Annotated in this window: 42 protein-coding genes, 1 pseudogene and 1 riboswitch; of the genes and pseudogenes, 25 read left to right on the forward strand and 18 right to left on the reverse strand. The window is 70.5% G+C overall.

Going from position 1 to position 52,924, the window contains the following annotated elements; genetic code table 11:
* Both ACWC21_RS29450 and ACWC21_RS29455 read left to right on the forward strand, forming a co-directional pair.
* Nucleotides 1-601 (forward strand): annotated as a pseudogene (locus ACWC21_RS29450) (DUF3417 domain-containing protein); the annotation flags it as partial.
* Nucleotides 602-957: 356 nt separating this feature from the next.
* The gene (locus ACWC21_RS29455; protein WP_450886099.1) at nucleotides 958-2,268 is read left to right on the forward strand and encodes a hypothetical protein; all 1,311 of its coding nucleotides are present in this window, start codon (nucleotides 958-960) and stop codon (nucleotides 2,266-2,268) included.
* A 645-nt stretch (nucleotides 2,269-2,913) separates the two neighbouring features.
* On the opposite strand, the gene ACWC21_RS29460 is transcribed toward ACWC21_RS29455, so the two are convergent.
* The 9 genes from ACWC21_RS29460 to glgX form a co-directional block, all read right to left on the reverse strand.
* Nucleotides 2,914-3,426 carry a DUF1990 family protein gene (locus ACWC21_RS29460; protein ID WP_450886101.1) on the reverse strand — a complete coding sequence of 171 codons (513 nt, stop codon included), beginning with the start codon at nucleotides 3,424-3,426 and terminating at the stop codon, nucleotides 2,914-2,916.
* Between the two features lie 70 nt (nucleotides 3,427-3,496).
* On the reverse strand, nucleotides 3,497-5,140 hold the full coding sequence (locus ACWC21_RS29465; protein ID WP_450886103.1) for a M4 family metallopeptidase: 1,644 nt from the start codon (nucleotides 5,138-5,140) through the stop codon (nucleotides 3,497-3,499).
* Nucleotides 5,141-5,388: 248 nt separating this feature from the next.
* Entirely contained in the window at nucleotides 5,389-7,446 is a 2,058-nt protein-coding gene (locus ACWC21_RS29470; protein ID WP_450886104.1) for a M4 family metallopeptidase, read from the reverse strand.
* Between the two features lie 205 nt (nucleotides 7,447-7,651).
* A complete protein-coding gene (locus tag ACWC21_RS29475) occupies nucleotides 7,652-9,409 on the reverse strand; it encodes an ABC transporter ATP-binding protein (RefSeq protein ID WP_450886106.1) in 1,758 nt (585 codons plus the stop codon).
* Nucleotides 9,406-11,118, reverse strand: a complete 1,713-nt coding sequence (locus tag ACWC21_RS29480) for an ABC transporter ATP-binding protein (RefSeq protein ID WP_450886108.1) — start codon at nucleotides 11,116-11,118, stop codon at nucleotides 9,406-9,408. The genes ACWC21_RS29475 and ACWC21_RS29480 overlap by 4 nt, the downstream gene beginning before the upstream one ends.
* A 35-nt stretch (nucleotides 11,119-11,153) precedes the next feature.
* On the reverse strand, nucleotides 11,154-13,019 hold the full coding sequence (locus ACWC21_RS29485) for an ABC transporter ATP-binding protein (protein ID WP_450886109.1): 1,866 nt from the start codon (nucleotides 13,017-13,019) through the stop codon (nucleotides 11,154-11,156).
* Complete coding sequence (locus ACWC21_RS29490) at nucleotides 13,016-14,926, reverse strand: ABC transporter ATP-binding protein (RefSeq protein ID WP_450886111.1); 1,911 nt, start codon at nucleotides 14,924-14,926, stop codon at nucleotides 13,016-13,018. Before ACWC21_RS29490 ends, ACWC21_RS29485 begins: the two co-directional genes overlap by 4 nt.
* Before the next feature lie 149 nt (nucleotides 14,927-15,075).
* Nucleotides 15,076-18,126, reverse strand: coding sequence for an NACHT domain-containing protein (locus ACWC21_RS29495; protein WP_450886112.1), 3,051 nt, complete (start codon nucleotides 18,124-18,126; stop codon nucleotides 15,076-15,078).
* 88 nt (nucleotides 18,127-18,214) lie between these two features.
* Nucleotides 18,215-20,440, reverse strand: coding sequence for a glycogen debranching protein GlgX (glgX, locus tag ACWC21_RS29500; protein WP_450886114.1), 2,226 nt, complete (start codon nucleotides 20,438-20,440; stop codon nucleotides 18,215-18,217).
* Nucleotides 20,441-20,590: 150 nt separating this feature from the next.
* Here glgX and ACWC21_RS29505 point away from each other — a divergent pair, with 150 nt between their 5' ends.
* The 9 genes from ACWC21_RS29505 to ACWC21_RS29545 all read left to right on the forward strand — a co-directional run bounded on the left by ACWC21_RS29505 (nucleotide 20,591) and on the right by ACWC21_RS29545 (nucleotide 29,410).
* Nucleotides 20,591-21,823 carry a L,D-transpeptidase gene (locus ACWC21_RS29505; RefSeq protein ID WP_450886115.1) on the forward strand — a complete coding sequence of 411 codons (1,233 nt, stop codon included), beginning with the start codon at nucleotides 20,591-20,593 and terminating at the stop codon, nucleotides 21,821-21,823.
* Nucleotides 21,824-21,984: 161 nt separating this feature from the next.
* Nucleotides 21,985-23,220, forward strand: coding sequence for a L,D-transpeptidase (locus ACWC21_RS29510; protein ID WP_450886117.1), 1,236 nt, complete (start codon nucleotides 21,985-21,987; stop codon nucleotides 23,218-23,220).
* 315 nt (nucleotides 23,221-23,535) lie between these two features.
* Complete coding sequence (locus tag ACWC21_RS29515; RefSeq protein WP_450886118.1) at nucleotides 23,536-24,303, forward strand: enoyl-CoA hydratase/isomerase family protein; 768 nt, start codon at nucleotides 23,536-23,538, stop codon at nucleotides 24,301-24,303.
* 275 nt (nucleotides 24,304-24,578) lie between these two features.
* Nucleotides 24,579-25,082: an ATP-binding protein gene (locus ACWC21_RS29520; protein WP_450886120.1), complete on the forward strand. Its 504-nt coding sequence runs from the start codon at nucleotides 24,579-24,581 to the stop codon at nucleotides 25,080-25,082.
* Between the two features lie 92 nt (nucleotides 25,083-25,174).
* A complete protein-coding gene (locus ACWC21_RS29525; RefSeq protein WP_450886122.1) occupies nucleotides 25,175-25,981 on the forward strand; it encodes a polysaccharide deacetylase family protein in 807 nt (268 codons plus the stop codon).
* Nucleotides 25,981-27,168, forward strand: a complete 1,188-nt coding sequence (locus ACWC21_RS29530; RefSeq protein WP_450886123.1) for a YncE family protein — start codon at nucleotides 25,981-25,983, stop codon at nucleotides 27,166-27,168. Before ACWC21_RS29525 ends, ACWC21_RS29530 begins: the two co-directional genes overlap by 1 nt.
* 225 nt (nucleotides 27,169-27,393) lie before the next feature.
* Nucleotides 27,394-28,305, forward strand: coding sequence for a helix-turn-helix domain-containing protein (locus ACWC21_RS29535; protein ID WP_450886125.1), 912 nt, complete (start codon nucleotides 27,394-27,396; stop codon nucleotides 28,303-28,305).
* A gap of 60 nt (nucleotides 28,306-28,365) precedes the next feature.
* Nucleotides 28,366-28,578 (forward strand): EF-hand domain-containing protein, encoded by a 213-nt coding sequence (locus ACWC21_RS29540; protein ID WP_355938530.1) that lies wholly within the window; start codon nucleotides 28,366-28,368, stop codon nucleotides 28,576-28,578.
* A 169-nt stretch (nucleotides 28,579-28,747) separates the two neighbouring features.
* The gene (locus tag ACWC21_RS29545) at nucleotides 28,748-29,410 is read left to right on the forward strand and encodes an NADPH-dependent F420 reductase (RefSeq protein WP_450886127.1); all 663 of its coding nucleotides are present in this window, start codon (nucleotides 28,748-28,750) and stop codon (nucleotides 29,408-29,410) included.
* Nucleotides 29,411-29,429: 19 nt separating this feature from the next.
* Here ACWC21_RS29545 and ACWC21_RS29550 read toward each other — a convergent pair whose 3' ends face one another.
* Nucleotides 29,430-29,987, reverse strand: coding sequence for a GH25 family lysozyme (locus tag ACWC21_RS29550; RefSeq protein ID WP_450886129.1), 558 nt, complete (start codon nucleotides 29,985-29,987; stop codon nucleotides 29,430-29,432).
* A gap of 111 nt (nucleotides 29,988-30,098) precedes the next feature.
* Nucleotides 30,099-31,130, reverse strand: a complete 1,032-nt coding sequence (locus ACWC21_RS29555; protein WP_450886130.1) for a phosphatidylinositol-specific phospholipase C domain-containing protein — start codon at nucleotides 31,128-31,130, stop codon at nucleotides 30,099-30,101.
* Between the two features lie 191 nt (nucleotides 31,131-31,321).
* Here ACWC21_RS29555 and ACWC21_RS29560 point away from each other — a divergent pair, with 191 nt between their 5' ends.
* From ACWC21_RS29560 to ACWC21_RS29570, 3 genes are all read left to right on the forward strand, one after another.
* Nucleotides 31,322-31,687, forward strand: coding sequence for an STAS domain-containing protein (locus ACWC21_RS29560; protein ID WP_450886132.1), 366 nt, complete (start codon nucleotides 31,322-31,324; stop codon nucleotides 31,685-31,687).
* A 120-nt stretch (nucleotides 31,688-31,807) separates the two neighbouring features.
* Nucleotides 31,808-32,851: a YihY/virulence factor BrkB family protein gene (locus ACWC21_RS29565; protein ID WP_450886134.1), complete on the forward strand. Its 1,044-nt coding sequence runs from the start codon at nucleotides 31,808-31,810 to the stop codon at nucleotides 32,849-32,851.
* 54 nt (nucleotides 32,852-32,905) lie between these two features.
* Nucleotides 32,906-33,457: a phosphatase PAP2 family protein gene (locus ACWC21_RS29570; protein WP_450886136.1), complete on the forward strand. Its 552-nt coding sequence runs from the start codon at nucleotides 32,906-32,908 to the stop codon at nucleotides 33,455-33,457.
* 204 nt (nucleotides 33,458-33,661) lie between these two features.
* Here the strand turns inward: ACWC21_RS29570 and ACWC21_RS29575 are convergent, their stop codons facing one another.
* The 6 genes from ACWC21_RS29575 to gcvT form a co-directional block, all read right to left on the reverse strand.
* Complete coding sequence (locus ACWC21_RS29575) at nucleotides 33,662-34,081, reverse strand: PIN domain-containing protein (RefSeq protein ID WP_450886138.1); 420 nt, start codon at nucleotides 34,079-34,081, stop codon at nucleotides 33,662-33,664.
* Nucleotides 34,081-34,323, reverse strand: coding sequence for a type II toxin-antitoxin system VapB family antitoxin (locus ACWC21_RS29580; RefSeq protein ID WP_093498964.1), 243 nt, complete (start codon nucleotides 34,321-34,323; stop codon nucleotides 34,081-34,083). The genes ACWC21_RS29575 and ACWC21_RS29580 overlap by 1 nt, the downstream gene beginning before the upstream one ends.
* 375 nt (nucleotides 34,324-34,698) lie before the next feature.
* Nucleotides 34,699-36,066, reverse strand: a complete 1,368-nt coding sequence (locus ACWC21_RS29585) for an L-serine ammonia-lyase (RefSeq protein WP_450886139.1) — start codon at nucleotides 36,064-36,066, stop codon at nucleotides 34,699-34,701.
* A gap of 75 nt (nucleotides 36,067-36,141) precedes the next feature.
* A complete protein-coding gene (glyA, locus tag ACWC21_RS29590; RefSeq protein WP_450886140.1) occupies nucleotides 36,142-37,410 on the reverse strand; it encodes a serine hydroxymethyltransferase in 1,269 nt (422 codons plus the stop codon).
* 14 nt (nucleotides 37,411-37,424) lie between these two features.
* A complete protein-coding gene (gcvH, locus tag ACWC21_RS29595) occupies nucleotides 37,425-37,802 on the reverse strand; it encodes a glycine cleavage system protein GcvH (RefSeq protein WP_388796954.1) in 378 nt (125 codons plus the stop codon).
* A gap of 118 nt (nucleotides 37,803-37,920) precedes the next feature.
* A complete protein-coding gene (gene gcvT, locus ACWC21_RS29600; protein ID WP_450886142.1) occupies nucleotides 37,921-39,054 on the reverse strand; it encodes a glycine cleavage system aminomethyltransferase GcvT in 1,134 nt (377 codons plus the stop codon).
* A gap of 182 nt (nucleotides 39,055-39,236) precedes the next feature.
* A riboswitch (glycine riboswitch) is annotated at nucleotides 39,237-39,337 on the reverse strand.
* Between the two features lie 146 nt (nucleotides 39,338-39,483).
* Between gcvT and ACWC21_RS29605 the strand changes: the two genes are divergently transcribed.
* The 10 genes from ACWC21_RS29605 to ACWC21_RS29650 all read left to right on the forward strand — a co-directional run bounded on the left by ACWC21_RS29605 (nucleotide 39,484) and on the right by ACWC21_RS29650 (nucleotide 51,017).
* A complete protein-coding gene (locus ACWC21_RS29605; protein ID WP_450886230.1) occupies nucleotides 39,484-40,161 on the forward strand; it encodes an AAA family ATPase in 678 nt (225 codons plus the stop codon).
* Nucleotides 40,162-40,233: 72 nt separating this feature from the next.
* Nucleotides 40,234-41,025, forward strand: coding sequence for an enhanced serine sensitivity protein SseB (locus ACWC21_RS29610; RefSeq protein ID WP_450886144.1), 792 nt, complete (start codon nucleotides 40,234-40,236; stop codon nucleotides 41,023-41,025).
* Nucleotides 41,026-41,104: 79 nt separating this feature from the next.
* Nucleotides 41,105-41,938: an enhanced serine sensitivity protein SseB C-terminal domain-containing protein gene (locus ACWC21_RS29615; protein WP_450886145.1), complete on the forward strand. Its 834-nt coding sequence runs from the start codon at nucleotides 41,105-41,107 to the stop codon at nucleotides 41,936-41,938.
* A gap of 354 nt (nucleotides 41,939-42,292) precedes the next feature.
* Nucleotides 42,293-43,291, forward strand: a complete 999-nt coding sequence (locus tag ACWC21_RS29620; RefSeq protein ID WP_450886147.1) for an ABC transporter permease — start codon at nucleotides 42,293-42,295, stop codon at nucleotides 43,289-43,291.
* Between the two features lie 55 nt (nucleotides 43,292-43,346).
* Nucleotides 43,347-45,098, forward strand: a complete 1,752-nt coding sequence (locus tag ACWC21_RS29625; protein ID WP_450886148.1) for an ABC transporter substrate-binding protein — start codon at nucleotides 43,347-43,349, stop codon at nucleotides 45,096-45,098.
* A 72-nt stretch (nucleotides 45,099-45,170) separates the two neighbouring features.
* The gene (locus ACWC21_RS29630; protein WP_450886150.1) at nucleotides 45,171-46,178 is read left to right on the forward strand and encodes an ABC transporter permease; all 1,008 of its coding nucleotides are present in this window, start codon (nucleotides 45,171-45,173) and stop codon (nucleotides 46,176-46,178) included.
* Nucleotides 46,175-47,266 carry an ABC transporter ATP-binding protein gene (locus tag ACWC21_RS29635; RefSeq protein WP_450886152.1) on the forward strand — a complete coding sequence of 364 codons (1,092 nt, stop codon included), beginning with the start codon at nucleotides 46,175-46,177 and terminating at the stop codon, nucleotides 47,264-47,266. Before ACWC21_RS29630 ends, ACWC21_RS29635 begins: the two co-directional genes overlap by 4 nt.
* Nucleotides 47,263-48,822: an ABC transporter ATP-binding protein gene (locus ACWC21_RS29640; RefSeq protein ID WP_450886154.1), complete on the forward strand. Its 1,560-nt coding sequence runs from the start codon at nucleotides 47,263-47,265 to the stop codon at nucleotides 48,820-48,822. Before ACWC21_RS29635 ends, ACWC21_RS29640 begins: the two co-directional genes overlap by 4 nt.
* A 99-nt stretch (nucleotides 48,823-48,921) precedes the next feature.
* Nucleotides 48,922-50,313 (forward strand): M1 family metallopeptidase, encoded by a 1,392-nt coding sequence (locus ACWC21_RS29645; RefSeq protein WP_450886155.1) that lies wholly within the window; start codon nucleotides 48,922-48,924, stop codon nucleotides 50,311-50,313.
* A gap of 47 nt (nucleotides 50,314-50,360) precedes the next feature.
* On the forward strand, nucleotides 50,361-51,017 hold the full coding sequence (locus tag ACWC21_RS29650) for a trimeric intracellular cation channel family protein (protein ID WP_450886156.1): 657 nt from the start codon (nucleotides 50,361-50,363) through the stop codon (nucleotides 51,015-51,017).
* Here ACWC21_RS29650 and ACWC21_RS29655 read toward each other — a convergent pair.
* A complete protein-coding gene (locus ACWC21_RS29655) occupies nucleotides 50,926-52,167 on the reverse strand; it encodes an alpha/beta hydrolase (protein WP_450886157.1) in 1,242 nt (413 codons plus the stop codon). The genes ACWC21_RS29650 and ACWC21_RS29655 overlap by 92 nt on opposite strands.
* A gap of 160 nt (nucleotides 52,168-52,327) precedes the next feature.
* Between ACWC21_RS29655 and ACWC21_RS29660 the strand changes: the two genes are divergently transcribed.
* Nucleotides 52,328-52,924 (forward strand): thioesterase family protein (locus ACWC21_RS29660; RefSeq protein ID WP_450886159.1); only part of this gene is annotated, 597 nt, incomplete at its 3' end.

Consider the following 52,924-nt stretch of genomic DNA (forward strand, 5'->3'; position numbering starts at 1 on the left):
TCCCCGCTTCTACGAACGCGGCCGGTCCGACCTTCCCGACCGGTGGATCGAGATGGTCCGCCAGACCCTGACCCTGCTCGGCCCCAAGGTGCTGGCGGGGCGGATGGTCCGTGAGTACGTGGAACGCCTCTACACCCCGGCGGCACAGGCGGGCCTCGTGCTGACCCCGGACGCGGCGGAGGAACTGGCCGCCTGGAAGACGCGGGTGCGCACCGCCTGGCACGGGGTGAGCATCGACCACGTCGAGACGACGGCCACCAGGGCCACCGCCGAACTCGGCACCACCCTCGGCCTGCGTGTCCGTGTCGGCCTCGGCGACCTCTCCCCGGACGACGTGGAGGTCCAGGCGGTCTCCGGCCGGGTCGACTCCGAGGACCGCATCACCGACGCCTCGACGATCGCCCTGAAGGCGGTGGGCGGCCCCGACCAGGACGGCCGCCGGGTCTACGAGGGTCCTCTCTCCCTCGACCGCACCGGCCCCTACGGCTACACGGTCCGCGTTCTGCCGGCCCACCGGCTCCTGGCTTCCGGCGCCGAGTTGGGGTTGGTGGCGGTGCCTTCGGAGGACGGGGTGGAGGGGGCGGGGGTGCTGCTGCGCTGACCCGCCGGAAAGCCCTTCCCAGTTCCCCCTGCCGAGGGGTGCATGCCTGTCTGGGATGTCACACCGGCAGGGGCGGGCGTGGATTGCGAGACCGGTGAGGCGGTTGCCTTTGCCTGTTGCGTGCCCCATGCACCTTCCGCCGTGGCATCAAAGACAACCGCGGGGTAAATCCGTGCTCTTACTCTGCGCACACACCATCGCGCTCCGTGTTCCCGCCGTGGAATATGCCGCTCCGCACCGTGCTGTGGTGAGCATGTGCAGGCGCATCAGGCGATGCGCTTTCGTTCCGCGTGAGCCGCCCGGTCGCTCGTGTCGGGCCGTCGACGGCTGCGCGCTGTTCGCGGAGGGGGACGTACGTGAGACGTGCGCGCAGGACGATCGTCGCGGCGGTGGCCGGGGCCGCGTTATCGCTGCTGGGAACGGGGGTTGCCGCGGCGGGCACCGGGCCGGCCCCCGCGCCGGGCACCCCGGCACCCTCGGCCGGTACGGCGGGCACGGAGGCGGGCAACCCCGCGAGCACCGCGGCGCAGGCGGCCGGGGTGTGCTCCACCTCCGGCGGCACCGCCGCCAAGTGGACCTACACCTACAACCCCAAGACGGGGACGATGGACTGCGGCGGCCTGCCCGGCCAGCGCTGCACCGCCACCGACCCGCGCGAGAAGAAGACCAGCTACACCTACGACTCCAAGGGCAACCTGACCAAGGTCACCCCGCCCAGCCCGCTCAAGCCCCTCACCTACACCTACGACGAGCTTGGCCGGCAGAAGACCGTCACCGACGGCCGCGGCATCACCACCACCTACACCTACGACAACCGCGACCGGATCAAGACCGAGACGGCCGACAAGGCCACCGCGACCTTCACCTACGACGCCGACGGCAACCTCAAGACCCGCACCACCCAGGCGGGCACGTCGACGTTCACCTACGACGAGCAGAACCGCGAACGCATCCGCACCCTGCCGGGCACCGGCACGACGTCGGTCACCTACGACCCGTCCGGCAACGTGGCCACCGCCACCGACTCCTCCGGCATCGTCACCTACGGCTACGACGACGCCAACGAGCTGACCTCGGTGACCGAACCGGGCGGCGGGAAGACGACGTTCGACTACAACAAGAACGGCAAGCGCACCAAGACGACGTTCCCCGGTGGCACCACCGAGACCGTCACCCCGGACGACTCCAGCCGCCCGACGAAGGTCGAGGTGAAGTCCGGCTCGACAACGCTGTCGTCGATCTCCTACGACTACCAGTTGTCCGGCAGGGACACCGACAAGATCCACAAGCGCACCGCCGACGGCGCCGCCACCACGTACACCTACGACACGGCCGGCCGTCTGACGAAGGCGGTGGAGACCAAGGACAGCTCCACCACGGCCGGTTGGTCGTACTGCTACGACAAGGCGGGCAACCGCACGGGAAGTTCGACCGGCACGTCACTTCCGGCCTGCGACAACGCCCAGCACACCTACACCTACAACGAGGCCGGTGAACTGACCGCCTACGACTCCGACTCCGGGTTCGGCTACGACGGCGCAGGCAACGAAACCTCCGCCGCCGGCGTGCTACCGGCGCCGTCGCAGGCGGGTTCGGCGGGCTGGTGTCGGGCGGCGTCGGGTACGCATGGTCGCAGATTTCCTGACCAAGAAGCCTTCCAGCGCTGAGTGAGGACGACACGCAATGCTGACGATATTGATAGTGGCCGGCGTCGTGGGGGCCGTATTGGGAGTGGTCAGCGTAGTACTCATGCAGCGGAAACGCTGAGCTACAGCGCGCTCCACTTGATCGCCCGGTCCAGCACCACGGACACACTGGCCCCAGCGGCCTGAGGACACGGCGGCCCGTCCGAGTCGATCCCGGCGGGCCGCCGCCAGTAGGAGTCGTGAGCCCGCACGCCGGGGAGGTGTCTGTGTGCGTGTTTTCGTCGGGTGATGGGAATTCTTTACGCCGTGGGATTCGTCGGTGGCTAGGGAGTAGCTACTGGATGGGCGCCCGCTGCTACGTCCCCACCCTCGACCGCTTCAACACCATCGGGCAGGCCGCAACCAGGTCTCTCAGGGAGAGCGGAAAGAGGTAGCTGGTACGGCACTTTCATTCGCGTTGGACAAAGCCTTCGAGGCGGGCAAATGAACGACGTGACAATGTCCTGCAAGGGATGGCCGTCTGGAACGCCAATCTCAGTTCTGGGCGTCATCATCATAGCCGTGCGCGGCGATTGGAGGGAATGCCTCACGGCCGAGACGCGCGACCTGCGGATTTCTCGACCGGCGGTGGTGCATATCCTCCAAACGTGCACCCTCGGGCGGCCGTCAGTTCTCCGACGCCTCCGCGCACAGCCTCCGCAGGGCCGCCCCGCAGCGGCGGGCGTACGCGTGCTGCAACCCCCGCGTCGCCGCTCCGCCCGCTCGGGCGTACCAGGCCTGGGCGCGGGAGAAGGCGGCCACCGTCAGCCAGACCGTGCCGTCGCCCGTGCGGTCGACCACGAAGGCCTCCTCGCCGGACTCCGGGTGGCCGGGGAGGGTGCCGTAGGCCCAGCCGGCGCGGCGGTGTTCCTCCACCGTCCAGACGATCCGGCAGGGGGCCCGTATCACCCCGGCCAGGGTGACCGTGACGTCCACCTCGGGGGCGGCGCGGTCCGCGCCCGCGTCGATGCCGACGCCGATCGCGCGGTGCATCTCCCAGGTGAGGACCGCCTCGGCGGCTCGGCGGAACACCTGCTCCCCCTCGCCTATGCGCGTGCGTACGTGCAGGGGGTGGAAGCCGGGCGGGCAGGCGGCCAGGTTGTCGCGGGTCGCGCCGACCGCCTCGTAGGTGAAGGACATGGGGCCCAAGAGTAAAGCGGCCCCCGGGAGCGACTTCCTCCCGGGGGCCACCGTCGTCACACCGCGGGGGTCAGCTGACGTTGACCGCGGACCAGGCGGCCGCCACCGCCTTGTACTCGGTGCTGGTGGAGCCGTACAGGGCGGACGCCGCGTTCAGGGTCGCCGTGCGGGCGGCCTTGTAGTTCGTCGTCGACGTCATGTACGTGGTCAGCGCCTTGTACCAGATCTGCAGCGCCTTGGCGCGGCCGATGCCGGTGACCGTGGAGCCGTTGTACGTCGGGGAGTTGTAGGACACCCCGTTGATCGTCTTCGAACCGCTGCCCTCGGAGAGGAGGTAGAAGAAGTGGTTCGCGACACCGGACGAGTAGTGCACGTCCTTGTTGCCGACGGAGGAGGACCAGTAGTCCGACGAGCCGCCGTCCTTGCTGGGCTTGTCCATGTAGCGCAGCGGGGTACCGTCGCCGTTGATGTCGATCGCCTCGCCGATGAGGTAGTCACCGGGGTCGGAGGCGTTGTTGGCGAAGAACTCCACGCCGGTGCCCATGATGTCGCTGGTCGCCTCGTTCAGGCCACCGGACTCGCCCGAGTAGTTCAGGCCCGCGGTGTTGGAGGTGACGCCGTGGCTCATCTCGTGGCCGGCCACGTCCAGCGAGGTCAGCGGGTCGGCGTTGCCGTCGCCGTCGCCGTAGGTCATGCAGAAGCAGCTGTCGTCCCAGAACGCGTTCACGTACGCGTTCCCGTAGTGCACGCGGGAGTAGGCGCCGACACCGTTGTTCTTGATGCCGCTGCGGCCGAACGTGCTCTTGTAGAAGTCCCAGGTCTCGGCCGCGCCGTAGGCCGCGTCGGCGGCCGCGGTCTGGTCCGAGGAGGAGGTGGAGGCGGTGCCGGTGCCGAAGACGTTGGTCGAGCTGGCCACCAGGGTGCCCGTGCCGGACGTCTTGCGGGCCAGGTTGTACGTCTTGTGGTTGCCCCGCGCGCTGTCGGTGAGCTGGTACGTCGAGCCCGACTGCACGGAGTTCAGGGTGACCGTGCCGGAGTACAGCGTCTTGCCGGTCGCGTTCTCGATGCCCTGGTACTCGAAGAGCTTCTTGCCGGTGGCCGCGTCGGTGATGACGTGCAGCTGGTTCGGGGTGCCGTCGTCCTGGAGGCCGCCGACGACCGTCTCGTAGGCGAGGACGGGCTTGCCGGAGCCGGCCCAGATCACCTTGCGGGCGCCGTCGGCCGAGGTCTTGGCCGAGCCCAGGGTCTTGGCGGCGGTCAGGGCCTGCTTCTCGGCCTTGGCGGCGGCGATCTGCGGCTTGAGCGAGGCCACCTTGATGGTGGCCTTCGTCGCTCTGGTGACGCCCTCGGTCTTGCCCGCCTTGGAGGTGTGGACGACCAGGTCGCCGCCGAGCACCGGGAGACCCGCGTAGGTGCGCTCGTAGCGGGTGTGCACGGTGCCGTCGACGTCCTTCACGACGTCCTTGACGACAAGCTTTTCCTTCGAGCCGAGGCCTATGTTCTGGGCGGTCTCGGCGGCGCCGGCCTGCGCCTTCTGGATCAGGGTGGTGCGGGCCGCCGCGGACAGCGCGGTCGGGGCGGCCGCCAGCGGCTTGGCGGAGGCGCCGACGGGCTGGGCGGAGGCACTGGTGGTCAGGCCAGTGGTGAGCAGAGCGCCGGCTGCGACAGCGGTGGCGATGGCCAGAGTGCTGCGACGCGCGTAGAGGGGGCTCACGCAAGCTCCTTCTCGTGGGGGAGTCCGGGTCAGCGTGGGGTTACTGACCGGAGTGTGGCGTTGTGAAGTTGCTGTGTTGTGCGGCGGGTGAAGGAAGAGTGACACCACAGCGCGTACATGTCATGACCCTGTTGTGATGTTGGCTGAAATGCTGCTGCTCGCGCTGTGTTTCGCCCATGTGAACGGGCGCCGCCCGGGGGAGTCGAACCTCCCGGACGGCGCCCTGGACGTGGTGCGTCAAGCTGCGTCTACGGGAACGTCAGCTTCCAGCTGTTGATCGTTCCGACGTCCTGTGCCGCCTGGTCCTGGACCTTCAACTGCCAAGTACCATTGGCTGGTTCGGAAGACGCGTTCACCGTGTAGGTGTCGTTCACGTCGTCCGCCGAGTCGGAGGAGCTGAAGTTCTTCAGGCGGTACGAGGTGCCCGACGGGCCGACCAGATCGATCACCAGGTCACCCCGCCAGGTGTGGCTGATGTCGACCGTCACCTGAAGATTGCTTGGCGCGTTTCCGCTCCTGCCCGAGACGGTGATGTTCGAGGTGACAGCAGGTCCGTTGTCCGGAATCGACACCGGTGTGGTGTTCTCGTACGAGGTGCCGCCGCCTGTGCCGCCACCCGAGCGTGCGCCGACCGCGACGGCCGCCCAGGCGTCCTGCACCGCCTTGTACTCGGCGCTGGTGGTGCCGTACAGCTCACCGGCCGCCGCGAGCGTGCCGGTGCGGGCGCTCGCGTAGTTGGTGGTGGAGGTGAACTTGGTGCTCAGTGCCCGGTACCAGATCTGCAGCGCCTTGTCCCGGCCGATGCCGGTGACCGGAAGTCCGTCCGCGGTGGGCGAGTTGTAGCTGACGCCGTTGATGACCTTGGCGCCGCTGCCCTCGCTCAGCAGGTAGAAGAAGTGGTTGGCGGGGCCCGACGAGTAGTGCACGTCGAGGCCGCCGAGGCCCGAGTACCAGCTGTCCTTCGACGTGCCGTCCTTGCTGGGCTTGTCCATGTACCGCAGCGGGGTGCCGTCGCCGTTGATGTCGATCTTCTCGCCGACGAGGTAGTCGCCGACGTCGGAGGAGTTGTTGGCGTAGAACTCCACGCCGGCGCCGAAGATGTCGGAGGTCGCCTCGTTCAGGCCGCCGGACTCGCCGCTGTAGTTGAGGCCCGCGGTGTTGGAGGTGACGCCGTGGCTCATCTCGTGGCCGGCCACGTCGATGGCGGTCAGCGGGTGGGTGTTGCCCGACCCGTCGCCGTAGGTCATGCAGAAGCAGCCGTCGTCCCAGAAGGCGTTGACGTACGAGTTGCCGTAGTGGACCCGGGAGTACGCCCCGACGCCGTTGTTCTTGATGCCGTTGCGGCCGAACGTGTCCTTGTAGAAGTCCCAGGTCTCCTGCGCGCCGTAGTGCGCGTCCGCGCCCGCGGTGGCGGCGTTCGACGTGGTGCCGTTGCCCCAGGTGTCGCTGGTCTGGGAGAACAGCGTGCCGGTGCCGGAGCTGCCGTGGTTGAGGTTGTACGTCTTGTGGCCGCCGCGCGCCCCGTCGGTCAGGGTGTAGTTCGATCCCGACTGGGTCGTGGTCAGGGTGACCTGGCCGCTGTACTGGGTGTTGCCGACGCCGGTCTCGATGCCCTGGTACTCGTAGAGCTTCTTGCCGGTGGCCGCGTCGGTGATGACGTGCAGCCGGTTCGGGGTGCCGTCGTCCTGGAGGCCGCCGACGACCGTCTCGTAGGCGAGGACGGGCTTGCCGCTCGCCGCCCAGATCACCTTGCGGACGCTGTCGGCCGCGGACTTGGTCCCGCCGAGCGCCTGGGCCCGCTTGACGGCCTGCCGTTCGGCGGCCGCCCTGGTGACGGCCGGGCTGAGGCCGGGGACCTTGAGGGTGGCGTTGGTGGCCTTGACGACGCTCTTCGTCGCGCCGGACCTGGTGGTCTCGACGACCAGGTCGCCGCCGAGGACGGGCAGGCCGGCGTAGGTGCGCTCGTAGCGGGTGTGGAGCGTGCCGTCGGCGTCCTTGACGACGTCCTTGACGACCAGTCCCTCCTTGGCGCCGAGGCCTATGGACCGGGCCGTGCCGGCCTTGGCGGCACTGGCGTCACGGAGCAGTTCGGCGCGCTGTGAGGGGGTGAGCCGGACCGCGGAGTGGGCGGAACCGGCCTTGGCCGAGGGGGCCGGGGCGGCACTGGCGGCGCCCGACTGGACGGCCGCGGCGATCAGCGCCGTCACGCCGGCCAGGGCGACGGCGGCGGTGCGGCGCGCGGCGGCGCGGGAGGGGGTGTGCGAGGAGGTGTGGGAGGTGCGTCTGCGCGAGGGATTGCTTCTCAACACGGACTCCTTCTGCATGGCCGCGGGTGTGCGGCCAGGGGAGATTCACAGCGGTGAAACTGTGGGGTTGCTGTGAAGCGACTGTGGGAAGAGTCGCAGCGGCAGACGTATCTGTCAGGAGCGCGTCAGGAATTTGGCCGGAATCAGTTCGTTGACCGGATATTCATGTTCGATATACGGACGCTTTACCGTCGGGCCCTCTGCTTCACCGCGGCCCCCCGTGCCACGTGCGCCACAGCGCCGCGTACGCCCCCTCGGCAGCCACCAGCTCCTCGTGGGTGCCGAGTTCGGTGAGACGGCCGTCCTCCATCACCGCCACCCGGTCCGCGTCGTGCGCGGTGTGCAGACGGTGCGCGACGGCGATGACCGTACGGCCCTCGAGCACGGCGGCCAGGGCGCGCTCGGTGTGCCGGGCGGTGGCCGGATCCAGCAGGGCGGTGGCCTCGTCCAGGATCAGTGTGTGCGGGTCGGCCAGCACGACCCGGGCGAGCGCGAGCTGCTGCGCCTGCGAGCCGTCCGTGGCGTGACCGCCCGCGCCCAGCCGGGTGTCGAGGCCGTCGGGCAGCTCCCGCACCCAGCCGTCGGCACCGACCGCGGTGAGCGCGGACCACAACGCCTCGTCCCCGGCGGACGGTTCGGCGATCAGCAGGTTCTCCCGCACCGTCCCGAGGAAGACATGGTGCTCCTGGGTGACCAGCACCACCTGGCGGCGCAGCCGCTCCGGCTCCAGCCCGGCGACCGGGACCCCGCCCACGGTCACCGTGCCCGAGCCCGGCGCGTCGACACCCGCGAGCAGCCTGCTCAGCGTCGTCTTGCCCGCGCCGGACGGGCCGACCACCGCCAGCCGCTCCCCGGGCCGTACGGTCAGGTCGACCCCGCGCAGCACCTCGCCGCCGCGCTCGTAGGCGTACCGCACCCCGCGCACGTCGATCCGGTCGTCCACCGGTTCCGGGCTGCCGCCGCCCGCCTCCGCCCGGGGCGCCCGGGCCAGCCCCTCCACCCGCGCGAACGAGGCGCCGCTGCTCTGCAGTTGCTCGACCCGCATGAGGATCTGGTCCAGCGGCTCCGTGAACTGCCGCAGGTACAGCGCGGCGGCCACCACCGCGCCCAGCCCCACCGCGCCGCGCTCGTGCAGCCATCCGCCGAGCAGCAGCACGCCCGCCACCGGCACGGTGTACGTCGCCTCCACCGCCGGGAAGAACACGGTGCGCAGCCGCAGCGTGTAGAAGCGGGTGCGGCGGGACTCCTCCACGGCGTCCCGGCTCGCCGCGATCCGCCGTTCGCGCAGCCGGAACGCCTCGACCGTCCTGGCACCGGCCGCGGTCGACGCCACGATCTCGGCGACCTCGGAGGTGGCCGCCCCCTCGGCGAGATAACCGTCCCGGGCCCGGCGCAGATACCAGCGCAGCGCCACCCAGATCGGGGTCAGGCCGAGCACCCCGAACAGGCCCAGCAGCGGATCGAGCGCGAACACCGCGCCCAGCACGAACAGCGCCTGGACGGTGCACACCAGCAGCTCCGGGCCGACGTCCCGCAGCGTCGTGCCGACGGTCGCCACGTCGGCCGTGCCGCGCGCGGTCAGGTCACCGGCCCCGGCCCGCTCCACGGTCGACGCGGGCAGCGCCAGCACCCGGTCGACGTACTCCTCACGCACCCGGGCCAGCGTCCGCTCCCCGAAGCGGTGCCCCACGTACCGCGCCCAGCGGGCCAGCAGCAGCTGGGCCAGCGCGCACAGCAGGATCCACAGCGCCAGCCGGTCCACCGCCGCGACCCCGTGCCCCGCCCGCACCTCGTCGACGATCCGCCCGACCAGCCAAGGGCCGGCGAGCCCGGCGACGGCCGCCAGCGCGTTCAGCACCAGCGTGGCGGCGAACGCCCGCCCGTCCGCCCGCACCAGCCGCCCGGTCGCCCGCCGCACCCCGGCCCGGTCCGCGACCGGCAGCAGTCCCTCGCCCGACGTCACCGTACGGCCTCCTCGACATCCGCGTCCCGGGACACCAACTCCCGGTAGCCGGGCTCCTCCGCCAGCAGCCGCCGGTGCGTGCCGGTCGCCGCGACCTTTCCGTCGACCAGGTAGTGCACGGTGTCCACCCGGTCCAGCACCAGCGGCGAGGTGCTCGTCACGACCGTCGTACGCCCCTCCCTCGCCTCCCGCAGCCGCTCGGCCACGGTGGCCTCCGTGTGCGCGTCCAGCGCCGAGGTCGGCTCGACGGCGAGCAACACCTCCGGGTCGGCCAGCAGCGCCCGCACCAGCCGGATCCGCTGCCGCTGCCCGCCGGAGAGGCTGCGGCCCTGCCCGGCGACGGCCGAGTCCAGTCCGTCCGGCAGCCCGCGTACGACATCCTCCGCGGCGGCCGCGTACACCGCCCGGCGCAGCGCGGCCTCGTCGGCCGTGGGCCCGGCGGCGACGACCTCCCTGAGCGGTCCGGCGAAAAGGTCGGCCTCGTTGTCGGCGACCAGGATCCGGGCCCGTACGTCGGCCAGCGGCACCGCGTCGAGCCGGGTCCCGCCCCAGGTTGCGCCGGTGGGGCCGTACCGGCCCAGACGGTCGACGACGGCGACCGCCTCGGCGGGCCGGTCGGCGACCAGCGCGACGAGCCGGCCCGGTACCACCCGCACCCCGGACGCCGGGTCGTGCAGTTCGGCCGGCCCGTCCGGCGCGGGCAGCGCGCCCTCGTCGGGCTCGGGCTCCAGCCGCAGCAGCCGTACGACCCGGCGGGCGGCCACCACGGCCCGGTTCATGTCGTAGGCCATCTGCACGAAGAACGCCACCGGCCCGATCAGCACCGCCACATAGCCGTACACGGCCACCAACTCGCCGATGGTGAGGTCTCCTCGGGCCGCCAGCCGGGCCCCGAGCCAGGTCACCACGGCCAGGAACAGCGTGGGCAGTCCCACCCCGAGCGCCTGGACCCAGCTGGCCGACGCACCCACCCGGTAGCCCTGCGCGCGCAGCCGCTGCGAGTCCTTGCGGAACGCTTCCGCGAACAGGCCCTTGCCGCCGAGCCCGTTGAGGACGCGCAGCCCGCCCGCGAGGTCCCCGATCCGCGCCGCGAGCACGCCCTGCCGCTCCCGGTACTCGCTCTCCGCGCCCTGCAGCCGCAGCGTCAGCGGCCCGGTGAGCAGCGCGATCACCGGCACCCCGAGCAGCACCACCGCGGCCAGCGGCGCGGAGACCGAGAGCAGCAGCCCGGCCACCACCAGGTAGACCACGATCGAGCCCGCTCCGGGCCCGACCACGGTCAGCGCCTGCGAGATCGTCTGCACGTCGCCCACGCCGATCGTGACGACCTCGCCGGCCCCCGCCCGGCGCGGCAGCGCGGCCCCCAGCCGGACCGCGTGGTCCACGACCACCTTGACCGTGCGGAAGTTGGCGTCCATCCGCACCCGCGTCATCGTGCGGTGCCGCATGATGCTCAGCCAGGAGTTGAACGCGCCCACCACGAACAGCACCAGCGTCCACCAGGCCAGCGTGCCCAGGTGCCCCGGCACCAGCCCGTCGTCGACCGCCCGGGACATCAGATACGGCGCCGCGGCCAGCAGCACCATCCAGACGCTGCCCAGCAGCGCCCCGGCCAGCGAGCGGCCCGACTGGCACCGCACCAGCCACCACAGGTACCACCAGCCGCCGCGACAGTCGGGCGTCCCGGGATCCTCGTACGCGTCGATCATGTGCCCCCGTCTCCTCCGCTCCGTACCGGGTTCCGTTACGCCAGGCTGTCCCGCCACGCCCGGTGCAGGTCCGCGAACCTGCCCGTGCCCGCGATCAGTTCGGCCGGTTCGCCGTCCTCGACGATCCGGCCGTGCTCCATGACCAGCACCCGGTCGGCGATCTCCACCGTCGACAACCGGTGCGCGATCACCACCGCCGTACGGCCGCGCAGCACCGTCGCCATGGCGCGCTGCACCGCCCGTTCCCCCGGGACGTCCAGCGAGCTCGTCGCCTCGTCCAGGATCAGCACCGCCGGGTCGGCGAGCAGCGCGCGGGCGAACGCGACCAGTTGGCGCTGACCGGCGGAGATCCGCCCGCCGCGCTTGCGGACGTCCGTGTCGTACCCGTCGGGCAGCGCGCCGATGAACTCGTGCGCGCCGATCGCCTTCGCCGCCCGCTCGATCTCCTCCCGGGTGGCGTCCGGGCGCCCGATGGCGATGTTCTCGGCCACCGTCCCGGAGAACAGGAACGCCTCCTGCGTCACCATGACCACCCCGCGCCGCAGTTCGGGCACGGCCAGCTCGCGCAGGTCCACACCGTCCAGCAGCACCCGCCCGTCGGTGGGGTCGTAGAACCGGGCCAGCAGCTTGGCCAGCGTCGACTTGCCGGCGCCGGTGGAGCCGACGACCGCGACCGTCTGCCCGGCGGGGATCGTGAGGTCGAAGCGGGGCAGCACCTCACCGCCGGTGCGGTAGGCGAACCGGACACCGTCGAAGACGACCTCGCGGCCGGGGTGCTCGCCCTGGCGGACCGGAAGCTCCTTCGGCTGCGACGGCTCCGGCACCGAGGGCGTCTGCGCCAGCAGACCCGCGATCTTCTCCAGGGAGGCCGCCGCCGACTGGTAGGAGTTCAGGAACATGCCCAGCCGGTCGATGGGGTCGTACAGCCGGCGCAGATACAGCACAGCCGCCGCCAGCACGCCCAGCGCCAGCGAGCCGGACGCCACCCGGTAGGCACCCCACAGCACGATCCCCGCGACGGCCGTGTTGGCCACCACCCGGGAACCGACCACATAGCGGGCCATCTCCAGGAGGGCGTCGCCGTTGGTCCGCTCGTGCCGCCGGTTCAGCACCCGGAAGTCCGCGTCGTTGACCGCCTCGCGGCGGAAGGCGCGCACCGGCCGGATGCCGTTCATCGTCTCGACGAACTTCACGATGACCGCCGCGATCGCCGTGGACCGCGCCCGGAACACCCGCCCCGCACGCCGCCGGTACAACCGGACCAGCAGGTACAGCGGCACGAAGGAGGCCACGGCGACCGCGCCGAGCCCGAGATCCAGCCAGAGCAGCATCGCCGCGATGTACACGAAGGAGAGGACGACCGTGACGAGTTCCTGCAGCCCCTCGCTGAGCAGTTCCCGCAGTGACTCCACATCCGTCGTGGACCGGGAGATGAGCCGTCCCGAGGTGTACCGCTCGTGGAAGTCGACGCTCAGGGCCTGCGCGTGCCGGAAGATACGGCCGCGCAGGTCGAGCAGCACGTCCTGGTTGACGCGGGCGGAGGCGTCGATGAACGCGTACTGCAGCACGCCGGAGACCAGCGCGCTCAGCAGATAGCCGACGCCCACCGCGACCAGCGGCCCGTGGTCGCCGTGCTCGCGCAGCGCCGGTACGGCCCGGTCGATGGCGTACGCCACCAGCAGCGGGCCCGCCTGCACGGCCGCCTGCTGCAGCAGCAGCAACAGCGTGGTGCCGGCCACCCGCATCCGCATCGGGGCGAGCAGCGACCGCAGCAGGGCGGCCGTGGCTCCCGGCGGGGTGGGCAGGACGTCGCGGTCGAAGGGGTCGTCGGCGGCGGGTGGGCGCGGGAGTTCCTCCTCCTCGCCGGCGGTGGGGACCGGCGTGGTGGGGGCGGCGGTCATCGTTCGTCCTCCTCTTCCCCGGAAGCTTCCCCGGACTTCGCACCGGCCATGGCGCCGGACTTCGCACCGGCCATGGCGCCGGACTTCGCGCCGGACATGGCGCCGGACTCGGCACCGGTCGTCGCACCGGCCTCGGCGCCTGACATCAGATGGGCGTACTCGGCATGGGAACGCAGGAGTTCCTGGTGGGTGCCGACGGCGGTGATGCGGCCGCCCGAGAGCAGGGCGACGCGGTCGGCGAGCAGCACGGTGGAGGGACGGTGGGCGACGATCAGCGCGGTGGTGTCCGCCAGGACCCGGCGCAGCGCGGCCTCCACGGCGGCCTCGGTGTGCACGTCCAGGGCGGACAGCGGGTCGTCCAGGACCAGGAACCGGGGGTTGCCGACCACGGCCCGGGCCAGCGCGAGCCGCTGCCGCTGCCCGCCGGACAGGCTCAGGCCCTGTTCACCGACCTGGGTGTCGGTGCCCTGGGGCAGCGCGTGCGCGAACTCCGCCTGGGCGACGGCGAGCGCCCGCTCCAGCTCCGGGGCGCCGGCCTCGTCGCCCGCTCCCATGAGAACGTTGTCGCCGACGCTCGCCGAGAAGAGGGTGGGCTCCTCGAAGGCGACGGCGACCTCGGAGCGCAGCCGGGCGCGGGACATCGCGGTGATGTCCACACCGTCCAGCGTGATCCGGCCGTTCGTGACCTCGTGCAGCCGGGGGATCAGCGCGGTGAGCGTGGTCTTCCCGCTGCCGGTGGCCCCGACCAGGGCCATGGACTCGCCGGGGCGGATGTGCAGGTCGATACGGTCCAGGACGGCGGGGGAGCCGGGCGGGGCGTCGGGGTAGCGGAAGCGGACGCCGTGGAACCGGATGCCCTGGTCCCCGTCGGCCGGCGCGGTTCCGTCGGCGCCCCCGGGCCCGGAATCCGACTCCGGCTCCTCGTCCATCACCTCGAAGTACCGCTCCGTGGCGGTCGCCGCCTCCTGGCTCATCGCCAGCAGGAAGCCGATGGAGTCGATCGGCCAGCGCAGGGCGAGCGCCGTGGACAGGAACGCCACCAGCGTCCCGGCGGACAGTTCGCCGTCCGCCACCCGCACGGTCCCCCACATCAGCGCCACCCCGATCGCCAGCTCCGGCAGCGTGACGATGACGCCCCAGATGGCCGCCAGCAGCCGGGCCTTGCGCAGCTCCGTCCCCCGCAGCGTCCCCGACAGTTCGCGGAACGCCCGCGCCTGGCTGCGGTGCCGCCCGAACCCCTTGATGATGCGGATCCCGAGGACGCTCTCCTCGACGACCGTCGTCAGGTCGCCGACCTGGTCCTGGGCGAGCCGCGCCACCTGGGCGTACCGCCGTTCGAAGACGAAGCAGGTCACCATCACGGGCACGGCGGGCGCCAGGATCACCAGCCCCAGCACCCAGTCCTGCATCAGCATGATGACCACGCCGACCAGGATCGTCACCGTGTTGACCAGCAGGAACGTCAGCGGGAAGGCCAGGAACTGGCGCAGCAGCATCAGGTCGGTGGTGGCACGCGACAGCAACTGGCCGGAGGCCCAGCGGTCGTGGAAGGCCACCGGAAGCCGTTGCAGATGCCGGTAGAGTCCGGCCCGCATCTCCGCCTCGATGTGCGACAGCGGCCGGGCCACCAGCCACCGCCGCAGCCCGAACAGCAACGCCTCCGCGAGGCCGAGCAGCAGCAGGTACAGCGCGCCCAGCCACACTCCCCGCGGGTCCCGGTCGGCCACCGGCCCGTCCACCAGCCACTTCAGCACCAGCGGGATCACCAGACCCGTACAGGAGGCCACGACCGCGACGAACGCGGCGGCGGACCACCGTATCCGCGCGGGTCGCACGTACGGCCACAGACGCAGGAGGGTTCGGACGGCGCTACGGCCTTCGGCGGTGGTTGCACGTGTCGTGGGCATCACCGTGAGCCTACGGACCGGCACTGACATCGCCCACCGAGTTTGGCCGGACCGGGCTCGGTCGCTGGTCCTACGGCCAGGAGACCTCACGCGATCTTCGCGGTCGTCTCCCAGGCGGCCCCGACGTCGCCAGTGTGCCGGTTCAGGCGTCAAGGAGTCGCCCACGGGGCGGGGTGGTGCCTTCCGGTGGCGAGTACGGCGGTGCGCAGGGGATTGTCCCGCTTCTCATTGATGCGTTCGGTCAGGATGGCGGCCGTCGCGCAAACCCCGGCGAGCAGGGTCAGGATGACCAGGGTGGTGGTCCAGCCCACCAGATCCCTGCCGGAGGCGAGGGCGAGCCAGAAAAGGTACAAGGCGCACCCCACTTCGAACAGCAGAGAGAAGAGCGCGGAGTACGCGATCAGGTCGGACTCCGCATCAATGCCGAAGGCGAACAGCAGCGCGCCGACGACGCTCATGGCGATGAGCGCCAGGGCCAGCCATCGGGGGCCCCAGGCCGCCATGCCCCAGGGGTGCCATCCAAACCCGGTGGACAGCAGACGGGTGCCGCCGAGTCCGAGGGCGGTGCCCAGGATCAGCGAGCCCGTGGTCAGGGCGACGGCCGTGAGAATGCGGGGCGGCTCGGGTCGCTGTTCGTGGACCTGGCGCCACTTTTCCAGCAGTGCCGCTTCTCTGCGCTCGTAGGTGGCCCCGAAACGGACCGCCAGCAGGTGCGTCTGGACGGACCAGGGGAGGGCGTGCAGGACGGCCCGGTGGGCCAGGGTGGCGCGGCCGAGGTTCAGAAGTGCGTCGCGAAGCGGTTTCAGCGCCTCCCTGCCGGCCGGCGTACGCGCCTGGTCATTGTCAAACAGTTGCTCGATGGACCTGAGGCGGCTCCGCTCCCGGGACAGTGCCCCGGGATGCAGACCGAGCGTCAGCTGTGCTGTTCGGATCCTTGCGTCCACCGTGGCCCACAACTGTGAGTCGTGAGGCTCCGGCAGCGGCCGGGGGAACCGGGCGCAGGCGAAGAGCGGGATCCCGATGTGGGGATGGATGGTGTTGACGCCGACGGGCGGCGCCGGGTCGTCGGCCGACTTGTCGATCAGCCAGGCGATCCTGGCCGCGATCGTCTTCAGTGCGCCCGGGTGCCGGAACTTCTCCCAGACCCACGGGTACGTCTGCTCGCGTGTCGTGGTCTGGGCCGCGGGGGCAGTCCACTCGCTCAGTGCGCTCAGCACCTCCGGGCTGTTCATCAGTGATGCCAGGTTCCACGCCGCCGCCGGAGCCGTGGGAGGGCCGGCGACACGACCCGTCCACAGAAGACCCGCCAATTGCACCGCCGCCGTGGGGGTGCCGACCGCCCCCAACGACCGCACCGCCCACATGCTCCCCCGCTCGGCTTCCTGGGCCAGTGACGGCACCGCCACATCACCCATGGCTTGCAGCGCCGTCTGCGCCTCCGGGTCCTGGAGCCGGGCCAGGGCCCGTGCCGACTCCTGGCGCCCGGACACGGTGAGCGCGCGGAGGGCTGCCGAGCGCCGTGCGGGTGCCGGCTCTTGAGCCGCCGCGATCAACGCCTCCCGTACCCGCCGCCCCCGCGGACTGCTGCTGGCCGCCAGGGTGCCCAAGCCCTTTGCGATGTCGCCCTGGGTGTCGCCCGGGGTGCCCAGCCGGTCCAGGAAGTAGGCCAGGATCTCCTCCGCCAGTTCCTCATCGATGTGCACCGCGTCGGCCAGACACTGCAGGGCGAGCACCTTGCGCCACATGTCGTTGTGCTCGAACACCTCGCGCACCACCCGGGTGCAGGAGCCGCGGGTCACCGCGCACCACATCCGCACCGTCTCCCGCCACGGCTTCGGATCCCGGCGGTAGTGGTGCATCAACCGCTGTTCGTCCGTGCGCAGCTCGCACGCGGCCAGGTACTCCAGCAGGGTGAGGTGGGTGAACCGGTAGTGCCGGCCCCGGTCGATGTCTTTGATCAGCTCGCTGCGGCTGACGATCTCGGCGAGCATCCTCTGGAGGTGGGGATCGCGCTCCAGGTCGAAGCCCGGCAGGAGTTCCGCGATGACGGATTCGAACTGCTCGCGGGTGATCTCCTGCCGGTCCCCCCGCGCCGACGACGCGCACAACTGGTTGACGGCGAGCCGTTGCAGCACAAGCGTCTTGCGGCCGGCGTGGTAGTTCCCGATCGCCGCGCTGCGGTTCAACAGGCGGTCCCGGTCCAGGAGATGGGCCACCGCCATGTCGTAGAAGGCGGCCCGCGAATTGGGCAGCGGACCCACGCTCTCGGGCCGGTCGCCGGACTGCAGATAGGCGATCATGGTGAGCATCAGGGGGCTGCGTGCCAGCACCATGAGTTCCGGGTCCTCCTGGAGCGCCTGGAAGATCCTGGCCGCCGTGACCGCGTCCTTCAGGTCGGGCCACTTCGACAGGAAGCGCAGGATCGAGGCGTCGTCGAACTCGGCGACGCGGATCTCCTGGTCGAATACGTCCTGCAGCTGCTGCTCGTAGGCGGCGTTCCGGCACGTGACGACCATCTCGCAGGCGCTGTACCGGACGGCGAACTCCCTCAGTTGCCGCACCACCCGCTCGAAGTGCTCGGTGGCTACCTCGTCCAGACCGTCGAAGAAGACACGCAGACCGCCGGATTCCAGTCGTGTCTCCACCAGATCCTGGGCGTTGGATATGCCGGTCTGCCGGAACTTCGCGGTGATGAGTTCCTCGAACGGATCCTCCGACGAGTTGCACGCGTGCAGGTCGACGATGACGGGCAGCGCCCGGTCGTCCCCGCTGTCCGCCCACTCCAGCATCTCGTGCTTGAGCAGGAGGGACTTGCCCGCGCCCGGGTCGCCCAAGAGGACCGTCAGGCGTTTGACGCGCAGAAGGGTCGCCGCGTCCCCCCGCCCACCGTCCAGCTCGCAGTGAAGCGGTACGTAGACGTCCCGCAGGCCGGGCGAGCCTTGGCCGCCTTCCCGGCCGGCCTGCGAGAGTCCCAGACGCACTTTGGAGTGTTCGGCCCGCACCTGGTCGCGGTAGCGCTTCAGTTTTCGGCCGCCGACCGGACGGACCCTTCGGTACAGGCGGCGCACCGCACTCGGCGCCGCCTTCGCGGCCTCACCCGCGAGGGTGGTGAGGAAGGTACGGGCGACGAACAACAACAAGGCCAGCATGGCGACCGCGCCGAACCCGTAAGGGGCCAGTTTGTCCAATTGCGCACTCACGAAGGGAGAGTAGCGGCATAGTCACTCCTTGTGAACTTACTTGATGAAGAAAGGACGTTGGAGCAACAGCAGGCGCGTTCGGCGGCCATCACCCCACCCTCAGCAGCAGCACCGACCGCCCCGGCACCGTGATCTCCGTCCCCGCCGCGTGCACCACAGCCGGGGCGTCGCCCTGGTCCTCCCGTGAGGTGTCGACGACCACCTCGTACCGTTCGGCCCACGGCGGGCCGGGCAGCACGAACGGCACCGGGGCGTCACCCGCGTGCAGCACCGCGAGGAAGCTGTCGTCGGCGATCGGCGCGCCGCGCGCGTCCCGGCCGGGTATGTCGCGGCCGGAGAGGTACATGCCGAGGGTGGCGGCGGGCGCGTACCAGTCGCCCTCCGTCATCTCCGTGCCGCGGGAGGTGAACCAGGCCAGGTCCCTGAGACCGTCCGCCGAGTGGGCGCGGCCGGAGAAGAAGGCGCGGCGGCGCAGTACCGGGTGGCGGTGGCGCAGTGCGATCAGGCGGGAGGTCAGCTCGAACAGCGGGCGCCAGCCGGGGTCGTCCAGGAGGCTCCAGTCCAGCCAGCCGAGCTCGTTGTCCTGGCAGTAGGCGTTGTTGTTGCCGCGCTGGGTGCGGCCCATCTCGTCGCCGGCCACCAGCATGGGGACGCCGGTGGAGAGCAGGAGGGTGGTCATCAGGTTCCGCAACTGGCGGCGGCGCAGGGCGCGTATCCCGGCGTCGTCCGTCTCCCCCTCCGCCCCGCAGTTCCAGGAGCGGTTGTCGTCCGAGCCGTCCCGGTTGTGCTCGCCGTTCGCCTCGTTGTGCTTGTGCTCGTAGGACACCAGGTCGCGCAGGGTGAAACCGTCGTGCGCGGTGATGAAGTTGACGGAGGCGTAGGGCCGCCGGCCGCCCCAGGCGTACAGGTCGCTGGAACCCGACAGACGGTAGCCGAGGTCGCGTACGTCGGGCAGGGCGCCGCGCCAGAAGTCGCGGACGGCGCCCCGGTAGCGGTCGTTCCACTCCGTCCACAGCGGTGGGAACGCGCCGACCTGGTAGCCGCCGGAGCCGACGTCCCACGGCTCGGCGATCAGCTTCACCCGGCGCAGCACCGGGTCCTGGGCGATCACCGCGAGGAACGGGGAGAGCATGTCGACGTCGTGCATGGAGCGGGCCAGCGAGGCGGCCAGGTCGAAGCGGAAGCCGTCCACGCCCATCTCCGTCACCCAGTAGCGCAGGGAGTCCGTGATCAGGCGGAGCACCTGGGGCTGCACGACGTGCAGGGTGTTGCCGCAGCCCGTGTAGTCGGCGTACCGGCGGGCGTCGTCCTGGAGCCGGTAGTAGCCGCGGTTGTCGATGCCCTTCAGGGACAGGGTCGGGCCCAGCTCGCCCGCCTCCGCCGTGTGGTTGTAGACCACGTCGAGGATGACCTCGATGCCCGCGGCGTGCAGCGCCCGCACCATGCGCTTGAACTCGCCGACCTGCTGGCCGGTCGTCCCGGAGGCCGCGTAGGCCGCGTGCGGGGCGAAGTACCCGATGGAGTTGTAGCCCCAGTAGTTCCTCAAGCCCCGGCGCAGCAGGTGGTCCTCGTGCGCGAACTGGTGGACGGGGAGCAGTTCGACGGCCGTGACGCCCAGCTTCACCAGGTGCTCCAGGGCCGCCGGGTGCGCCAGGCCGGCGTACGTGCCGCGCAGTTCCTCCGGGATGCCCGGGTGCAGCCTGGTGAAGCCCCGTACGTGCAGTTCGTAGATGACCGAGTCCGCCCACGGGGTCTTGGGACGGTGGTCGTCGGACCAGTCGTCGTCATCGTGGACGACGACGCCCTTGGGGACGTGCGGCGCGGAGTCCCGGTCGTCGCGCACGGTGTCCGCGACATGCTGGTCCGGCCAGTCCCGGACGTGCCCGTACACCTCGGGCGGCAGGTCGAACTCTCCGTCCACCGCACGCGCGTACGGATCGAGAAGGAGCTTCGCCGGGTTCCAGCGGGCGCCGGTCCACGGGTCCCAGCGGCCGTCCACCCGGTAGCCGTACCGCTGGCCGGGCAGCACGCCGGGTACGAAGCCGTGCCAGATCTCGTGCGTCAGCTCGGTCAGCGACACCCGGGTCTCCCGGCCGTGCTCGTCGAACAGACACAGCCGGACCGCCTCCGCGCCCGCCGCCCACACCGCGAAGTTCGTGCCGCGGACACCGTCCGGGCCGACCCGGAAGCGGGCACCCAGCGGGGTGGGCGCGCCCGGCCAGACCGGCACGGTGGGCGGCGCGGCGTGCCGCGTGCCGCTCACCACCGCGGCGCGCTGTTCCGCCACTACCTGCTGCTCGGCCGAGCTGGTCACGTGGTCAGCCTCCCGCGGCTCGTGGAACGACGTGGAAACGGGTACACGGGTCCCGTCGTGCGCCGCGTCGCGTCGTCCTCCCCACTGTTCTGCCCAGCGCTAGCGTCGCACTCACGTTTCCCCAGGGCGGGGACGGTCGTTGAGACCGTCGTGAGGCATGCACAAGGACGCGCACGGCGCGCGGGCGCCGCGTTGGCGGCGGCACTGACATGGGCGGCACTGCTGGCCGGGGCCGCGGGCTGCGGTCCGGACATCGCGGACGACATCGGCGTCGGCCGGGTCCTCGGCAAACCCCCGGCACCCAGGGACGCCATCCGTATCTCCCCGGACGACGGCAGCAAGGACGTCCGTCCGGGTGAAAAGCTGCGCGTACGGGTGCCCGACGGACGACTGGAATCCGTCACCGTGGTCCGCTCCCAGGACGCCCAGGACACCCCGGTGCACGGTCATCTCAGCGACGACGGCATGACCTGGGAGCCCGACGACCGCAAACTGGCGCTCGCCGCCCGGTACACCGTCGACGCGGTGGCCCTGGACGGCGAGGGGCACCGCTCGGCCCGGCACGCCACGTTCACGACACACGTCCCCGAGCAGCGGTTCATCGCGTACGTCACCCCCGAGAACCGTGCCACCGTCGGCACCGGGATGATCGTCTCCCTGGCCTTCAACCGGGAGATCGTGAACCGGGCCGCCGTCGAGCGGGCCGTCCGGGTCACCGCGCGACCGAACGTGGAGATCCGGCCGCACTGGTTCGGCAAGGACCGCCTGGACTTCCGCCCCCAGCGCTACTGGAAGCCCGGCACCCAGGTCACCGTCGACCTGCGGCTGCGCGACGTCGAGGGGGCACGCGGCGTGTACGGGCTGCAGCACCGGACGTTCTCCTTCACCGTCGGCCGCAGCCAGGTCTCGCTGGTGGACGCCGCCGAGCACACCATGGAGGTACGCAGGGACGGCGAACTGCTCGCCACCGTGCCCATCACGGCCGGCGCCCCCGAGACCACCACGTACAACGGCAAGATGGTGGTGATGGAGATGCTCGAGGTCACCCGTATGAACAGCCGCACGGTCGGGTTCGGCGGCGAGTACGACATCCCCGACGTTCCGCACGCCATGAGACTCACCGACTCGGGCACCTTCCTGCACGGCAACTACTGGGCCCCGGACGCCCCCGGGAACGTCAATGTCAGCCACGGCTGTGTGGGCCTGAGGGACGTCAAGGGCGGCGGTTCGGACACGCCCGCGGGCTGGTTCTTCGACCGCAGCCTGGTCGGGGACGTCATCGAGGTGGTGCACAGCAACGACAAAACCGTCGCTCCCGACAACGGCCTCGGCGGGTGGAACATGGGGTGGAAGGAGTGGAAGTCGGGCAGTGCGGTGAGTTGACGCGCTGGTGGCCCCGGCCGCCCCGGCCAGTTGATGTTGCTACGAAACGGTGACCATCAGCTGACACGATCCCCAAAACCTTGCGGTTAATATGCGCCGATGCGTGCGTGGGGTGCGCGCCGGGGCGCGGGCCTGACCAGGCTCGGGGAGGGGAGAACAACTTGAACGTGCGGCCGATATCGGGGGCGTCGGTGGGGAGTCGGCGAGGCCGGAAGGGCTGGCCGGTGGTCGTGGCCGGCGTGGTGCTGATGGCCGCCACCGCGTGCGGTGGCGGCGGCTCGGACTCGGGCTCCGGCGGCGGGAAGGGCAAGGACTCCTCCGCCGCGCAGAGCAAGCAGTCCGAGGCCGTGGTCACCATCTCGCCGAAGGCCGGTGCCGGCGAGGTCGACACCAGCGGCGCCCTCAAAGTCACCGCGGGCAAGGGCAAGCTGACCGAGGTCGAGGTCAAGGACGACAAGGGCACCACGGTCGCCGGCAGCATCAGCGACGGGGGCACCAGCTGGACGCCCTCGACCCATCTGGCCGCCGCCACGAAGTACACCGTGCACGCGGTCGCCAAGGACTCCGCGGGCCGTCGGGCGGCCGAGGACTCCAGCTTCACCACGCTGACCCCGAAGAACACCTTCCTCGGCTACTTCACCCCCGAGGACGGCTCCACGGTCGGCGTCGGCATGCCGTTCTCCATACGCTTCACCCGGGGCATCACCCATCCCGGGGACGTCGAGAAGGCCGTCCAGATCAAGACCGAGCCGCCCGTCGACGTCGAGGGCCACTGGTTCGGCAACGACCGCCTGGACTTCCGGCCCGAGAAGTACTGGAAGTCCGGCACCAAGGTCACCGTCAAGCTGAACCTCGACGGCGTCGAGGGCCGTGACGGCGTCTACGGCAAGCAGGCCAAGACGGTGAAGTTCACCATCGGCCGCAACCAGGTCTCCGTCGTGGACGCCAAGAAGCACACGATGAAGGTCACCCAGGACGGCAAGGTCATCAGGACCATCCCGGTGACCACCGGCAAGCCCGGTTACGACACCTGGAACGGGCAGATGGTCATGAGCGAGAAGCTCACCGTGACCCGGATGAACGGCGACACCGTCGGGTACGGCGGCGAGTACGACATCAAGGACGTCCCGCACGCCATCCGCCTCACCAACTCCGGCACGTTCATCCACGGCAACTACTGGGGTGGCGACGCCTTCGGCAACTACAACGCCAGCCACGGCTGCGTCGGCCTGCGCGACGTCAAGGGCGGCTACGACAGCGGCGTGCCGGCGGCCTGGTTCTTCAACCACTCGATGATCGGCGACGTGGTGGTCGTCAAGCACGCGCACGACCGGACCGTGGACCCGGACAACGGCCTCAACGGCTGGAACATGTCGTGGGACGAGTGGAAGGCGTGAGCCCCCGCTGACGTACGGGCCCGGTGCCGTGACGGACGGCACCGGGCCCGCCGCCGTCGGCCCCCGGGCGGACGGCACCGGGCCCGCCGCCGTCGGCCCCCGGTGTGAGCGGCCGCACCGACCGGCCGCCGTTGGTCCCCGTGCTGTGTCTGCCCGGGGGACGGCCCCCGGACCTCCGGCCGGTGTGAGCGGCCGCACCGACCGGCCGCCGTTGGTTCCCGTGCTGTGTCTGCCCGGGGGACGGCCCCCGGACCCTCGGCCGGTGTGAGCGGCCGCACCGACCGGCCGCCGTTAGTCCCCGTTAACCTGCTGGGCATGACCGTGAATCTCGAAGTCGCCGAGGGCGTCGGTACTCTCCGCCTCGACCGCCCGCCCATGAACGCGCTGGACGTCGCCACGCAGGACCGGCTCAAGGAACTCGCCGAGGAGGCCACGCGCCGCGACGACGTGCGCGCCGTGGTGGTCTACGGCGGCGAGAAGGTGTTCGCGGCCGGTGCGGACATCAAGGAGATGCAGGGGATGGACCACACCGCGATGGTCCTGCGCGCCCGTGCCCTCCAGGACTCCTTCACCGCCGTGGCCCGCATCCCCAAGCCGGTCGTCGCCGCCGTCACGGGATACGCGCTGGGCGGCGGCTGCGAACTGGCCCTGTGCGCCGACTACCGCATCGCCGCCGACAACGCCAAGCTCGGCCAGCCCGAGATCCTGCTCGGCCTGATCCCGGGGGCGGGCGGCACCCAGCGGCTGCCCCGGCTGGTCGGTCCCTCCAAGGCCAAGGACCTCATCTTCACCGGCCGCATGGTGAAGGCCGACGAGGCGCTGGCGATCGGCCTGGTGGACCGGGTGGTACCGGCCGCGGAGGTGTACGCCGAGGCACACGCCTGGGCCGCCAAGCTGGCGCAGGGCCCGGCGATCGCGCTGCGCGCGGCGAAGGAGTCGATCGACACGGGCGTGGAGACCGACCTCGAGACCGGGCTCGCCGTCGAACGGAACTGGTTCGCGGGGCTGTTCGCCACCGAGGACCGCGAGCGGGGCATGCGCAGCTTCGTGGAGGAAGGACCGGGCAAGGCCAAGTTCCTGTGAACCGGCGTACCGAAAGCCCTTGCAATTGACGCGACGTCTCATCCGGGCTCCCTCGCCCGGGCCGCCGACGGGAACTTCGCGGCAGCCAGGGCCCGTCCCGGCGGGGGAGTCCGGTGGTCGTGCGGCAGGGGGGCATCGCCGCAGGCGGGAAGGCCACGGACGCTTTTTTCATGCCTTTGGCATATGCGGAACGGATCTCGAGCGGCGGTAGCGCCCGGGGGCGTATTCCTCCGGAACGGCCCCGGAGGGCGCCGCGTACGGCCATGATGGGGGGCATGGCGGGGCTGGAGGGCATGGAACAGCCGCGGGGACACAGCCGTGCGGCCGCGGCGCGCTGGTCGCCCGCGGTCGAGGACGAACGGGCGCTGAAGGCACTGGAGTTGTTCGGCAACCCGACGGATGCCGAGGTCCCGCTGCCGTCCCGGCCGGAGTCGGCGGCCACCGCCCGCCGGCTCGCCCAGGTCGTCGTTCTGCGCCAGTGGGCACTCACCCCGAAGACGACGGAGGACGTCGTCCTGCTCGTCTCCGAACTCGTGGGCAACGCCGTACGGCACACCGGCGCCCGTGTCTTCGGTCTCCGTATGCGCCGCCGTCGCGGCTGGCTCCGCGTCGAGGTCCGCGACCCCTCCCGTGGCCTGCCCTGTCTGATGCCGGTTCAGGAGATGGACATCAGCGGGCGGGGCCTGTTCCTGGTCGACAAGCTCTCCGACCGCTGGGGCGTGGACCTGCTGCCGCGCGGCAAGACGACGTGGTTCGAGATGAGGGTCGCCGACCGGTGACCTGCGCCGCCTCGCGGTGTGATGTCCGGCGCGACCCGCAGGTCGTCCCCTATTGGGGTTAATCGCCGGTTTTCTTACCATCCGCCCCTTAAATGGTGCGGGTGACCACCACCAACCGACGCGGGATGCTCCGTGCGGGCGCCGGGCTCGCCGCCGGGGGCGCGCTCGCTGCCGGCTGCGCGGGGACAGGCGTCCCCACGAGCCCTGCGGCCACCGCCGCGTCCGCCACCCGGACCGACGCCTCCGGCCATCCGGCGGCCACGGCACGGGCGGCCCCGCTCCCACGCGCCTTCCCGCAGCACCCCGTGCAGATCACCCATGGCCCGCGCACCCGCTCCGCCGTCGCCCTCACCTTCCACGGCCAGGGCGAACCCGCCCTCGCCCGCCGCCTGCTGACCGAGGCCGAGCGGCAGGGGGCCCGGATCACCGTGCTCGCCGTCGGCAGCTGGCTCGACGAGCATCCCGACCTGGCCCGCCGGATCCTGGACGGCGGCCACGACCTCGGCAACCACACCCAGCGCCACCTCGCGATCAACGCCATGTCCGAGGCCGACGCCCGCACCGAGATCACCGGGTGCGCGGACCGCCTCAGGCGGCTCACCGGCTCCATCGGCACCTGGTTCCGCCCCTCCCGCGCCCGGTCCGCCTCCTCACTGGTCACCCGGCTGGCCAGGGAGGCCGGCTATCCGCACGTGCTGTCGTTCGACGTCGACTCGCTCGACTACACCCGGCCCGGCGCCCCCGCCGTGACCCGCACGGTCCTGGACCGGGTCCGCGCCGGATCCGTGGTGAGCCTGCACTTCGGATATCCGGACACGGTCGCCGCCCTGCCCGCCGTACTCCAAGAACTCGGCCGCCGTGGACTGCGCGCGGTCACCACCACGGAGCTGCTGAGCTGATGCATCCCACCCACGCCGCCCGCGCCCTGGCCGCCGGCTGTGCCCTCGCCGCCCTGACGCTGCTGTCCGCGTGCGGCGGCGGAACCCAGCACCACAACGACGAGGCGTACGGCAGCGACGCGCCCGTCCGACCGCCCGCGAACAGGCTGCGGGCCGACGGGCTGCCCGGGATGCCGCCCGTGCTCGACCCGGCCGACGTGTACGCCGCCGACCGCCCGAACCGGCTCTCGCCGGTGGTGAAGGGCTTCCCGTCCCGGGTCTACGTGCCCAACACCAACTCCGACACCGTCACCGTGATCGACCCGAAGACGTACGAGGTCATCGAGACGATCCCGGTGGGCCGCCAGCCCCAGCACGTGGTGCCCTCCTGGGACCTGAAGACGCTCTGGGTCAACAACGACCGGGGCAACAGCCTCACCCCCATCGACCCGAGGACGGGGAAGGCGGGCCGGCCGGTCGCCGTCCACGACCCGTACAACCTGTACTTCACGCCGAACGGCAGATACGCCATCGTGATGGCCTCCCTCGACCGTGAACTGGTCTTCCGCGACGCCCACACCATGAAGAAGGCGAAGACCGTCCACGTCGGCTGCGCCGGCGTCAACCACGCGGACTTCTCCCTCGACGGCCGGTACTTCATCGTCTCCTGCGAGTTCAGCGGCGAACTGCTGAAGGTCGACACCGAGAAGATGAAGGTGATCGGCCAGCAGAAACTGCCGCTGCACGGCGCCATGCCGCAGGACGTCAAGGTCTCGCCCGACGGCAAGAGGTTCTACGTCGCCGACATGATGGCCGGCGGGGTGTGGATCCTGGACGGCGACACCTTCGGTGAACCGGAGCTCCTCACCACCGGCGCCGGCGCCCACGGGCTGTACGTCAGCCGGGACTCACGCGAGATGTACATCTCCAACCGGGGCGAGGGCACCGTCTCCATTTTCGACTTCACCCAGAACCGGCTGACCGCGAAATGGCACCTGCCCGGCGGCGGCAGCCCCGACATGGGCGGGGTCTCCGCCGACGGCAAGGTCCTGTGGCTGTCCGGCCGCTACGACTCCGAGGTCTACGCCATCGACACCCGCACCGGCAGAGAGCTGGCCCGCATCCCGGTCGGCAGCGGCCCGCACGGCCTGGCCGTCTACCCCCAGCCGGGCCGCTACTCGCTCGGCCACACCGGCATCTTCCGCTAGGGGGTGTTTCGAAAGTCCCGCACAGCACCCACGGCGCCCGGCACGCACTCTCGCCGCACCGGCCGAAAACCCAAGTACGTCCAGTACGAGGGCTTTCGTCCGGCACGCCGAGAGCACGCACCGGACACCGCGGGCACCGCACAGGACTTTCGAAACACCCCCTGGCACCCGTCCGGCGGGTCACCCCTTGAGTCTCCACCCGCTGGAGGGTCCAGACTCGCCGGTGTGAGCGCAGACGGCACCCCCCTCCTCACCATCGGCGAGCTGGCGCGGGCCACCGGACTGACCGTGCGGACCATCCGCTACTGGTCCGACGAGGGCGCCCTGCCCCCGGTGGCCCGCTCCGCGGGCGGATACCGGCTGTACGACGCCGGGTCCGTCGCCCGGCTGGAACTGATCCGCACCCTGCGCGAGCTGGGTCTCGGCCTGGCCCCGGTGCGTCAGGTGCTGGCCGGTGAGACGACGGTCGCGGAGGTGGCGGCCACCCATGTGGCGGCGCTCGACGCGCAGATCCGGTCGCTGCGGGTGACCCGGGCGGTGCTGTCCACGGTGGCGCGGCGTGGTGCGAGTGCGGAGGAGACGACCCTGATGAACAGACTGGCGCGGCTGTCGGCGGCCGAGCGGCAGCGGATCGTGGACGAGTTCGTGGACGAGATCTTCCACGACCTGGACACGGCCGACCCATGGATCCGGGAGCGGACGCGGAGCATCGGCGTGAGCCTGCCGGACGATCCCCGCCCGGAGCAGGTCGACGCCTGGGTGGAGCTGGCGGAACTGCTGCAGAACCCGGACTTCCGGGCCGCGATGCGCAGGATGATCGAGTACAACGCCGCCGACCGCGGCCCCGACGACCCGGCCGGCTCCTCGGCGCGGTTCTTCCAGCGGCTCTTCGAACTGGTCGGCGACGCGCGTGCGCGGGGCGTGGCGCCCGGCCACCCGGAGGCGGACTCCGTGCTGGCCGAGCTGCTGGGCGCGGACACCGGCCGGGCGGCCGTCCTGCGGCGCATCGATCCGGGCAACGAGGTCGCCCGCTACCGGGAGTTGGCGGCCGCCATCAAGGGTGAGACGGAGCCCCCGAGCCACCAGGAGGAGTTCGCCTGGGTGGTCGCCGCACTGAAGGCCTGGCCGGGCCGTTAATCTGACCTGCGTCAGGACGACAGCAAGACAGAAGAAACGCGACGCAAAAGGGGCGGATCGGTGGCGGACATCGAGGAAGCACGCAAGCAGTTCCAGCGGATCGATGCGGACGGTGACGGTTTCATCACCGCCGCCGAGTTCAAGTCGGCCCTCGCCCAGGGCGGCGACTGGAACGTCACCGACACGGTGGCCGAGGCCGTCATCAGGACCCGCGACCTCAACGGCGACAAGGTGCTCTCGTTCGACGAGTTCTGGGCGTACCTGAACAAGTGACGCCGCGAGAAGGGGGGCGCCCGGACGGGCGCCCCCCTTCCTCATGCCCGGGTCGCGATCGGGTCTCACGACCGTCACCCGGTTGCCGCACCGGCGGAATAGCCCACCCGACCCCGGGGTTACCCGGCACGACAAGCGCATGCGCTGCATCAACCCGGAAGGGTCTGTCATGAAGATCGGCATCATCGGCGCGGGCAACATCGGCGGCAACCTCACCCGGCGGCTCACCGCCCTCGGCCATGACGTCTCCGTCGCCAACTCCCGCGGCCCGCACACGCTCACCGAACTGGCCGAGGAGACCGGCGCGACCCCCGTACCGGCCGAGGAGGCGGCGCGTGGCGCGGAGGTCGTGGTCGTCACCGTCCCCCTGAAGGCGGTCCCGGATCTGCCGAAGGGCCTGCTGGACGGGGCGGCCGAGGGCGTCGCCGTGATCGACACCGGCAACTACTACCCGCAGCAGCGGGACGGCCGTATCGCGGAGATCGAGGACGACGGCCTCACCGAGAGCCGCTGGACCGAACGCCACCTCGGCCACCCCGTCGTCAAGGCGTTCAACGGCACCTACGCCCAGGACATCCTCGACCGCCCGCTCCCGGCCGGCGACCCCCACCGCATGGCCCTGCCGGTGGCCGGCGACGACGAGGCGGCCAAGGCGAAGGTGCGGGCGCTGATCGACGAACTGGGGTTCGACACGGTCGACGCGGGCGGCCTCGACGACTCCTGGCGCCAGCAGCCCGGCACCCCGGTCTACGGGCTCAGGGCCGGCGAGGACGCCGTGCGGAAGGCCCTCGCGGAGGCGCCCGAGGAGCGCCCGGCGGACTTCCGGGGATAGGACCCCTCCGGGGTCGCCGTCAGGTCTTCCTCGTCCATTTCCGCAGCGCGTCCTCGTCCGGGAAGTGCGCCACGTTCTTGTCGTGCGGTTCGTCGGTGTACTGGTGGAACAGCCACTTCGCCTTGATGCGCGGATGCCCGGCGGAAACGTAGTCCGCGATCCAGAGGCCGTCGCCGGCCTGCGAGGTCGTGTCGATGTCGAGCCAGAAGTGCCGGTTCGCGTACAGCACGACCCGGTTGTGCGGGCGCAGTTGCGCCAGCTTCCGTATGAACCGGTCCTTCTCGGCGTTGCTCGCGTGCGTCCCCTCGCTGGTCGTCTCCCAGTCGACGGCGAGGATGTCGCCCGCCTTCTCGGGGGCGTGCCTGACGAAGTACTCGGCCTGCGCGGTGAGGTCGCCGGGCCACAGGAAGTGGTAGAAGCCGACGACCAGACCGGCGTCCCGGGCGGTCTTCGTCTGGGCGGAGAGTCTGGGATTGACGTACGAACGGCCCTCCGTCGCCTTGATGAAGGCGAAGGAGAGGCCGTCCGTGTCGTACGACGAGGACTGGAACGCGCTCACGTCGATTCCGTGCAACATGGGGGACTCCCTGAGTGTCAGTGGGGGTGACAGGAGTTGACTGCTTTATGCCCCACACTGGCACGCGCGATCCGTGGCCGAAGTGGAATCGCGGAATCCGTCCCGGGGTCGTCAGCCGCGGGCGGTCACCGATCCCAGCACCGAGGCCGACTTCGCCGACCAGTCCGAGGTGATGATGGCGGCGTGGTCCGCGGCCAGCAGCGACAGCCGGGCCGCGACCTCGGCGTCCGTCGGGGCGGTCGAGGAGATGGCCGGGGACACGCCGTAGGCGTCCGTCATGATCAGGATGTAGTGGTTCGCGGAGTAGAAGGACGTCGCCCAGCCGTTGTTCACATACGTCGCCGCGTCGCCGTCGAAGAACACGAACCAGGGCCGGATGGAGGCGTCGTAGCGGCTGGTGCGCGGGTCGCCGCCGGCCGCGCCCAGTACCGCCGGGAAGGCCTGGGCCGCCGAGATGTTCCCCGCCGCGTAGAGGTCGCGCAGGTGGTCGCCGTACTCTTGGTCCGTCCAGTAGTGGTCGAACGGGTTGGCCTTCTCCACCGTGCCGGGGATCAGCTCGAAGAGGAACTTGCCCCTGAGGGCGTCCCGGGCCGGCCAGGCGTTCGCCCTGGCCGCCGCGTCCAGCGTGGAGTAGGTCGAGCCCAGCAGGTCGGACGGCTTGTAGACGCTGCTGCCCAGCTTCGACGCGACCAGGGAGTCGAACTCGTCGGGGCCGAGCCCGGCGTCGTTGTTGAAGCCGGCCTTCATCTCGACCTTGAAGACGATCGGCGCGTGGTCGGGGTGGAGCTGGTTCCAGGCCGCGATGTTGTCGAGGCAGCTGCCGAGGTCCTGGTTGCGGTCCTTGCTGTACAGGTCGCCGGGGGTGCTGGCGTGCTCGCAGTTGTTGTCGTCGCCCAGCGGGTTGCTGTGGCTCACCCGCCAGCGGTGGTTCACGCTGTCGGCGTAGACGTCGAGTTCGAGCAGCGAGGCGCCCGAGTCCAGCGCCTGGGCGAAATAGGTGTACTTGGACTTGTCGTACGCGTTGTGCGTACCGATCGCGGTGGTGTCGGAGAACTTCCCCGGCGCCGCATGGGCGTTGCCGGGCCCCACCAGTACCATCGCGGCGGCACCGAGCAGCGCCGCCAGCCGTCTGACCGTACGCACGTGAAATCCCCTTTGCTTTCGCCGAGTTGGTGGCAGCGTAGGGGTAAGCGGTTACTATGCGGTAGCCCTTGGTGGAACGGGAGACTCCGGGTCGGCAGGGCGAACCAGGTGTAACGCCCGTAGGATCCGGGGGAGCCTTCCGACCGGAAGTGCCGGCCGTGGACTCACCGAGCGTCGTTGTTGAGGGAAGTGTGGGAAACAACCGTCAACCGGCAGGGCCGGACCGTCTGACGATCACCAGCACGTCGGTCGACGGCACCGACGTCATCGCCGTGCGTGGGGAGATCGACCACGACACCGGCGACCCGCTCCGCCGGGCGCTGACGCTGCCCGACGGCGAGTCCGCCCCGCGGCTGGTGGTGGACCTCAGCGGGGTGACGTTCATGGACTCCAGCGGCATCAACCTGTTGATCGCCGCCCACCAGGCCGCCCAGGAGGCCGGGGGGTGGCTGCGTCTGGCCGCCCCGACCGAGTCCGTGCTGCGCACGATGCGGCTCGTCGGCCTGGATGCGGTCATCGACTGCCACCCCACCCTCCGCGACGCCCTCCACGACTGACGGCCGACGAGACCGTGCACGGCCGACCAGGCTGACCACGCCGACCATGCCAACTGCACCGACCCGGACAAACCGGACCCGGAGCAGGCGTGAGCGGGTGTCCGGGGGTACCCGGCGGTCATGAAGCTGCATGTTCCGGGTCGAAAAGACCAAGGCGGTGCCGAGCCCCCCTCCCCCCAGAAGGCGGGGCCCGGCCCCGAGGTCCAGCGGCGCGAACCGGACGCGCCGAAGAAACTGCCGAAGCGGGCGTGGGGGGCGATCCTCAAGGGGAGCCTGCGGGAATTCAAGGACGACGAGCTGACCGACCGCGCCGCGGCGCTGACGTACTACGGCGTCCTGTCGCTCTTCCCCGCGCTGCTGGTGCTGGTTTCACTGCTCGGGCTCACCGGGAAGTCGGCCACGGACACGGTGCTGGCCAACCTCAGGAAGCTGACCCCCGGCTCGGCCCGTGACATCATCACCCGGGCCGTCGAGCAACTCCAGAACAACGCCGGCACCGGCTCGATCGTGGCCGTCGTCGGCATCGTGGTGGCGGTGTGGTCGGCGTCCGGGTACGTCGCGGCGTTCATCCGTGCGGCCAACCACGTCTACGACATCCCCGAGGGGCGCCCGGCGTGGAAGATCCTCCCGGTGCGCGTCGGGCTGACGGTGGTGCTGATGGTGCTCGCGGTGGCCAGTGCGCTGATCGTGGTCTTCACGGGCGCGCTGGCCCGCCAGGCCGGCCAGGCCCTCGGGATCGGCGACACCGCGCTGACGGTGTGGTCGATCGCCAAGTGGCCCGTCCTGGTGCTCCTGGTCACGATCATGATCGCGATCCTGTACTGGGCGAGCCCGAACGCCAAGGTGAAGGGCTTCCGGTGGATCACGCCGGGCAGCTTCCTCGCCCTGCTGATCTGGATGATCGCCTCCGCCGGGTTCGCCTTCTACGTCGCGAACTTCGGCTCGTACAACAAGACGTACGGCACCATGGCCGGCGTCATCGTCTTCCTGGTCTGGCTGTGGATCAGCAACCTCGCCATCCTGCTCGGACTGGAGTTCGATGCCGAGACGGCGCGGCAGCGGGCGATCACCGGCGGCCTGCCCCCGGACAAGGAGCCGTACACCGAGCCGCGCGACACCAGCACGTGGGACGAGGAGGACCTGCGGCGGCTGGACGAGCCGTGACCCGCCGCCACGACGGGCTGATTGTCGCCGGGCACTCCGGGATACCAGCAGCTCATGAGCTTGCTGACAGGTCTGAGTGAGATCGATGGACTCCTGACGCGGCAGGCGGCGTGCCGCATCCCGCCAGGGCTCGGCAAGGTGCTGTCAGCCGTGGAGGAGGTCGCCGAGAGCTCGAAGCTCTGGTACGGCGCCGCCACCGCGATGACATGGCTCGGCGGCCGGCGGGGCCGCCGGGCCGCGGCGACCGGCCTGGCGGCCCTCGCCGTCGCCCAGCTGGTGGCGAACGGCCTGTGCAAGCAGCTGGCCGACCGCCCCCGGCCGCCCGCGGACTGGTTCCCGCACGACGAGGTCGAGGACCGCCCCGATTCCTCCTCCTTCCCCTCCGGACACACCGCGGCCGCCGTCGCCTTCACCGCCGCCGTGGCCCCCTCCTGGCCGGCCGTCGGCGCCCTGTGCGCGGTACCGGCCGCCATGGTCGCCGTCGAACGAGTGCAGTCGGGCGCCCACTATCCCACCGACGTCGCCGCAGGCGCCGTGATCGGATTGACCGGCGCGTGGGCCGTCCGGCGCGCCCCGCGACTGCTGCTGCGGTTCGGCACCCGCTGACCTCCGGCGCGTGCCCGCCCGGGCTGCTCCCGCGGGTCGACCCGACCCGGGAGGCGGGCCCCGGCGGAACCTTGGCGTGCGACCGGACCCGTGCGGCGGGCGGTGGCCTGGAGTCTGGGCCTTCGGCCCTCACGCAGTCGCCGATGCCGATGCCGACGCGCTCCCTGGAGGAGTCGGTGGTCTCAAGTGCGGTCTCAGCACCGTTCAGCGGTCGGCGGTGCCTGGCGGCACGACCCACTCGGCAGGTTGGCCGGTGAGGGAGGCGATCATGTCGAAGTCGCCGTCGTAGTGCAGTACGGTCAGCCGGTTCAGCTCCGCTGTGGCGGCGATGAGGAGGCCGGGGAGTGACAGTGCCCGGTGGAAGCCTGCGTTGAGAGCGTGGCGCTGGACGTCCAGGGCGCGAGTGAAAGTGCGGTCGTCACTGCGCAGGTAGTCGAAGGCGTGGAGCCAGGTGCTGATTCGCGTTGCCTCTGCGGTGTCGCGGGCCGAGTGGATCATCTCGTACTCGGTGGCTTCGCAGACAGCGAGTAGGTGGCGTTCGTGGAGGGGCTTGAGTACCTCCCTGACGCCGGGTTTCGGCCAGCGCGCCAGAGCGGACTTGTCGATCAGGTAGCGGTCCTGCATCAGGCGGCTCGGTCGCCTTCGCGCTTGAGGGTTCCGTCGGCGTTGCGGGGGCCGGTGCTCTCGATGATCTCGCTGAAGTCGAAGTCGCCGGCGTCCATGGCGTCGAAGCCCTCCTGTCGCAGGTGCCGTTTGACGGCGTCCTCCATGGCGAGGCGTACGGCCTGGGCCTTTGTCTTGGTGCCGAAGATGCGCATGGCCTCGGCAACCATGGTCTCGTCGAGGTCGATCACTGTCCTTGCCATGGTGGCCTCCTCGGAGGATCGGTACAGCAAATGATATCAGTATGCCATTGCAGGCGATATCGTTTCCGCTGTCCGGTAGGCCCGCTGGTTGGTTGCGAACGCGGTCGGCCGGATGTCCGAGGTCCGCTGAGATGTCGTCGGCTGCGGCCCCCTCGTGCGGGTGGACCGGTGGCCTTCTGGGATTGCCGCACATGACGGCGCGCGGCCCGTGTACACACGGCCGGCAGATCTACGGGGGGAGAGCAGGGCCTGACGTGCCCGCGCCGTCGTGAACGTAGGGGAGAGGCCGACGAGTGCTGCCCCCGGGATGAGTCCGCAGCCGGGAAGGCCCTGACAGCACTGAAAGACACGAACGCGCTTGTCAGGCCCGTTTCCTCAGCACTCGATGATGTTCACCGCCAGCCCGCCCCGCGCGGTCTCCTTGTACTTCACGGACATGTCCGCCCCGGTGTCCTTCATCGTCTTGATGACCTTGTCCAGGGACACCTTGTGCGAGCCGTCGCCGCGCATCGCCATGCGGGCGGCCGTGACCGCCTTGACCGCGGCCATGCCGTTGCGCTCGATGCACGGGATCTGGACCAGGCCGCCCACCGGATCGCAGGTCAGGCCGAGGTTGTGCTCCATGCCGATCTCGGCGGCGTTCTCCACCTGCTCCGGGCTGCCGCCGAGGACCTCCGCCAGCGCGCCCGCCGCCATGGAGCAGGCGGAGCCGACCTCGCCCTGGCAGCCGACCTCGGCGCCGGAGATGGAGGCGTTCTCCTTGAAGAGCATGCCGATGGCGCCGGCGGCGAGCAGGAAGCGGACCACGCCCTCCTCGTCGGCGCCGGGGACGAAGTCCATGTAGTAGTGCAGGACGGCCGGGATGATGCCGGCCGCGCCGTTCGTCGGGGCGGTGACCACGCGGCCCCCGGCCGCGTTCTCCTCGTTCACGGCCATCGCGTAGAGCGTGATCCACTCCATCGCGCGGGCCAGCGGCTCGCCCTCGGCGCGCAGCTGGCGGGCGGAGACGGCGGCCCGGCGCCTTACCCTCAGGCCGCCCGGCAGTATGCCTTCGCGGGACATACCGCGCGCCACGCACGACCGCATCACCCGCCAGATCTCCAGCAGGCCCTCGCGGATCTCCTCGTCGGTGCGCCAGGCTCGTTCGTTCTCCAGCATCAGCGCGGAGATCGACAGGCCGGTCTCCCTGGTCAGGCGGAGCAGCTCGTCGCCGGTGCGGAAGGGGTACTTCAGGACCGTGTCGTCGAGCTTGATGCGGTCCGCCCCGACCGCTTCCTCGTCGACGACGAAACCGCCGCCGACCGAGTAGTACGTCTTCGTCAGGACTTCCGCGCCCTGCGTGTCGTAGGCCCACAGCGTCATGCCGTTGGCGTGGTAGGGGAGGGCCTTGCGGCGGTGCAGGACCAGGTCGTCGTCGAAGGTGAACGCGATCTCGTGCTCGCCGAGGAGGTTCAGCCGGCCCGACCGCTTGATCTCCTCGACCCGCTCGTCGGCCGTCTCCACGTCCACCGTGCGCGGCGAGGCGCCCTCCAGGCCCAGCAGCACCGCCTTCGGGGTGCCGTGCCCGTGGCCGGTGGCGCCGAGCGAGCCGTACAGCTCGGCCCGGACCGACGCGACGGACGCGAGCAGGTCCTCGTTGCGCAGACGGCGGGCGAACATGCGCGCCGCGCGCATCGGGCCGACCGTGTGGGAGCTGGACGGGCCGATGCCGATCGAGAACAGGTCGAAGACCGATATGGCCACGGTGACTCCTCAGTGCGGGGGGTGGTGGGGCACCCGGTGTACAGGTACCGGGTGCCCCACCGGGGACTTGCTTTCTCAGGCCTTGTTCAGACCGGGGTACAGCGGGTGCCTGCCGGCCAGGGCCTTGACCCGGGCCTTCAGCGCCTCCGCGTCGTAGGACGGCTTCAGCGTCTCGGCGATCACGTCGGCGACCTCGGCGAAGTCCTCCGCCCCGAAGCCGCGGGTGGCCAGGGCCGGGGTGCCGATCCGCAGCCCCGACGTCACCATGGGCGGGCGCGGGTCGTTCGGGACGGCGTTCCGGTTGACCGTGATGCCCACCTCGTGGAGCCGGTCCTCGGCCTGCTGCCCGTCCAGCTCGGAGTTACGCAGGTCCACCAGGATCAGGTGCACGTCCGTACCGCCGGAGAGCACGTTCACACCGGCCTCACGGGCGTCGGCGGCGGTCAGCCGCTCGGCGAGGATCCGCGCGCCCTCCACCGTACGACGCTGCCGCTCCTTGAAGTCCTCGGACGCGGCGACCTTGAAGGAGACCGCCTTCGCCGCGATCACGTGCTCCAGGGGACCGCCCTGGAAGCCCGGGAAGACGGAGGAGTTCAGCTTCTTCGCGAACTCCTTCTTCGCCAGGATGATGCCGCCGCGGGGGCCGCCGAGGGTCTTGTGGGTGGTGGAGGTGACCACGTCCGCGTACGGCACCGGGTTGGGGTGCAGCCCGGCGGCGACCAGGCCCGCGAAGTGCGCCATGTCGACCCACAGGTACGCCTCGACCTCGTCGGCGATCCGGCGGAACCCGGCGAAGTCCAGCTGCCGCGGGTACGCCGACCAGCCCGCGATGATCACCTTCGGCCGGTGCTCCTTGGCCAGCCGCTCCAGCTCGGCCATGTCGACCAGGCCGGTCACGGGGTCCACGTGGTAGGCGACCACGTCGAACTGCTTGCCGGAGAAGTTCAGCCGCATGCCGTGGGTGAGGTGGCCGCCGTGCGCCAGGTCCAGGCCGAGGATGGTGTCACCGGGCTGGGCGAGCGCGAACAGGGCGGCCTGGTTGGCGGAGGCGCCCGAGTGCGGCTGCACGTTGGCGTACTCGGCGCCGAACAGCTCCTTGACCCGGTCGATGGCGATCTGCTCGGCGACGTCGACGTGCTCACAGCCGCCGTAGTAGCGGCGGCCCGGATAGCCCTCGGCGTACTTGTTCGTCAGGACCGAGCCCTGCGCCTCCATCACCGCGAGCGGAGCGAAGTTCTCCGAGGCGATCATCTCGAGGGTGGACTGCTGGCGCTCGAGCTCGGCGTCGACCGCGGCGGCGATCTCCGGGTCCAGCTCGTGCAGGGACGTGTTCAGGACAGTCATACGGCTACGACTCCTCAGCCGGCGGTGTGGGCGACGTACTCGTCGGCGGAGAGCAGGTCGGCCGGCTCGTCCGTGACGCGTACCTTGAACAGCCAGCCGCCCTCGAAGGGGGCGGAGTTCACCAGCGACGGGTCGTCGACCACGTCCTCGTTGATCGCGGTGACCTCACCGGTGACCGGCGAGTACAGGTCGGACACCGACTTGGTGGACTCCAGCTCGCCGCAGGTCTCGCCCGCGGTCACCGTGGAGCCGACCTCGGGGAGCTGGGCGTAGACGACGTCGCCGAGCGCGTTGGCCGCGAACTCGGTGATGCCGACCGTCGAGACGCCGTCCTCGGCGGCCGACAGCCACTCGTGCTCCTTGCTGTAACGCAGCTGCTGGGGGTTGCTCATGGCCTGGATTCTCCTGTACGCGGGGGAGTGCTGGTGCATGCGGGACTGCTGGAAGCTTCTGTGAGCAGCGGAAGTGTGCGCAGGGTCACGTTCGGACGCCGGCGCATCCGCCCAGTGTCTACTTCTGCCGCTTGTAGAACGGCAGTGCCACGACTTCGTACGGCTCGTGGCTGCCCCGGATGTCCACGCCGACGCCCGGTGTGCCCGGCGCCGAGTGCGCCGCGTCGACGTAGGCCATGGCGATGGGCTTGCCCAGGGTCGGGGAGGGCGCACCGGAGGTGACCTCGCCGATCACCTCGCCGCCGGCGACCACCGGGTACCCGGCGCGCGGGACCCGGCGGCCCTCGGCGACCAGGCCGACCAGGACGCGCGGCGGGTTCTGCTCGGCCCGGGAGGCGGCCTCGGCCAGCGCCTCGCGGCCCACGAAGTCGCCCTCCTTCTCGAACTTCACCACCCGGCCGAGCCCGGCGTCGAAGGGGGTGAGCGAGGTGCTCAGCTCGTGCCCGTACAACGGCATCCCCGCCTCCAGCCGCAGCGTGTCCCGGCAGGACAGGCCGCAGGGCACCAGTCCGGCGCCCTCGCCCGCCTTGCTCAGCGCCTGCCACAGCTCGACCGCGTGCTCCGGCCGTACGAAGAGCTCGAAGCCGTCCTCGCCGGTGTAGCCGGTGCGCGCGATGAGCGCCGGGACGCCGGCGACGGTGCCGGGCAGGCCGGCGTAGTACTTCAGGCCGTCGAGGTCGGCGTCGGTGAGGGAGCCCAGGATGCCGGGGGACTCGGGGCCCTGGACGGCGATCAGCGCGTAGGCCTCCCGGTCGTCACGGACCTCGGCGTCGAAGCCGGCGGACCGCTCGGTCAGGGCGTCGAGCACCACCTGGGCGTTGGAGGCGTTGGCCACCACCATGTAGTGAGAAGACCCGGCCTCGGTGTCGGCCAGGCGGTAGACGATCAGGTCGTCCAGGATGCCGCCGTCGGCCCGGCAGATCATGGTGTAGCGGGCGCGGCCGACACCGACCGAGGCGATGTTCCCGACGAGGGCGTGATTCAGCAGGGCGGCGGCCTGCGGGCCGGTCACGGTGATCTCGCCCATGTGGGAGAGGTCGAAGAGCCCGGCCCTGGTCCGCACGGCGAGGTGCTCGTCGCGCTCGGAGCCGTAGCGCAGCGGCATGTCCCAGCCGGCGAAGTCGGTCATCGTCGCGCCGAGCGAGCGATGCAGCGCATCGAGCGCGGTACGGCGGGGTTCGGTACTGCTCATCGGTCGTCTCCCAGGGTATGGGGGCACCTCCCGCGCGAGCTCGTTCGAGCGTGGGGAAGGCGAGGTCGTTCCTCCCCATCTGTCATCGGAACCTGAGAGGTTCGCCATGATCGCCCCGAGGGGAGGCACGGCTTGCACCTTGGGTGGAGCCACTGTCGCAGCGGCCCGCTTTTCAGATGTGCCTCACCCGCGCGGTGACGGGGCCTGAGAGATTCAAGGGAGGGACTTGCTCCTTCGGCGCCCCGGCGAAGCTGCTGCCCGGGGACTCTCCCGCGCGGATTCAAACGGCCGGTATGCAGTTGGCGGGCACACTATAGCGCGTCACTTGTGACCGGGCTGTGGCACTACGGGCACCCAATCGGGAGACACCGTGCATTACCTTCTCTTTACATTCGGTGGGGAGAACCTTTCCTGACCACAGGGAGGACGATCACGGTGAACAGGACCTCGGCCTACGCGACGACCACGGGCGTCGCGGTGCCCCGGCAGCCCGCCGCCCCGGCCCGCGAGCGGCGCGGCCTGCGCCCGGCACCCGTCGTCCGCGACCTGCGCGACCGCGCCGGACACAGCCCGCACGGCCTGCTCTTCGGCCCCCGCGACCTGGTGGTGGTCACCGGCCTGCCCGGCAGCGGCAAGTCGACCCTGATGCACCGTGCCGTCGACGGCATCCGCATCGACTCCCAGGACGCCCGCGACCACTGGGCACACCGCATGCCCCGCTTCCTCCCCTACGCGGTGTACCGCCCCCTGGTCCGCCTCGCCCACTACGCGCGACTGCGCCGGGCCCTGCGGACCGGCGAGGGGGTCGTCGTACACGACTGCGGCACGCAGTCCTGGGTGCGCGGCTGGCTGTCCCGGGAGGCCAGGCGCCGGGGCGGCGCGCTGCACCTGCTGCTGCTCGACGTCGCGCCCGCCACGGCCCGGGAGGGCCAGCGCGAGCGCGGCCGGGGCGTCTCCCGGTACGCCTTCCTGCGGCACCGCAGGGCGGCCGCCCGGCTGCTGCGCGCGGTGGAGCGGGGCGAACTGCCCGAGGGCTGCGGCTCGGCGGTGCTGCTCGACCGGGACGCGGCCGACGTACTGCGCGGGATCGGCTTCGCGGACCGGTGAGACCCGCGAGCCGGGCGCAGGTACCCGCTAGCCTTTCAGCCACAACAGTTGGTCCCAGCAGGCGGTAGGCAGATGGACTTCCCGGCGGACTTTCCCGCGGACTTCCCGGCACAGACGCACCCACATTCGCACGGCGGATGGCCCGGCAACGAGCTGGAGGAGGTGCTGTCGGCCTCGTTCGGCATCCCCTCGGCGGGCGGCCGGATCATCGAGGTCCTGGGCCGCAGCTTCCTGTGGGTCCCGCTGCCCAACGGCCGCGGTGCGCCCGGCGGCCCGCTCGACCTGCCCACGGTGGAGATCGACGGCCAGGCGTACGTACCGGTGTTCAGCTCCGAGGAACAGTTCCGCCAGGTCGTCGGCGCCCACATGGCGTACACCGTCGCCCCCGCCGTGGAGTTCGCCCGCGGTCTGCCCCCGCAGGCCGGCATCGTCGTCAACCCGGACGGCATGCTGGGCGTCCCGCTTCCGCCGTCCGCGGTGGCCGAGCTGTGCCGCGCCGGACGCACCCCGCTGGACGGCCCCGCGAGCGGCGGCCGTGTCCGCCTCTACGAGCCCGACTGGCAGGAGGACCCGATCGACTTCCTCACCGCCGCCTCCGCCGAGTTCGCGGCGATCGGGGTCGTCCTCACCGCCCGCCGCTGCCTCGCCGTCATCGAGACGGCCGACCCGGTCATGTTCATAGGCGTCGAGCTCTCCCAGTGGGAGGGCGACCTCAGGGCACTGCCGCTCGAGGCGCTGGGCAGGGCGCTGGGGAGGGCTCCGGTGCAGTGGCCCGTCAACCTGGTCCTGCTGGACGTGACCGACGACCCGGTGGGCGACTGGCTGAAGACGAGCGTGCGGCCCTTCTACCAGTACGGTCACTGAGCCGCCCGGGCGCGGGGGACCACGGCCCGTTCACACCGCCGACGGACAGGCAGTCCGAAGTTCGTGGGCGCTTAAGCTGATGCCAAACGCGGGGCAACTTCTCGAAGGGGCGGTAAGACAGGTGAGCGCGAGCCGCAGCGGCAGCGTCGAGCACATGCTGCGCCAGGTGACGCCCGGGCGTTACGACGCCTACGAGGCGCTGCTCAGGGCGCTCGCGACCCCGGCTTCCGGCCAGGTGTGGATGCTCCTGTGGCACGGCCAGGCCGGCTCCCCCGACGCCCAGTACGGGAACATGGAGGTGGACGGCTGCGGCTACGCCCCCTGCGTCACCTCCGCCCAGGAACTGTCGGCCAGCGGCTGGAACCGGTCGTACGAAGTGGTCGACGCGGTCGACGTGGCCCGCACCCTCTACCCGGACCACTACGGCCTCTGGCTCAACCCGCACGCCCCGGGCGGCGGTGTCGGCGTCCCCTGGCTCGACCTGCGCCGCATCGCCACCGGCCTGGACCGCCAGCCCGCCGGTCCGCTGCGCCTGTCGGAACCGGGGATCGAGGTCCCGCAGTTCTACGCCCTGCTCGCGCAGAACGCGCACCGCACCCCGGCGGTCCGTTCGCTGCGCCGTGCCTGGGTGCAGCCCGCGCTCGGGGCGCCGTACCTCGCCATCGGCCTCGAGGTGTACGACACCTCGCCCCCGTCCGTGGACTCGGTGCGCGCGATGATGCAGCAGTCCATCGGGGCGGTCCCGGACGGACTGCCGGTGTCGACCGTCGCGATGTCCGACGAGTACGACCCCGTCGCCCTGTGGATGCGGGCCAAGGCCCGCCCGTTCTACGACCGTGAGGCGCACGCTCCCGTCCAGCCCCCGGCCCCGGCCGCCGGGTACGGTTACCCGTCGGCGCCCGGCGGCTACTGAACATCACCGAGCGCATCGGACCTCCGCGTTCCGTCTGCCGGCGGCACGCGGTCGGCACTTTTCTTCGCGCGTAGATCGCCGCCGATGGTCATGAAATGCCCGGAATAAGGCCTCATGTCCCAACTATCCCGCGTCCGAGGGCCGTTACCCGCTGTTCGGATAACGGAATCCTTCGAACAGCATCACGGTTACGCATACTTTCCCCGTCAGCTCTGGCGGGTGATCGCGACGACGCTGAAGACTCGCGACTCAGGCACGAGGTGGATGACTTCGTGAGCGAGTGTGCAAGTCGACAAAGCCGCAATCCGCGGCAGGCACAGGCCGGTCACCACCGGCGAGAGGGGTCGGGTCACTGTGACCGCACCGATCGAGACCACCGGGGCGGCAGCCGAGGCACAGCCGGAAGCTGTGCTCGAGGGTGCCGGTAAGGGGCAGATCGAGGGCCGTTCCCTGGGGCAGATCGCCTGGTCCCGGTTCAAGAGGGACAAGGTCGCCGTGGCCGGCGGCGTCATCGTGATCCTTCTGATCCTGGTCGCGATCCTCTCCCGCCCCATCCAGGCCATGTTCGGTCTCGACCCCAACGCCTTCCACCAGGACCTGATCGTGCCCGACACCTCGCTGCCCAAGGGCAGTTGGGGCGGCATGAGCCTGGACCACCCGCTGGGGGTGGACCCCAAGTTCGGCCGGGACATCGCCACCCGTGTGCTGGAAGGCTCCTGGGTGTCGCTGGTGGTCGCCTTCGGCGCCACGATCCTGTCGAACGTGATCGGCGCCGTCATGGGTGTCGTCGCGGGCTACTACGGCGGGCGGGTCGACTCGGTCATCAGCCGGCTGATGGACACGTTCCTCGCCTTCCCCCTCCTGCTTTTCGCGATCGCCATCTCCGCCACCCTCCAGGGCGGCGCGTTCGGCCTCAACGGGCTGCCGCTGCACCTGAGCGTGCTCATCTTCGTCATCGGCTTCTTCAACTGGCCCTACCTGGGCCGGATCGTGCGAGGCCAGACCCTCGCCCTGCGCGAGCGCGAGTTCGTGGACGCCGCCCGCGGCATGGGCGCCAAGGGCCCGTACATCCTCTTCCGCGAGCTGATGCCCAATCTGGTCGGCCCGATCATCGTCTACTCGACGCTGCTCATCCCCACCAACATCCTCTTCGAGGCGTCGCTGAGCTTCCTCGGCGTCGGCATCCAGCCCCCGCAGGCGTCCTGGGGCGGCATGCTCCGCGAAGCGGTCACCTACTACCAGGTCGATCCCCAATACATGATCGTGCCCGGTCTCGCCATCTTCGTGACCGTCCTGGCGTTCAACCTGCTCGGTGACGGTCTCCGCGATGCTCTCGACCCGCGCAGCCGCTGACGCATGCCGCCGAGAGCCCGAAAAGTTTCCAACAATGGAGGGGAAAGCGCCCATCATGCGAAGGTCAGCGCTGGCCGCGATCGCGGCCATCGGCTCCGCCAGTCTGCTCGTGGCAGGCTGCAGCAAGGCCGATGACAACAAGGACGGCAACGGAACCAAGTCCGCTGGGGCCAACGCCGCGACCAAGGGCGTCGTCAACGCCTCGGACAAGAAGGGTGGCACGCTCACCTACGAGCTGTCCGACGTCCCGGACTCGTTCGACCCGGGCAACACGTACTACGCGTACATGTACAACCTCAGCCGGCTGTGGGCCCGCCCGCTGATGACGTTCAAGCCCGGCGCCGGCGCGGAGGGCAACACCCTCGTCCCGGACCTCGCCGCGAGCAAGGGCGTCTCCAGCGAGGGCGGCAAGACCTGGACGTACAAGCTGCGTTCGGGCCTGAAGTACGAGGACGGCACGGCGATCACCTCGAAGGACGTCAAGTACGCCGTCGAGCGCTCCAACTTCGCGCGTGACGTGCTGTCGCTCGGCCCGAACTACTTCCAGCAGTTCATGAAGGACGGCGACAAGTACAAGGGTCCGTACAAGGACAAGAGCGCCAAGGGCCTCTCCTCCATCGAGACCCCGGACGCCACCACGATCGTCTTCCACCTGAAGCAGCCCTTCCAGGAGTTCGACTACCTGGTCGCTGCCCCGCAGACGGCTCCGGTGCCCCAGTCCAAGGACACGGGCGTCGACTACGTCAAGCACATCGTGTCCTCGGGCTCGTACAAGTTCCAGAGCTACGAGGACGGCAAGCAGGCCGTCCTCGTCCGCAACACGAACTGGGACCCGAAGACCGACCCGCTGCGCAAGCAGCTGCCGGACAAGATCGTCGTCAAGCTGAAGGTCAACGCGGAGACCATCGACCAGGACGTCCTGGCCGGTGACGCGATCGACCTGGCCGGTACGGGTGTCCAGGCCTCCACGCAGGCCAAGGTGCTCACCGACGCCTCGAAGAAGGCCAACACGGACAACACCTACGGTGGCCGCCTGGTCTACATGGCGATCAACACCAAGGTGAAGCCGTTCGACAAGCCCGAGTGCCGTAAGGCCGTGGAGTACGCGATCGACAAGGTCTCGGTGCAGACCGCCGAGGGCGGCCCGATCCGCGGTGACATCGCCTCCACCGTCCTGCCGCCGGACATCCCCGGCTACTCGAAGTCCGACGTCTACGCGACCTCCGGCAACAAGGGCGACGCGGCCAAGGCGAAGGACCAGCTCAAGGCCTGCGGCAAGTCGTCGATCTCGACCAACATCTCGGCCCGTTCCGACCGCCAGCAGGAGATCGACGCCGCCACGGCGATCATCGACTCGCTGAAGAAGGTCGGCATCAACGCCAGCCTGAAGCAGTACCCGTCCGGTAAGTACTTCACCGACTACGCGGGTGTGCCGAAGTTCACCGAGAAGCAGAACATCGGCCTGATCATGATGCAGTGGGGTGCCGACTGGCCCTCCGGCTACGGCTTCCTGCAGCAGATCCTGAACGGCAAGGCGATCAGCCAGTCCGGTAACACCAACCTGTCGCAGTACGACAACAAGGACGTCAACGACCTGCTGGGCAAGGCGATCGGCACTCCGGACACCTCCGAGCGCAACAGCCTCTACACGCAGATCGACAAGAAGACCATGGACGACGCGGTCCTGGTCCCGCTGACCTACTTCAAGGTCCTGCTGGGCCGCCCGCAGAACTACACCAACCTGGTTTCCACGTCGGCCTTCAGCGGTCAGTACGACTACCTCAACATCGGCGTCGCGTCGAAGTAGCAGCCCCGGAAGGCAGGTGAAGGCATTGGTGCCCGCGGGCTCAGCGGCCCGCGGGCGCCAGCGCCGGTCCCCGTGATCTCGTACATCCTCCGCCGGACGTTCGCGGCAGTGATCCTGCTGCTGGTCGTCTCCGCGGTCACCTTCGCCATCTTCTTCCTGCTGCCACGGCTTGCCGGCCAGACAGCGGACCAGTTGGCGCAGCAGTACATCGGCAAGAGCCCGTCGAAGGCGGACATCGCCGCTGTCAAGCACAACCTCGGTCTGGACCAGCCTGTCTACGTCCAGTACTGGCACTTCATCAAGGGGATCGTGGCCGGCGCCACATACGACCTCGGCCCCACCACGGCGCACTGCGACGCACCCTGCTTCGGTTACTCCTTCAAGAATCACCAGGCGGTGTGGCCGGAGCTCACCTCCCGCATCCCGATCACCCTCTCCCTGGCCCTGGGCGCCGCCGTGCTGTGGCTGGTCTCGGGTGTGGTGGCCGGTGTGATCTCCGCGCTGAGGCCGCGCTCGGTCTACGACCGGGCCTTCATGGGCATCGCGCTCACCGGCGTCTCGCTGCCCATGTTCTTCACGGGCAACCTGGCGATCCTGCTCTTCGAGTACCAGTGGCCGATCTTCGGCAAGACCTACGTCCCCTTCACCGAGAACCCCTCGCAGTGGGCCAACACCCTGATACCGGCCTGGTGTTCGCTCGCCCTGCTCTACTCCGCCATCTACGCCCGGCTGACCCGCTCGGGCATGCTGGAGACGATGAACGAGGACTTCATCCGCACGGCCCGGGCGAAGGGCCTGCAGGAGCGCACGGTCATCACCCGGCACGGACTGCGCGCCGCCCTCACACCGATCATCACCGTCTTCGGCATGGACATCGGCCTGCTGCTCGGCGGTGCCGTGATCACGGAGTCGGTGTTCTCGTTGCCCGGTGTCGGCCAGTACGCGGTACAGGGCATCACCGACAACGACCTGCCGAAGATCCTCGGCGTGACGCTGCTCGCCGCCTTCTTCGTCGTCTTCGCAAATCTTGTGGTGGACGTGCTCTACGCCGCCGCCGACCCGCGGGTGAGGCTCTCGTGACCGAACGCTCCAAGACCGGCGCCGCAGTGGGGGAACCCACCACCGGCAAGGCGCCCGAGGCCTTCCTCGAGGTCCGTGACCTCAAGGTGCACTTCCCGACCGACGACGGCCTGGTCAAATCGGTCGACGGGCTCAGCTTCTCGCTGGAGAAGGGCCGGACCCTCGCCGTCGTCGGCGAGTCCGGCTCCGGCAAGTCGGTCACCTCACAGGCCATCATGGGCCTGCACCGGCTCGGTACGCGCGGCAAGAACGTGCGGATGTCCGGCGAGATCTGGCTGGACGGCAAGGAACTGGTCTCCGCCGCCCCGGACGAGGTGCGCAAGCTCCGCGGCCGCGAGATGGCGATGATCTTCCAGGACCCGCTGTCCGCGATGCACCCGTACTACAAGGTCGGCGACCAGATCGTCGAGGCCTACCGGGTGCACCACGACGTCAGCAAGAAGGTCGCCCGCAAGCGCGCCATCGAGATGCTCGACCGGGTCGGCATCCCCGAGCCCGCCAAGCGCGTCGACGGCTACCCGCACGAGTTCTCCGGCGGTATGCGCCAGCGCGCCATGATCGCCATGGCGCTGGTCAACAACCCCGAACTGCTCATCGCCGACGAGCCGACCACCGCCCTCGACGTGACCGTCCAGGCGCAGATCCTCGACCTGATCCGTGACCTGCAGAAGGAGTTCGGCTCCGCGGTCATCATGATCACCCACGATCTGGGTGTGGTCGCCGAGATCGCCGACGACGTCCTGGTGATGTACGGCGGCCGGTGCGTGGAGCGCGGCCCGGCCGACGAGGTCTTCGAGCAGCCGCAGCACCCCTACACCTGGGGCCTGCTGGGCTCGATGCCCCGTATCGACCGTGAGACCTCCGAACGGCTCATCCCGGTCAAGGGCCAGCCGCCGAGCCTCATCAACGTCCCCTCGGGCTGCGCCTTCCACCCGCGCTGCCCGTACGCGGACATCCCCAAGGGGAACGTCACCCGCACGGTGCGCCCCGAGCTGGAGCAGGTGAGCACCGGGCACTGGAGCGCCTGCCACCTGTCGGCTGAGGACCGTACGCGGATCTGGACCGAAGAGATTGCGCCGAAGCTGTGAGTGAGACGACGAAGACCGGGGCGACGAGCGGGTCCGCCGATGGCGAGGTGCTGCTCAAGGTCGAGGGCCTGACCAAGCACTTCCCGATCAAGAAGGGCATTCTCCAGCGCCAGGTCGGCGCGGTGAAGGCCGTCGACGGCATCGACTTCGAGGTGCGCAAGGGCGAGACCCTGGGCGTGGTCGGCGAGTCGGGCTGCGGCAAGTCGACCATGGGCCGGGTCATCACCCGCCTCCAGGACCCGACCGGCGGCACGATCACCTTCGGCGGGCGGGACATCACCCGGCTCAGCACCGGGGACATGCGCCCGCTGCGCCGTGACATCCAGATGATCTTCCAGGACCCGTACGGCTCCCTGAACCCCCGTCACACCATCGGCTCGATCGTCTCGGCGCCCTTCCGGCTCCAGGGCGTGGAACCCGAGGGCGGGGTGAAGAAGGAGGTCCAGCGGCTGCTGTCGCTGGTGGGCCTCAGCCCCGAGCACTACAACCGCTACCCGCACGAGTTCTCCGGCGGCCAGCGTCAGCGCATCGGCATCGCCCGCGCGCTGGCCCTGAAGCCGAAGCTGGTGGTGGCCGACGAGCCGGTGTCCGCGCTGGACGTGTCGATCCAGGCGCAGGTCGTGAACCTGATGGACGACCTCCAGGAGGAGCTCGGCCTCACCTACGTGATCATCGCCCACGACCTCTCCGTGGTCCGGCACGTCTCGGACCGGATCGCGGTGATGTACCTCGGCAAGATCGTCGAGCTGGCCGACCGCACCTCGCTGTACGAGGCGCCGATGCACCCGTACACCAAGGCGCTGATGTCGGCGGTGCCGGTGCCGGACACCAAGCGCCGGGGCGCGAAGAGCGAGCGCATCCTGCTGCGCGGCGACGTACCGTCCCCGATCGCCCCGCCGAGCGGCTGCCGCTTCCACACCCGCTGCTGGAAGGCGACGGAGATCTGCCGGACGACCGAGCCGCAGCTCCTGGAGCTCAGGCCCGGTCAGCGGGTCGCCTGCCACCACCCGGAGAACTTCGCCGACCAGGCCCCGCAGGACACGGTGCTGCTGTCCGCCGCGAAGAAGGCCTCCGAACTGGTTCCGGACGCGGTACTGGAGGAGTCCGCGGAGACGTCGGCCGCCGTCGCGGCGGAGACCTCCGCCAAGGCGGACGCCGAGGCTCCCGCGCAGGCGGAGGTCCCGGGCCCCCGGTCGGCCGAGGCAGACACCGACGCCGACGCCGCTACGGACAAGGTCACGGCCACCGACGCCGGCACGGACACCGAGGCCTCGGCGGAGGAGACCGCTGCGGACGCGGCGGCCTCCGGCGCGAAGACCGGTCCCGGTGCCAGGACCACGCCCGAGGTTCCCCCGGCCGACGCCGACGGCCCCGTGGAGGAGCCGCCGGCCGCCACCGGTGCCGCGGCCGACGCCCCCGCCGAGGAGCCGGAGGCCGTCGCCGAGCGGACCGCCCGGGATGCCGAGGCCGCCCGGGACGCCGATGCCGAGGCCCAGGGTGAGGCCGACTCCGCCGGGCCGGCGGCAGCCGAGTCCCAGGAGTCAACCGACAAGTAGCACATGACAACTCGGCAAAGTCATGTACATGCATGAACGGGAGAGTGCAGAGTCGTCCGTGTCCGTCCACTGATCGGAACACGTTCGAAGGGACGACCCTTGGCATTCTCCCGTTCGGCACGTACAGCGGCCCTCGCCACCGCGGCGGCCTCGTTCCTCGCCGTCGGCGCCGCCTCCGCCCCCACCCCGGGCGGCCCCGGCATCGGCGACAGCTACTTCCCGCAACTCGGCAACGGCGGCTTCGACGCCCGCCACTACGACCTGGCCGTGTCCTACGACCCGGCCAGCGACCGCCTCGACGGCCGGACCACGCTCACCGCGCGCGCCACGAAGGCCCTCTCGTCCTTCGACCTCGACCTGCAGAAACTCGAGGTCACGAGGGTCGAAGTGAACGGCAGAGGAGCGAAGTTCACCCGCGACGGCGACGAACTGCGGATCACCCCGCGCGGCCCCCTGCGCAAGGGCCGGACCTTCACCGCCACCGTCACCTACGGCGGCGTACCCGAGCCCCTGAGCGGTCCCATCGTCTTCGGCTCGAAGTACGGCTGGATGAAGACCGACGACGGCGTCTTCGTCGCCTGTGAACCCAACGCCGCCTCCACCTGGTTCCCGTCCAGCGACCACCCCTCCGACAAGGCCACCTACGACATCCGTATCAAGGCCCCCAAGGGCCTGACCGGCGTCTCCAACGGCCGGCTGGTCGGGACGTACGACAAGGGCGGCTCGACGTACACCCACTGGCGTGAGAACAGGCCCATGGCGACCTACCTCGCGACCGCCACCATCGGGAAGTTCGACGTGCGGACGGGGAAGACCCCCTCCGGCATCCCGATCTACGTCGCCATCGACCCGGTGCTGAAGAACAGCAACAGCGTCGACGTGTACGGGGTCACCGCCGCGGCCACGGACTACTGGTCCCGGGTCTTCGGCCCGTACCCGTTCGAGGAGACCGGCGCGATCGTCGACGACATGCCGGAGGCCGGCTTCTCACTGGAGGTGCAGAGCAAGCCCGCCTACTCCGCCGTGCGCAACGAGTCCACCATCGTGCACGAGCTCGCCCACCAGTGGTTCGGCGACTCGGTCAGCGTGGCGCGGTGGAAGGACATCTGGCTGAACGAGGGCTTCGCCACCTACGCCCAGTGGCTCTGGGCGGAGCACCAGGGCACCCGCTCGGCACACGACTCCTTCCTGGCCGGCTACGACTCCCGCCCCGCCGACTCCTCCTTCTGGCAGATCAAGGTCGCCGACCCGCAGCGGGACACCATGTTCGCCTCCGCCGTCTACCAGCGCGGCGCGATGACCCTGCAGGCCCTGCGGGAGCGCATCGGGGACACCGCGTTCTTCAGGCTGCTGCCCGCCTGGACCAAACTCCACCGGTACGGCAACGCGGACACCGCCGACTTCATCCGACTCGCCGAGAAGGTCAGCGGACAGCGGCTCGACGACCTCTTCCGGACCTGGCTGTTCACCACCGGGAAACCGGCACTGTGAGCTGAGCTCCATGAGGTCCGCTCACCCTGACGAGTGAGAATGTCGGGGTGCTCCAGCAACTCTTCAGTCCCTCCGTCCAGCACACCCTCGACGTCGTCGGCATCTTCGTCTTCGCGATCTCCGGTGCGCTGCTGGCCGTCCGCAAGAACTTCGACGTCTTCGGGATCGCCGTCCTCGCCGAGGTCACCGCGCTGGGCGGGGGGCTGTTCCGGGACATCGTGATCGGGGCCGTACCACCGGCCGCCTTCACGGATCTCGGTTACTTCCTCGCCCCGCTGCTCGCCGCGCTGCTGGTCTTCTTCCTGCACCCGCACGTGGAGCGCATCCAGGCGGCGGTCAACGTCTTCGACGCGGCCGGCCTGGGTCTGTTCTGCGTGGCCGGTACGACCAAGGCGTACGACTACGGCCTCAACCTCACCGCCTCGGCGATCATGGGCCTGGCCACCGCCGTCGGCGGCGGTGTGCTCAGGGACGTACTCGCCAACGAGGTGCCCTCGCTGCTGCGCTGGGACCGCGACCTGTACGCGGTCCCGGCGATCGTCGGCGCCACCATGGTGGTGCTGTGCATCCACTACAGGATGCTGACGCCTTACACCACCGCCCTCGCCGTCGTCACGGCCTTCGTGCTGCGCCTGCTCGCGATGCGGTTCCACTGGCGAGCGCCGCGCGCGTGGAACCGCCGGTCGACGGTGACCGAGGAATAGAGCCGTCCGCGGCCGCCGTCCGCGGCCGGTTCTGGCCCATCTGCAGGGTCAGCCACCGGAAGGACGGCACCACCTGGGGCCGCCACAGCGCCATGGTGTGGCCGCCGGCGCTGCGCGGCAGGAACACCACGTGCACGGTCGTCGGCGCCTTGGCGATCGATTCCAGGGCCACGCCCGCCTGGTAGCCGTCCCCGGACTCGCCGGAGACGTACAGTGCGACCCGGGGCGGTACGGCCGCCCTCTTGAGCAGCAGGTACGGGTTGTTCGCCGCGCGCAGGGCCGGGCTCTGCGCGGCGAGCGAGTTCCGTTCGCCGATCGGGTCGTTGTACCCGGACAGGCTCACGGCGGCCCGGTAGCGGTCGGGGTGGGCGACGGCCAGCTTGACCGCGCAGTGCGCGCCGGCCGAGTAGCCGGCGACCGCCCAGCCGGACGGCGCCGGTTCGGCGCGGAAGTTGTCCATGACCATCTTGGGCACGTCGATGCTCAGCCAGCTGTCCGCGTTCACCGTGCCCGGGATGTTGGCGCAGCCCGTGTCCACCCCGGCCAGCAGGTTGGTGCGCGGTGCAACCAGGATGAACGGCGCGACCTGGCCGTCCTTCATCAGCGGCAGCAGCTGCTCGTGGGCCTTCAGCGTGCCGAACCAGGCCTTCGCCGATCCGGGATAGCCCGGCAGCAGCTCCACGACCGGGAACCTGCGGTGCCGGTAGGCGGGCTGGCCGTACTGCGGCGGCAGCCAGACGTAGACCTCGGCGTTCACTCCGGACACCCGGCCCTTGAGCTGGGTGACGCGGACCCCGCCGGCCGCGTGCATGCCGGGGCCGTCGGCGGCCTGGAACGCCTGCTTGACCTTGGGCAGCCGTTTGAACGCTATGCCGCCGGTGCCGTCCCGGCCGAGGTCGGCGGCCTGCTGGACGTGGTTGCCGGTGCCGAGCAGGTCGGCCCAGTTGTCGTAGAGGTTGTCGGAGTTGTTGACGAGGACGAACACCAGTGTGACCGCCGTGACCTGGGCGAAGAGCAGCATCAGCACCCGGGCCGCGACGCGCAGCGCCCTGGGCCCGCGCATCCTCGACCACAGGACCAGCGGCAGCAGGAGGGCGACGACGGACAGCACGGCGGTCGTGTAGAGAAACGCAGTCCCGGTGAGGCTCATGTCCTCATAGAGGGGTACGGGAGTCTCGGGGTTACGGGCGTGTCCCCACACTTACCTAGATATTGCCGGGATCTCACCCAGCAGGCCGGATCTTCATCATGGGCATCGCGCGCCACAGACAAAGCTACCGCTTAGTAATTTCCTGTTGTACGGTTCGTCCATGCCAGAAGCAGCTTCCGTTCCCGCGGCCGTGATCGGCGACAGCGAGTTCGACCGCGACACCGCGGTCACCCGGCGCGAACCCGGGGTCTACGACATCGACCTCTCCGCCGGCTGGACCATCATCAACGCCGTCAACGGCGGCTATCTGCTGGCGGTCCTGGGCCGGGCACTCGCGGACACCCTCCCGCACCCCGACCCCTTCACCATCTCGGCGCACTACCTCACCGCCTCCCAGCCGGGGCCGGCGGTCGTGCGCACCGAGACCGTCCGCACCGGCCGCACCCTCTCCACCGGCCAGGCGTCCCTCTTCCAGTACGACGAGGCGGGAGGCGAGGTGGAACGGATCCGCGTCCTCGCCTCCTACGGCGACCTCGACTCCCTCCCGGACGACGTCCGCACGACGGCCACGCCGCCGGCGTTCCCGCCCCCGGACCAGTGCTTCGGACCCCAGGACGCTCCGGGCCCCGTCCCCGGCAGCTCCGCGATCGCCGACCGCCTGATGCTCAAGCTGGATCCGGCCACCCTGGGCTGGGCGCTCGGCGCCCCCTCCGGCAGGGGCGAGATGCGCTCCTGGTTCGGCCTCGCCGACGGCCGT

Source organism: Streptomyces sp. NPDC001348 (assembly GCF_053597535.1).

Excerpts from the sequence above, each read along its gene's own strand:
- ACWC21_RS29460 (WP_450886101.1), bottom strand. The coding sequence starts at position 3,426 with ATGTCCTTCACCTACGAGGCGGTCGGCGCGACCCGCGACAACCTGGCC.
- ACWC21_RS29480 (WP_450886108.1), bottom strand. The coding sequence starts at position 11,118 with ATGATCGACGCGTACGAGGATCCCGGGACGCCCGACTGTCGCGGCGGC.
- ACWC21_RS29485 (WP_450886109.1), bottom strand. The coding sequence starts at position 13,019 with ATGACCGCCGCCCCCACCACGCCGGTCCCCACCGCCGGCGAGGAGGAG.
- ACWC21_RS29490 (WP_450886111.1), bottom strand. The coding sequence starts at position 14,926 with ATGCCCACGACACGTGCAACCACCGCCGAAGGCCGTAGCGCCGTCCGA.
- ACWC21_RS29515 (WP_450886118.1), top strand. The coding sequence starts at position 23,536 with ATGACCGTGAATCTCGAAGTCGCCGAGGGCGTCGGTACTCTCCGCCTC.
- ACWC21_RS29520 (WP_450886120.1), top strand. The coding sequence starts at position 24,579 with ATGGCGGGGCTGGAGGGCATGGAACAGCCGCGGGGACACAGCCGTGCG.
- ACWC21_RS29525 (WP_450886122.1), top strand. The coding sequence starts at position 25,175 with ATGGTGCGGGTGACCACCACCAACCGACGCGGGATGCTCCGTGCGGGC.
- ACWC21_RS29530 (WP_450886123.1), top strand. The coding sequence starts at position 25,981 with ATGCATCCCACCCACGCCGCCCGCGCCCTGGCCGCCGGCTGTGCCCTC.
- ACWC21_RS29545 (WP_450886127.1), top strand. The coding sequence starts at position 28,748 with ATGAAGATCGGCATCATCGGCGCGGGCAACATCGGCGGCAACCTCACC.
- ACWC21_RS29550 (WP_450886129.1), bottom strand. The coding sequence starts at position 29,987 with ATGTTGCACGGAATCGACGTGAGCGCGTTCCAGTCCTCGTCGTACGAC.
- ACWC21_RS29565 (WP_450886134.1), top strand. The coding sequence starts at position 31,808 with ATGAAGCTGCATGTTCCGGGTCGAAAAGACCAAGGCGGTGCCGAGCCC.
- ACWC21_RS29570 (WP_450886136.1), top strand. The coding sequence starts at position 32,906 with ATGAGCTTGCTGACAGGTCTGAGTGAGATCGATGGACTCCTGACGCGG.
- ACWC21_RS29575 (WP_450886138.1), bottom strand. The coding sequence starts at position 34,081 with ATGCAGGACCGCTACCTGATCGACAAGTCCGCTCTGGCGCGCTGGCCG.
- ACWC21_RS29580 (WP_093498964.1), bottom strand. The coding sequence starts at position 34,323 with ATGGCAAGGACAGTGATCGACCTCGACGAGACCATGGTTGCCGAGGCC.
- glyA (WP_450886140.1), bottom strand. The coding sequence starts at position 37,410 with ATGACTGTCCTGAACACGTCCCTGCACGAGCTGGACCCGGAGATCGCC.
- gcvH (WP_388796954.1), bottom strand. The coding sequence starts at position 37,802 with ATGAGCAACCCCCAGCAGCTGCGTTACAGCAAGGAGCACGAGTGGCTG.
- gcvT (WP_450886142.1), bottom strand. The coding sequence starts at position 39,054 with ATGAGCAGTACCGAACCCCGCCGTACCGCGCTCGATGCGCTGCATCGC.
- ACWC21_RS29610 (WP_450886144.1), top strand. The coding sequence starts at position 40,234 with ATGGACTTCCCGGCGGACTTTCCCGCGGACTTCCCGGCACAGACGCAC.
- ACWC21_RS29615 (WP_450886145.1), top strand. The coding sequence starts at position 41,105 with ATGCCAAACGCGGGGCAACTTCTCGAAGGGGCGGTAAGACAGGTGAGC.
- ACWC21_RS29625 (WP_450886148.1), top strand. The coding sequence starts at position 43,347 with ATGCGAAGGTCAGCGCTGGCCGCGATCGCGGCCATCGGCTCCGCCAGT.
- ACWC21_RS29655 (WP_450886157.1), bottom strand. The coding sequence starts at position 52,167 with ATGAGCCTCACCGGGACTGCGTTTCTCTACACGACCGCCGTGCTGTCC.